At 72.6% G+C, this 55,268-nt stretch carries 52 protein-coding genes (1 of these 52 running past the window's edge); 20 read left to right on the forward strand and 32 right to left on the reverse strand.

Going from position 1 to position 55,268, the window contains the following annotated elements; all coding sequences use genetic code 11:
* Positions 1 to 645: 645 nt before the first annotated feature.
* The 4 genes from V3T34_RS28535 (at position 646) to V3T34_RS05945 (ending at position 5,356) form a co-directional block, all read left to right on the forward strand.
* The gene (locus tag V3T34_RS28535) at positions 646 to 2,565 is read left to right on the forward strand and encodes a Hint domain-containing protein (RefSeq protein WP_063920039.1); all 1,920 of its coding nucleotides are present in this window, start codon (positions 646 to 648) and stop codon (positions 2,563 to 2,565) included.
* A 25-nt stretch (positions 2,566 to 2,590) separates the two neighbouring features.
* On the forward strand, positions 2,591 to 3,484 hold the full coding sequence (locus V3T34_RS05935; RefSeq protein WP_305078699.1) for a methyltransferase domain-containing protein: 894 nt from the start codon (positions 2,591 to 2,593) through the stop codon (positions 3,482 to 3,484).
* 105 nt (positions 3,485 to 3,589) lie between these two features.
* Entirely contained in the window at positions 3,590 to 3,850 is a 261-nt protein-coding gene (locus tag V3T34_RS05940) for a hypothetical protein (RefSeq protein ID WP_060847685.1), read from the forward strand.
* A gap of 159 nt (positions 3,851 to 4,009) precedes the next feature.
* Positions 4,010 to 5,356, forward strand: coding sequence for a leucine-rich repeat-containing protein kinase family protein (locus V3T34_RS05945; RefSeq protein ID WP_305078700.1), 1,347 nt, complete (start codon positions 4,010 to 4,012; stop codon positions 5,354 to 5,356).
* Positions 5,357 to 5,375: 19 nt separating this feature from the next.
* On the opposite strand, the gene V3T34_RS05950 is transcribed toward V3T34_RS05945, so the two are convergent.
* Positions 5,376 to 6,287, reverse strand: a complete 912-nt coding sequence (locus V3T34_RS05950; protein ID WP_305078701.1) for a manganese catalase family protein — start codon at positions 6,285 to 6,287, stop codon at positions 5,376 to 5,378.
* Positions 6,288 to 6,584: 297 nt separating this feature from the next.
* On the opposite strand from V3T34_RS05950, the gene V3T34_RS05955 reads away from it, so the two are divergent.
* Complete coding sequence (locus V3T34_RS05955; protein WP_091882606.1) at positions 6,585 to 7,172, forward strand: hypothetical protein; 588 nt, start codon at positions 6,585 to 6,587, stop codon at positions 7,170 to 7,172.
* A 278-nt stretch (positions 7,173 to 7,450) separates the two neighbouring features.
* Here the strand turns inward: V3T34_RS05955 and V3T34_RS05960 are convergent, their stop codons facing one another.
* From V3T34_RS05960 to V3T34_RS05970, 3 genes are all read right to left on the reverse strand, one after another.
* Positions 7,451 to 8,842, reverse strand: coding sequence for an MFS transporter (locus tag V3T34_RS05960; protein ID WP_091882736.1), 1,392 nt, complete (start codon positions 8,840 to 8,842; stop codon positions 7,451 to 7,453).
* Positions 8,843 to 9,014: 172 nt separating this feature from the next.
* Entirely contained in the window at positions 9,015 to 9,770 is a 756-nt protein-coding gene (locus V3T34_RS05965) for a cell wall hydrolase (RefSeq protein ID WP_305078702.1), read from the reverse strand.
* A gap of 297 nt (positions 9,771 to 10,067) precedes the next feature.
* On the reverse strand, positions 10,068 to 10,331 hold the full coding sequence (locus V3T34_RS05970) for a YjiS-like domain-containing protein (protein ID WP_305078703.1): 264 nt from the start codon (positions 10,329 to 10,331) through the stop codon (positions 10,068 to 10,070).
* Between the two features lie 135 nt (positions 10,332 to 10,466).
* Between V3T34_RS05970 and V3T34_RS05975 the strand changes: the two genes are divergently transcribed.
* On the forward strand, positions 10,467 to 11,186 hold the full coding sequence (locus V3T34_RS05975) for an ArsR/SmtB family transcription factor (protein WP_060847691.1): 720 nt from the start codon (positions 10,467 to 10,469) through the stop codon (positions 11,184 to 11,186).
* Positions 11,187 to 11,310: 124 nt separating this feature from the next.
* On the forward strand, positions 11,311 to 11,787 hold the full coding sequence (locus V3T34_RS05980; protein ID WP_305078704.1) for a hypothetical protein: 477 nt from the start codon (positions 11,311 to 11,313) through the stop codon (positions 11,785 to 11,787).
* Between the two features lie 38 nt (positions 11,788 to 11,825).
* Here V3T34_RS05980 and V3T34_RS05985 read toward each other — a convergent pair whose 3' ends face one another.
* Entirely contained in the window at positions 11,826 to 12,554 is a 729-nt protein-coding gene (locus V3T34_RS05985; protein WP_305078705.1) for a substrate-binding domain-containing protein, read from the reverse strand.
* 461 nt (positions 12,555 to 13,015) lie between these two features.
* On the opposite strand from V3T34_RS05985, the gene V3T34_RS05990 reads away from it, so the two are divergent.
* The 3 genes from V3T34_RS05990 (at position 13,016) to V3T34_RS06000 (ending at position 16,614) form a co-directional block, all read left to right on the forward strand.
* Positions 13,016 to 14,275 (forward strand): OmpP1/FadL family transporter, encoded by a 1,260-nt coding sequence (locus V3T34_RS05990; RefSeq protein ID WP_060847694.1) that lies wholly within the window; start codon positions 13,016 to 13,018, stop codon positions 14,273 to 14,275.
* 93 nt (positions 14,276 to 14,368) lie between these two features.
* Positions 14,369 to 15,667, forward strand: coding sequence for a solute carrier family 23 protein (locus V3T34_RS05995; protein ID WP_305078706.1), 1,299 nt, complete (start codon positions 14,369 to 14,371; stop codon positions 15,665 to 15,667).
* Positions 15,668 to 15,912: 245 nt separating this feature from the next.
* The gene (locus V3T34_RS06000) at positions 15,913 to 16,614 is read left to right on the forward strand and encodes a hypothetical protein (RefSeq protein ID WP_305078707.1); all 702 of its coding nucleotides are present in this window, start codon (positions 15,913 to 15,915) and stop codon (positions 16,612 to 16,614) included.
* A 22-nt stretch (positions 16,615 to 16,636) separates the two neighbouring features.
* Here V3T34_RS06000 and V3T34_RS06005 read toward each other — a convergent pair whose 3' ends face one another.
* Complete coding sequence (locus tag V3T34_RS06005) at positions 16,637 to 16,924, reverse strand: hypothetical protein (protein ID WP_305078708.1); 288 nt, start codon at positions 16,922 to 16,924, stop codon at positions 16,637 to 16,639.
* Positions 16,925 to 17,627: 703 nt separating this feature from the next.
* On the opposite strand from V3T34_RS06005, the gene V3T34_RS06010 reads away from it, so the two are divergent.
* On the forward strand, positions 17,628 to 17,903 hold the full coding sequence (locus tag V3T34_RS06010; RefSeq protein ID WP_060847698.1) for a hypothetical protein: 276 nt from the start codon (positions 17,628 to 17,630) through the stop codon (positions 17,901 to 17,903).
* 68 nt (positions 17,904 to 17,971) lie between these two features.
* Here V3T34_RS06010 and dapA read toward each other — a convergent pair whose 3' ends face one another.
* The 4 genes from dapA to V3T34_RS06030 all read right to left on the reverse strand — a co-directional run bounded on the left by dapA (position 17,972) and on the right by V3T34_RS06030 (position 21,455).
* Entirely contained in the window at positions 17,972 to 18,913 is a 942-nt protein-coding gene (gene dapA / locus V3T34_RS06015; protein WP_331369127.1) for a 4-hydroxy-tetrahydrodipicolinate synthase, read from the reverse strand.
* Positions 18,910 to 19,140 (reverse strand): hypothetical protein, encoded by a 231-nt coding sequence (locus V3T34_RS06020; protein WP_048429614.1) that lies wholly within the window; start codon positions 19,138 to 19,140, stop codon positions 18,910 to 18,912. The genes dapA and V3T34_RS06020 overlap by 4 nt, the downstream gene beginning before the upstream one ends.
* 144 nt (positions 19,141 to 19,284) lie before the next feature.
* Positions 19,285 to 19,785 carry a winged helix-turn-helix domain-containing protein gene (locus V3T34_RS06025; protein WP_305078710.1) on the reverse strand — a complete coding sequence of 167 codons (501 nt, stop codon included), beginning with the start codon at positions 19,783 to 19,785 and terminating at the stop codon, positions 19,285 to 19,287.
* 572 nt (positions 19,786 to 20,357) lie between these two features.
* Positions 20,358 to 21,455 carry a replication protein RepA gene (locus V3T34_RS06030; RefSeq protein WP_060847701.1) on the reverse strand — a complete coding sequence of 366 codons (1,098 nt, stop codon included), beginning with the start codon at positions 21,453 to 21,455 and terminating at the stop codon, positions 20,358 to 20,360.
* A gap of 922 nt (positions 21,456 to 22,377) precedes the next feature.
* On the opposite strand from V3T34_RS06030, the gene mazG reads away from it, so the two are divergent.
* The 5 genes from mazG (at position 22,378) to V3T34_RS06055 (ending at position 27,489) form a co-directional block, all read left to right on the forward strand.
* On the forward strand, positions 22,378 to 23,196 hold the full coding sequence (gene mazG, locus V3T34_RS06035; protein ID WP_305078711.1) for a nucleoside triphosphate pyrophosphohydrolase: 819 nt from the start codon (positions 22,378 to 22,380) through the stop codon (positions 23,194 to 23,196).
* 84 nt (positions 23,197 to 23,280) lie between these two features.
* Entirely contained in the window at positions 23,281 to 23,871 is a 591-nt protein-coding gene (locus V3T34_RS06040) for a helix-turn-helix domain-containing protein (RefSeq protein WP_305078712.1), read from the forward strand.
* 14 nt (positions 23,872 to 23,885) lie between these two features.
* Positions 23,886 to 24,428 (forward strand): GNAT family N-acetyltransferase, encoded by a 543-nt coding sequence (locus tag V3T34_RS06045; RefSeq protein WP_305078713.1) that lies wholly within the window; start codon positions 23,886 to 23,888, stop codon positions 24,426 to 24,428.
* Between the two features lie 92 nt (positions 24,429 to 24,520).
* Positions 24,521 to 25,510 carry a catalase family peroxidase gene (locus V3T34_RS06050; protein WP_305078714.1) on the forward strand — a complete coding sequence of 330 codons (990 nt, stop codon included), beginning with the start codon at positions 24,521 to 24,523 and terminating at the stop codon, positions 25,508 to 25,510.
* Between the two features lie 761 nt (positions 25,511 to 26,271).
* Positions 26,272 to 27,489, forward strand: a complete 1,218-nt coding sequence (locus V3T34_RS06055) for an MFS transporter (RefSeq protein WP_305078715.1) — start codon at positions 26,272 to 26,274, stop codon at positions 27,487 to 27,489.
* A gap of 1 nt (position 27,490) precedes the next feature.
* Here the strand turns inward: V3T34_RS06055 and V3T34_RS06060 are convergent, their stop codons facing one another.
* The 9 genes from V3T34_RS06060 to dusB form a co-directional block, all read right to left on the reverse strand.
* On the reverse strand, positions 27,491 to 28,651 hold the full coding sequence (locus tag V3T34_RS06060) for an AAA family ATPase (protein ID WP_305078716.1): 1,161 nt from the start codon (positions 28,649 to 28,651) through the stop codon (positions 27,491 to 27,493).
* Positions 28,652 to 28,677: 26 nt separating this feature from the next.
* Positions 28,678 to 30,057 carry a GTPase HflX gene (gene hflX / locus V3T34_RS06065; protein ID WP_060847706.1) on the reverse strand — a complete coding sequence of 460 codons (1,380 nt, stop codon included), beginning with the start codon at positions 30,055 to 30,057 and terminating at the stop codon, positions 28,678 to 28,680.
* 220 nt (positions 30,058 to 30,277) lie between these two features.
* On the reverse strand, positions 30,278 to 30,532 hold the full coding sequence (gene hfq, locus V3T34_RS06070) for an RNA chaperone Hfq (RefSeq protein WP_048429571.1): 255 nt from the start codon (positions 30,530 to 30,532) through the stop codon (positions 30,278 to 30,280).
* Between the two features lie 284 nt (positions 30,533 to 30,816).
* Complete coding sequence (gene ntrX, locus V3T34_RS06075; protein WP_091744266.1) at positions 30,817 to 32,187, reverse strand: nitrogen assimilation response regulator NtrX; 1,371 nt, start codon at positions 32,185 to 32,187, stop codon at positions 30,817 to 30,819.
* Positions 32,188 to 32,307: 120 nt separating this feature from the next.
* A complete protein-coding gene (locus tag V3T34_RS06080; RefSeq protein ID WP_060847708.1) occupies positions 32,308 to 34,620 on the reverse strand; it encodes a sensor histidine kinase NtrY-like in 2,313 nt (770 codons plus the stop codon).
* Between the two features lie 173 nt (positions 34,621 to 34,793).
* Positions 34,794 to 35,231, reverse strand: a complete 438-nt coding sequence (locus V3T34_RS06085; protein ID WP_060847709.1) for a Ros/MucR family transcriptional regulator — start codon at positions 35,229 to 35,231, stop codon at positions 34,794 to 34,796.
* Between the two features lie 851 nt (positions 35,232 to 36,082).
* On the reverse strand, positions 36,083 to 37,540 hold the full coding sequence (gene ntrC / locus V3T34_RS06090; RefSeq protein WP_048429567.1) for a nitrogen regulation protein NR(I): 1,458 nt from the start codon (positions 37,538 to 37,540) through the stop codon (positions 36,083 to 36,085).
* A 5-nt stretch (positions 37,541 to 37,545) separates the two neighbouring features.
* Positions 37,546 to 38,649: a two-component system sensor histidine kinase NtrB gene (locus V3T34_RS06095; RefSeq protein WP_091745038.1), complete on the reverse strand. Its 1,104-nt coding sequence runs from the start codon at positions 38,647 to 38,649 to the stop codon at positions 37,546 to 37,548.
* A 46-nt stretch (positions 38,650 to 38,695) separates the two neighbouring features.
* On the reverse strand, positions 38,696 to 39,772 hold the full coding sequence (gene dusB, locus V3T34_RS06100) for a tRNA dihydrouridine synthase DusB (protein WP_407942678.1): 1,077 nt from the start codon (positions 39,770 to 39,772) through the stop codon (positions 38,696 to 38,698).
* Between the two features lie 444 nt (positions 39,773 to 40,216).
* Here dusB and V3T34_RS06105 point away from each other — a divergent pair, with 444 nt between their 5' ends.
* A complete protein-coding gene (locus V3T34_RS06105; protein WP_210344501.1) occupies positions 40,217 to 41,440 on the forward strand; it encodes a bifunctional 2-C-methyl-D-erythritol 4-phosphate cytidylyltransferase/2-C-methyl-D-erythritol 2,4-cyclodiphosphate synthase in 1,224 nt (407 codons plus the stop codon).
* The gene (locus V3T34_RS06110; protein WP_060849443.1) at positions 41,437 to 41,937 is read left to right on the forward strand and encodes a CinA family protein; all 501 of its coding nucleotides are present in this window, start codon (positions 41,437 to 41,439) and stop codon (positions 41,935 to 41,937) included. The genes V3T34_RS06105 and V3T34_RS06110 overlap by 4 nt, the downstream gene beginning before the upstream one ends.
* 115 nt (positions 41,938 to 42,052) lie before the next feature.
* Here V3T34_RS06110 and V3T34_RS06115 read toward each other — a convergent pair whose 3' ends face one another.
* From V3T34_RS06115 to V3T34_RS06140, 6 genes are all read right to left on the reverse strand, one after another.
* Entirely contained in the window at positions 42,053 to 42,994 is a 942-nt protein-coding gene (locus tag V3T34_RS06115) for a bifunctional helix-turn-helix transcriptional regulator/GNAT family N-acetyltransferase (RefSeq protein WP_305078719.1), read from the reverse strand.
* Between the two features lie 55 nt (positions 42,995 to 43,049).
* Positions 43,050 to 43,415, reverse strand: coding sequence for a response regulator (locus V3T34_RS06120; RefSeq protein ID WP_060847712.1), 366 nt, complete (start codon positions 43,413 to 43,415; stop codon positions 43,050 to 43,052).
* 4 nt (positions 43,416 to 43,419) lie between these two features.
* Positions 43,420 to 45,006 carry an RAD55 family ATPase gene (locus tag V3T34_RS06125; RefSeq protein WP_331369128.1) on the reverse strand — a complete coding sequence of 529 codons (1,587 nt, stop codon included), beginning with the start codon at positions 45,004 to 45,006 and terminating at the stop codon, positions 43,420 to 43,422.
* Between the two features lie 67 nt (positions 45,007 to 45,073).
* A complete protein-coding gene (locus V3T34_RS06130; protein WP_091882548.1) occupies positions 45,074 to 45,850 on the reverse strand; it encodes a sensor histidine kinase in 777 nt (258 codons plus the stop codon).
* Positions 45,851 to 46,039: 189 nt separating this feature from the next.
* Positions 46,040 to 46,552, reverse strand: coding sequence for a hypothetical protein (locus V3T34_RS06135; RefSeq protein WP_305078721.1), 513 nt, complete (start codon positions 46,550 to 46,552; stop codon positions 46,040 to 46,042).
* Positions 46,553 to 46,712: 160 nt separating this feature from the next.
* Complete coding sequence (locus tag V3T34_RS06140; protein ID WP_305078722.1) at positions 46,713 to 47,117, reverse strand: DUF4279 domain-containing protein; 405 nt, start codon at positions 47,115 to 47,117, stop codon at positions 46,713 to 46,715.
* 378 nt (positions 47,118 to 47,495) lie between these two features.
* On the opposite strand from V3T34_RS06140, the gene V3T34_RS06145 reads away from it, so the two are divergent.
* Positions 47,496 to 49,148 carry an MFS transporter gene (locus V3T34_RS06145; RefSeq protein WP_288587965.1) on the forward strand — a complete coding sequence of 551 codons (1,653 nt, stop codon included), beginning with the start codon at positions 47,496 to 47,498 and terminating at the stop codon, positions 49,146 to 49,148.
* A 268-nt stretch (positions 49,149 to 49,416) separates the two neighbouring features.
* Here V3T34_RS06145 and V3T34_RS06150 read toward each other — a convergent pair whose 3' ends face one another.
* From V3T34_RS06150 to V3T34_RS06180, 7 genes are all read right to left on the reverse strand, one after another.
* On the reverse strand, positions 49,417 to 49,677 hold the full coding sequence (locus V3T34_RS06150) for a hypothetical protein (RefSeq protein WP_060847716.1): 261 nt from the start codon (positions 49,675 to 49,677) through the stop codon (positions 49,417 to 49,419).
* Between the two features lie 401 nt (positions 49,678 to 50,078).
* Positions 50,079 to 51,293 (reverse strand): MFS transporter, encoded by a 1,215-nt coding sequence (locus V3T34_RS06155; RefSeq protein WP_305078726.1) that lies wholly within the window; start codon positions 51,291 to 51,293, stop codon positions 50,079 to 50,081.
* 233 nt (positions 51,294 to 51,526) lie between these two features.
* A complete protein-coding gene (locus V3T34_RS06160; RefSeq protein WP_060847717.1) occupies positions 51,527 to 51,868 on the reverse strand; it encodes a DUF6883 domain-containing protein in 342 nt (113 codons plus the stop codon).
* Position 51,869: 1 nt separating this feature from the next.
* Positions 51,870 to 52,121: a hypothetical protein gene (locus V3T34_RS06165; protein ID WP_060849447.1), complete on the reverse strand. Its 252-nt coding sequence runs from the start codon at positions 52,119 to 52,121 to the stop codon at positions 51,870 to 51,872.
* Between the two features lie 87 nt (positions 52,122 to 52,208).
* The gene (locus tag V3T34_RS06170; RefSeq protein ID WP_305078723.1) at positions 52,209 to 52,988 is read right to left on the reverse strand and encodes an ATP-binding cassette domain-containing protein; all 780 of its coding nucleotides are present in this window, start codon (positions 52,986 to 52,988) and stop codon (positions 52,209 to 52,211) included.
* Positions 52,969 to 53,706 carry an ABC transporter permease gene (locus V3T34_RS06175; protein ID WP_305078724.1) on the reverse strand — a complete coding sequence of 246 codons (738 nt, stop codon included), beginning with the start codon at positions 53,704 to 53,706 and terminating at the stop codon, positions 52,969 to 52,971. The genes V3T34_RS06170 and V3T34_RS06175 overlap by 20 nt, the downstream gene beginning before the upstream one ends.
* Positions 53,707 to 53,940: 234 nt before the next feature.
* The gene (locus tag V3T34_RS06180; RefSeq protein ID WP_091882532.1) at positions 53,941 to 54,939 is read right to left on the reverse strand and encodes an ABC transporter substrate-binding protein; all 999 of its coding nucleotides are present in this window, start codon (positions 54,937 to 54,939) and stop codon (positions 53,941 to 53,943) included.
* A gap of 230 nt (positions 54,940 to 55,169) precedes the next feature.
* Here V3T34_RS06180 and V3T34_RS06185 point away from each other — a divergent pair, with 230 nt between their 5' ends.
* Positions 55,170 to 55,268, forward strand: the 5' portion of a protein-coding gene (locus tag V3T34_RS06185; RefSeq protein ID WP_060847721.1) for a 4a-hydroxytetrahydrobiopterin dehydratase. It continues 276 nt past the right edge of the window; 99 of the gene's 375 nt are visible here — the first part of the coding sequence; the start codon lies at positions 55,170 to 55,172; the stop codon falls past the right edge of the window.

A 55,268-nucleotide genomic window follows, 5' to 3' on the forward strand; every position in this document is an offset into this window, starting at 1 on the left:
ACCACGGCCTACCTGGCGGCCAACGGCGACGTGGCGCGGGCGAAGGTCGACCCGATGCTGCACTACCTGCAATACGGCGCGCTCGAGGGCCGCGCGGCCCCGGGCGACACCACCTTCGGCTACGGCACCGTCGGGTAGTTCTTCGGACGCCACCGCATGAGAAAGGCCCGCGCGGCACCCGCCGCGCGGGCCTTTTTGCGTCCTCGGGGACGGTTGCCGACCGGGCCCGTCCCGAGATGTCCCGCCGAGAGCCCGCCCGACGTCCCCTGCCGCCCGTCCTCCTGCGCCTCCGGACGAGGGTAGGCGGGACCTCGGCGCTGCTTCGCATCCTGCCTCCTCGCCCGATCCGGCACGCGATCTCCGATCGGGCGGCCCGCATCGCCCGCTTTCCCCGGTCCGGCGCAGGGCCCGGAGCCGCAGGAGCCGTGCCGCCGGTGTGGCAGGCCCACAACAGCCGGCAACCGATCACCGATTCCCCCGGTCTCGAGACGACGGGACCTGCGTTTGCAGCGCAAGGGAGCGTTGCATTTTGCGACCGTGCAGTAGCACACTTGACGTAAGGATCGCACGGGCCGCGGCAGCACCTACGGCCCGTTGGCGATCCGTCGACTTTTCGCGCCAAGCATAATTCGGGGGTAGCACACCATGGCGAGCGTCGTAGGGACGACACGCGAACAGGAGGTCACGTACCTGTCGGGCGTGAACGCCGATGGGACCCTGGCAAGCCCGGCCTTTGCTACGTACAACGCCGACAATCCCGACACCTACGATACGGCATCGACTCAGTTCCACTGGGGTCCGGTCAACGCGGCCGGGACGGGCGGCGGGACCCTGAAGTACATCTTCGACCCGGCCTCGCAATGGACCGCCGGCGAGCAGGCCGCCCTCGCCGGCAGCCTGAGCATGTGGTCGGCGGTCGCGAACGTCTCGTTCCAGCAGACGACCTCGGTGGCCGACGCGAATATCGGGTTCACCCGGAACACCGACAGCAGGGCCTACACGCAGACGTACTCGACGCCCCACGCCGTCGGTTCGAGCGTGATCACGCCGCCCACCGACGGGGCGGCGCTGATCTCCCTCGACATGACGGAGACCCCGCGGGGGAACGATCCGTTCGGCTCGTTCAACGACTTCCAGGGCGGTGGAACCGGCTACGGTGCCGGCACCGTGATTCACGAGGTGGGCCACTCCCTCGGGCTCGGCCATGGCGGTCCCTACAACAACACCAATACGGTCAGCCAGCAATACGGGCCCTACGACAACGAAACCTCGACATTGATGTCGTACTTCAACCCGCACGAGCCGGTGAACTATCCGAGCCCGATCACCGGGACCAACTGGACCACCGGGGACGGCGTCAACCACTACGCCACCACCTGGATGCCGGTGGACATCGACGCGATCCAGCGCCTCTACGGCGCCCAGACGAACGGCCCGCTCAATACCGCGCAGACCTTCGGCTACAACACCACGATCGGCGGCAGCCTGAAGCCGTATTTCGACTTCGCGATCAACACCGCGCCGGTCGTCACGCTCTACGGCACGGCGGCGAGCGGCAACGCCCTCGACCTGTCCCAGAGCGGCCAGGCCGCGACGCTGAACCTGAACGCGGGCACCTACAGCAGCGCCTTCGGGATGACCAACAACATCGCGATCTACGACAAGACCTACATCCAGAACGTCGCCTGCGGCTCGGGCAACGACGTCTGCACCGTCAACCTCGGCAAGGACAACACGATCGACGGCGGCGCCGGCACCAACACCGCGGTCTTCTCCGGCAACCGGGCCGACTACGCGATCACGCAGGCGAACGGCGCGACAGTGGTGACGCGCACAGCCAGCTCGGACCTCACCGCCAAACCCACCGGGGTCAAGGACACGCTCACCAACTTCCAGACCCTGCGCTTCGACGACCAGACCGTCGCGGTGTGCTTCACCACCGGCACCCGCCTCCGCACGGCGCGCGGCGAGGTCGCGGTCGAGGACCTGCGGGTCGGCGACGCGGCGGTCACCGCCTCCGGCGCCCTGCGGCCGGTCGTCTGGATCGGTCACCGCGACCTCGACGCGGGCACCCGCCGCCTGCCGGCGCCCCAGCAGCCGGTTCGCGTCCGCGCCGGCGCCTTCGGCGGCGGGCTGCCCACCCGCGACCTGCGTCTCTCGCCCGGCCACCCGGTCCTGGTCGGTGCCGACGCGAACGGCGCGGGCGGCCACCTCGTGCCGGTGATGTGCCTGATCAACGGCACCACCATCGCGCGCGAGCCGGTCTCGTCGGTGACCTACTGGCACGTCGAGCTCGACGCCCACGACATCCTGCTGGCCGAAGGCCTGGCGGCCGAGAGCTACCTCGACTGGGGCGACCGGCCGTTCTTCACGGAGGGCTCCGACCACGCGCTGCACAACCCCGACTTCGTCGTGCCGGGGCTCTCCGCCCGCTGCCGGCCGGTGGCGGTCGAGGGGCCGGTGGTCGAGGCCGAGCGGGCGCGGCTCTCGGCGGTGTTCGCCCACAGCCTCGGCGAGGCCTGCGCCTGGGACGAGGCCGGGCGGTTCGAATGGCTCGCGGCGTGAGGCCGGGCGTGCGACAAGCCGGGTCATGAGACCCGGCTCCCTCTCCCTCGACGCATTCCTCACCCGCCGCGCCGCCGACCGGCGCCTGGCGCGGCTGACCCACGACATGCCCCTGCCCGAAGCGCGGGCCCTCGAGTTCGGGCCAGGGGACAACCCGGTACCCCTGCCCGCCGGCGTGAGCGTGACCTACGTCGATCACGCCCTCGATGCGAATGCCGGCCTGCCCGGGGCGGCGCCGATCGACCGGGCCTGGGCCGGCTCGGGGCCGCTCGCCGCCCTGCTCGGGCCGGAGCCCTGCGACGTCGCCATCGCCGCCCAAGTGGCGCAGTACGTGCTGAACCTCCTCGGCTGGCTGCGCGGCATCCATGGCGTGCTGCGCGCCGGCGGCGTGCTCAACCTGTCGCTGCCCGACAAGCGCTTCATGTTCGACGCCGCGCGCCCCGTCAGCACCCTGGCGGAGCTCGTCGAGGCGGACCTGCTCGCCCTCGACCGGCCGAGCCCGCGCCAGCTCTTCGCCCATGCGAGCGAGGCCCGGGCCATCGCCCCGGCGCAGGTCTGGGAGGGGGCCGACCCCGTGGCAGCGGGGCGCCTGTCCGGCGAGGACGCCCTGGGGCACGCCTACCGGGAGGCCGCCGCGGCCCTGGCGGAGGAGCGCTACGTACCCTGCCATTGCTGGGTGTTCACGCCCGAGAGCTTCCTCGACCTCGTCGCGGGGGCGACCCGGCTCGGGCTGTTCCCGTTCGTGCTGAACCGGATCGGCGCCACCGAGGTCGGCGGGTTCGAGTTCTACGTCTCGATGCGACGCGACGCGGAGGAGGAGTCGGGCGCCCTGCGCCGGATGCAGGAGGGGGGAATCGACCACCTCGCCCGGGTCCTGGCGCAGCAGCACCGCACCGCCGCGCTGCTCGCCGGGCGCTGATCGCCCGCTGGCGCCGAAAGGCCGCGCCGGCGACCCGGAACGCCGATGGCGCGCGGGCCGTTATGGTTCCATCAGCGTGCCCTCGCCATCGCCAGGAGGTCTTCCATGCGCGCCCTCACGATCCGGGCCACGGTCGCGGCCGCCCTCGTCCTCGGGACGGCGGGCGCGGCCCTCGCCCGCAACAGCGATTCCGGCAGCGGCCTGTCGCCCTACGCCGCCCTGAACGGCAACGACCGCTCGGCCGGAATCAACAACGGCAACTACCGGCAGCCGCGCTACGACCCCTACCTGCGCACCTACGGCCGTCCGCCGGTGGAGTACTATCGCGCGCCCCCGCCGGCCTACTATTACGGCTACCCGTACTGAAGCCGGCCGATCCCGTCTCGCCCGCCCCCTTGATCCGGCGGCGTTTCCCGGCGACCACCGTCGCCGGGCGGCGCAACGGCGCGCCGCCGGGAGATCGAGGATGACGAGACCCGATCGGGCGACCCCCACCCCCGTGCGTGCGTGCCGGCCCGGGCGCGCATGAGCGCCGGGACGACCGCCGCGCGCCTCGACGCCCTGCGCCGGGGCGAGCTTGCCGGGATCCGGGAGTTGCGGCTCCCCGGCGGGCCGGACGGACGGCTGACCGAGATGCCGCCGGAGATCCTGGGCCTCGCCGACAGCCTCGAGCTCCTCGACCTCGGTGGGCACGCCCTGACCGACCTGCCCGCGGGGTTCGGACGGATGCGCCGCCTGCGGGTCCTGTTCTGCTCGGGCAACCGCTTCACCCGCCTGCCGCCGGTGCTGGGCGACTGCCCGGCCCTGAGCCAGGTCGGCTTTCGCGCCACCGGCCTCGTCGAGGTGCCGGCCGAATCGCTGCCGCCGGCCCTGCGCTGGCTCACCCTCACCGACAACCGCATCGCGGCGCTGCCCCGCGCGCTCGGCGAGCGGCCGCGCCTGCAGAAGCTGATGCTGGCAGGCAACCGCCTCGACGCCTTGCCGGAGTCCTTGAGCGGCGCGGAGAACCTCGAGCTCCTGCGCATCGCCGCCAACGGCTTTGCGGCGCTGCCCGGCTGCGTCGCCGCCCTGCCCCGCCTCGCCTGGCTGTCCTGGGCCGGCAACCCGTTCGAGGACCGCGCCGCGCCGGCGCCGGCCGCGGCGGAGACGATCGCTTGGGACGACCTGTCCGTCGGCCCGCTGCTGGGCGAGGGCGCCTCGGGCCGGGTGATGCGGGCGGCGTGGCGGCCGGGGGCTGCGGGCACGGCGCGCCCGGTCGCCCTCAAGCTGTTCAAGGACGCGATGACCAGCGACGGCCTGCCCGAGCGCGAGATGGCGGCCTGCCTGGCGGCGGGGGCCCACCCGCATCTGACCGGCAGCCTCGGGCGCCTCGCCGACCATCCGGACGGCCGCCAGGGTCTCTTGATGCCGCTCCTGCCGCAGGGCTGGCGGGTGCTCGCCGGACCGCCGAGGCTCGAGAGCTGCAGCCGCGACGTCTACGACCCGGATCTGCGCCTGACCCGGGGAAGCGCCCTGCGCCTCGCCCGCGGGGTGGCGGCGGGCGCCGCCCACCTGCATGCGCGCGGCTTCGGCCACGGCGACCTCTACGCCCACAACGTGCTGTGGGACGGGCGCGACGGCGCCGCGGTGCTGAGCGACCTCGGCGCGGCCTCCGCCCTGCCGTCGGGCCGGGAGGGTGCCATCCTGCAGCGGCTCGACGTGCGGGCCTTCGGGCTGCTGCTCGACGAGCTCGGCCGCCACGCGCCCCTCGCCGGTCCCGCCCTCGCCGGGCTGGTGGCGGCCTGCACCGGGCCCGATCCGGCGGCGCGCCCGGCCATGGCGGAGGTGCGGGACGCCCTCGATGCGATCATCGCGGGCCCGGGGCCGGGCTGACCGGCCCCGTCCCGGTTCGTCAGCGGCCCTTCTTGTAGAGCTTGCTGGCGATCTCGAAGATCTCCTCCGGCTTGTAGTTCGGCGCGAAGGCGCCGTAATTGCCGTCGAGCTCCGGGATCTTGCCGCCCTCGGGCGCGCCGTCGACCACCTCGAGGCTCCCCGGCGGATCGCCCGGCAGGGCCACCTCGTCGTTCGACCACACCCCGGCCGCCTCGGGATAATCCTGCGAGAAGGTGTAGAGCCGGCGGTGGCTGCCCTCCTGCAGGTATTTCTGGCATTCCGGGATGCGGTCGAGGTTGATGTTGGGGGTCGGCAGCATCTGCTCGATCGCCACCCCCGTCAGCTTCTTCAGCGCCAGCGCGTAGGCGTGGGCGTGGACCGAGCCGCGCACCAGCAGGTAGCCGCAGACCTCGCGCCCGGTCTGGTCCGTCAGGGTCTCGTAGACCCGCAGCTTGTGCAGCCGCGCGCCGCATTCCAGGTGGAAGTTGTGCAGCAGGTCGACGATGATGTTCCCGGTCGTGGTGACCATGTCCATGTTCCACGACGTGGCGTTCGAGTTCATCGGCATCGCGCCGCCGCCGTTGCTCAGGAAGCTGCCGGCGAGCCGGATGTCCTGCATGTCGTGGAAGGGCGCCTTCGACACGTCGACGTCCGGCGTCGGGTCGCCGGGGCCGTTGTTGAGCATCGCCACCCCGGTCGAGACCAGCTCGACGTGGCCGAGCTCCTCGGCGAAGATGCTCGAGACCAGGCTGTAGAAGGGACGCAGCTTCGACTTGTCGCGGAAATTGAAGCTCTGGAACATGTAGTTGCCGAGCGTCGACATCTCGCCGTACTTGCCGCCGAGCAGCTCCTGCAGGGCGGCCGCGGCGTTCGGGTCGGGCCTCTTGGGCTGCGGCAGCTCGGCCTGCAGGCGGTCGATCCTCATGAACATGGGCACGGCACCTCGTCTCGCCGGGGTCTCCCCCGGAGCCTGGTGGGCATACTCCCCGCATCCATCGCGGATAGTCCCCGGGAGCATCGATCGACGGGTGGTTGGGTTCCCCTGCCCGATACTCCCCTGGCGCATCGGTCGCAGGGGGAGACGGGGGGCCGGACGGAGCGGGGTGACGCACCCGCGCCGCAGGGCGCGGACGAATGCGGAGGCGGGCGGTCAAGCGGTGCAATAATCCTTGACCGCGATGCGCCGGCAGGCCCCCCTTGGAGAATCGCCGACCGACTCCCGGATACCATGGCCACCCCGATCGACACCGGCACCATCCTGGCCCTGCTACGGCGCGCGACCGAGCAGGTGCGCGCCTCGACCGCCCGCGCCACCGCCGCCGAGGCCCGGGCCGACCGGCTCGGCCGCGAGGTCGGCGCCCTGCTCGTGCGGGTCGAGGACGCGCTTCAGGCCGCAGCGACCGAGGCCGCCGAGGCCCGTGATGACGCCGCCGGGGCCCGGGACGCCGCCGCTGCGGCCAAGGATGTCGCCGCCGACGCGCAACAGGCCGTCCTGATCGCGCAGGCGGCTGCGACCGAGGCCGACAGGATCGCCGCCGAGGCCGACGCGGCGGTTGCCGAGGCACGAAACGACGCCGCCGAGTGGCGGAACGCGGCCGCCGAGGCGGAGGCCCGGGTCGGGGCGGCGGAGGCCCGGCTGTCGGCCGAGCGGGCCGCGATGCGCCGCCTGGAGGCACGGCTGGCCGAGGCCCAGCGCGCCACCGCCGCCGCCGAGGCCGCCCGCGAGGCGGCGGAGCTGCGCCTCGCCCGCATCCGCGCCGCCCTGCTCGACACGGTGGCGCCGCCGGCCGAGGCGGAGCGGCCGGCCCTGCATTGAGAGCCGGCCCGACCAAGACAGGAAATTTTTACCCCGCTCATCGCCTCGGAGCCTGTGCGAGCGGGTCCGACGAGCGAATGCCGGCGGTGAGATCGAGATATCCCGCCCTTCCACCTCATCCCGAGCTGTCGGTCGATCGAAGATCGGCTGACGCCTCAAGATGACATGAGAGCGGAACAACAGTCTTCGATTTTCGTCAAACGGGCCCCGCACCCGGCACCCGCCCCGACCCCGCGCGGCGGGGACGCGGAAGGCGGACCGCCGCGCCCCGCATCCCCTCACCCCGCCTTCGACAGCGGATCGGCGATGCTCTCCAGGGACTTGCCCTCCGCGTCGACTCCGAGCCGCCACTCCGTCACGGCGGCGATCACCAGGAGCGCGGCCGCCCCGACATAGCCGCCGGCGAGCGCCCAGTGCTGGCCCGATTCGATCAGGCGGGTGAACAGCCAGGGGGCCATCACGCCGCCCGCACCCGTGCCGAGGGCGTAGAACACCGCGATGGCGAGCGCCCGGGTCTCGAGCGGAAAGATCTCGCTCGCCGTGAGATAGGCGGAACTCGCTGCCGCGGAGGCGACGAAGAAGATCGCGATCCAGGCGAAGGTCTGGGTCCAGGCGGTGAACAGGTCGAGGCCGAACGCGAAAGCCGTGGCGAGCAGCAGGAGCCCGCTCACCGCGAAGGTGCCGGCGATCATCCGGCGCCGGCCGATCGTGTCGAAGAAGTGGCCGAGCAGCAGCGGCCCCAGGAAGTTGCCGATGGCGAGCGGCACCAGGAAGATGCCGGCCTTGTTCTCCGGCACGCCGTAGAACTTCGCGAGCACCAGCCCGTAGGTGAAGAACACCGCGTTGAACAGGAAGGCCTGGGCCACCATCAGCACCAGGGCGAGGATGCTGCGGCCGCGGTGCTTGTGCACCATCGAGGCGAAGATCTCGCCGAAGCCGAAGCTCTTCTTGGGGTGCACCTCCAGGATGCCCTCGGCCTTCGGGAGCTTTTGCCCGGTCTCGGCCTCGATGCGGCGCTCGATCTCGGCCACCGTGCGCTCGGCCTCCTCCTCGCGGCCGTGGGTGACGAGCCAGCGCGGGCTCTCGGGGACGTGGCGGCGCAGGAACAGGATGCCGAGGCCGAGCACGCCGCCGATGCCGAAGCCGAGGCGCCAGCCGAAATCCGGGTCGAGGAGGTTGGGGTCGAGGAGGAGGAGCGCGGCGCCCGCGCCCGCGGCGGCACCGAGCCAGAAGCTGCCGTTGACGATGAGGTCGACCCGGCCGCGGTACTTGGCCGGGATCAGCTCGTCGATGGCGGAGTTGATCGCCGCGTACTCGCCGCCGATGCCGAGCCCGGTGACGAGGCGGAAGAGCGCGAAGCTCCAGAAATCCCAGGCGAGCGCGCTGGCGATGACGCCCCCGACATAGATCAGTAGGGTGGCGTAGAAGACGAGGCGGCGGCCGAACCGGTCGGTGAGCCAGCCGAACACCAGGGCGCCGACCACCGCGCCGACGACGTAGAACGAGGCCGAGGCGCCGATCTCCTGGAGGGTGAAGCCCAGCGCCCGCTTGTCCTGCAGCACGGGGCCGATCGCCCCGACGATGGTGACCTCGAGCCCGTCGAGCACCCAGGTGACGCCGAGCGCGATCACCAGGATCAGGTGGAAGCGGCTCCAGGGCAGCCGGTCCATCCGCGCCGGCACGTCGGTGCGCACCACGCCCGATCCGGCGACCCGCGCCGTTCCTGCTCCTGACGCCACAATCGTCCTCCCCGGTCGTCCGTGGGAGACGTAACGGCAGCGCGGCCGTTGCGTTCCGCGCCGGTCCGGCGGGGGGCGACGGGGGTCTTCGCGTCAGGCCGCTTCAGCCCGGGCTGCGGCCGGTCTCGGCGGCGGCGACGCGGCAGACGTTGCGGGCGGGGCCGAGCTCGGCGAGCGGGGTCTGCTGGGCGGCGCGGACGGCGCTGCGGGTCGCCTGCGCGGTCCAGCGGGCGCCGCCGGCCGACGAGAGCCGGTCCTGCGAGACTTGTCCTTGGGAGACTTGTCCCTGCGAGGCCTGGGCGAGCTGGACGCGGGCGAGGGACTGGCGCGGCGTCGCGCCCTCGCGGTCGTACCACGGGCGCTTCTCGTAGAAGGCGTTGCCGCCGGCCAGCGCCACGTAGTGCATGTTGCGGTAGGAGAAGGTGTAGCCGGCGGTGTGGAAGAACATCGCGCCGCCGACCTTCTCGTGGCGCTCGCCGGCCAGGATCGCGTCGGCGACCTGCTGGGCCTTCTCGCGCTCGCGGTCGCGCATCGGCTTGTGCAGCACGCCGGTGGCGAACTGGCGCTTCTGGCCGACGACGCCGCAGATCGAGTTCGGGTAGGCCGGGGCCTCGAGCCGGTTCATCACCACGGTGCCGACCGCGAGCAGGCCCTCCTCGCTCGAGCGGTTGGACTCGAAGTACATCGCCCGGGCGAGGCAGTCCCGGTCGGCGGGCGTGACGGCGGCGAGCTGCTTGCGGTCCGGAAGGCTTCCCGTCGTCTCGACCCCGTGGGGGACCAGGCTGCAGCCGCCGAGATGCGGCGCCGCGGCGAGCGCCGCGAGGGCGGCGGTGATGGGGAAAGTCCGGTTCCGGGTCATGCAGGCCCCTCTCGTGCATCGGCCGAGCGGACCGGAACGGCCGCGCTCAAGGCCTAGCTTTAGGCGGAATGTGGCGAGGTCGGGGCACGGATACGCTTCGTAAACCAATTGCCACGCTCGGCAGCAAGATCGTGGCGACGTGATGCAACGGGGAAACACCGCCGGGGGGCGCACGAAGCTTCCGCGAGCTGCGTCCGGGACCACGGCAGGATCACGGCTCGATCATGGCCAGTCGAAGGCGGCGTTGCGGTGCAGCGAAACCGCAACGCATCCGCGTCATGCCGGCTCCGGCCGTTCTCACGACGATGCGCCGCGCCGCGGGGAGGCCCGCGGATCGGCCGAGGACAGGGGAACGAAGTCGATGCCGGCGCGCGTGCCCTCCCGGCGCAGGCCGACGTCGCGCAGCAACCTGTCGTCGAGCCCGTCCAACCTGGCGCGGTCGCGGCGCTGCCGCAGGTGTCGCGCGAGCGCGCCCTCCCCGGGCGGGCCTCCGCCGGGGCGTCCGGGCCCGAGCGCCGCGAGGAGGCGGCGAATCGGCTGCGGCAGGATCGGGAGCGGCATCGGCGGGGTCCGGCGGTTGCGTCGGCCCGGTGTCGCCGGTCCGCCGGCCGTGCTGCTTCGGCGCCGGCCGAAGCGTCGGGCGCTCGCCCGCGCTACAAGGGAGGCCCGCCGCGGCGCCGACCCGAGGAGACCCCCATGGTGACCGTCGCCGCCCTCGCCCGCACCGCCGCCCTCGTCGGCGACCCGACCCGCGCCGGGATGCTGGCGGTGCTGATGGACGGGCGCGCGCTGACCGCGGCCGAGCTCGCCCGCGCGGCGAACGTCACGCCCCAGACCGCGAGCGGCCACCTCGCGCAGCTGGTCGAGGCCGGGCTGCTGGCGGTCGAGCGCCAGGGCCGCCACCGCTACCACCGCCTCGCCGCCCCGGCGGTGGCCCGGATGCTCGAGGGCGTGATGGCGGTGGCGGCGGTCCCGGCCGCCGCCCCGCCGCGGCCGACCGGCCCCCGGGACGCGGCGTTGCGCGAGGCCCGCACTTGCTACGACCACCTCGCCGGGCGGCTCGCCGTCGCGATGACCGACGCCCTCGTCGCCCGCGGCGCGGTCGAGCTCGGGGCCGACGGCGGCGCGCTCACGCCGCAGGGCGAGGTGTTTCTGCGCGGGCTCGGGGTCGATCTCGACGGGGCGGCCCGGGGCCACCGCCGGCGGGTCTTCTGCCGCCCCTGCCTCGACTGGAGCGAGCGCCGGCCCCACCTCGCCGGCACCCTCGGGGCGGCCCTGCTGGCGACCGGCCTCGACCGGGGCTGGCTGCGCCGGAGCGCCGGCAGCCGGGCCGTCGCCGTCACCCCGGGCGGGCGCCTCGCCCTGGCGCAGGCCTTCGGGGCGGAGATCTTCGCCTGCGCCTGCCGGGAGGCCTGACCGCGGCCGGTCTCCCTCGCGGCGGAGCCGATGGCCGATCGATCCCGCGGACGACCTTGCGGACGATCCCGCCCGCCCCCACCTCCCGGTCGCGCCTGCGGTTGGGCGCTCTTCGGAGAAGATCATGCCGTACCACGACACCACCGCCCTTTCGGGCACGATCCAGCACGTCTTCGCGCACCGCTTCACCCTGGAGGCGGACGGCGCGGTCCACCTCGCCGATCTCGGGCCCAAGGGCGCGGAGGCCTTCCCCCTCGCGGCCGGCCTGGCGGTGACCCTGGAGGGCGAGCGCCGCCCCTCCGAGATCAAGGTCGCGCGGATCGCCACGCCGGGCCGCGCCCCGGTCGAGATCCACCACAAGAAGCCGAACCACCCCGGCAAGTCCCGGTCGGACGCCCCGGTCGATCCCGCCGCCGCCCTCGCCGCCGTGACGGCGGCCGGGTGGACGCCGACGGGCGAGCCCAGGCTCAAGCCCAAGCACGTCGAGGTGCTGGCCCGCCGGGACGACGGCGCCTGGACCGAGCTGCACGTCGACGCGTCCGGGGCGATCTACAAGGAGAAGGCGCCGGACGCCGCCAAATGGGGCGCGGCCCTCGCCTGACGAGGGTCGGAGGGCCGCGCCCCGGCGCGGCCCTCCCTTCAGCGCCCGGCAACCGGCTCCATCCCGGTCCGCCGGATCGCCGCCGCGGCCCGGTCCGAGGCGAGGTAGGCGATCAGCCTCCGGGCCGATCCGACGGCGCCCGAGCCCGCGACGATCGCCGCGGTGAAGGTCTGGACGAGCTGGACCGCGTCGGGCAGCGGCCCGATCACCGTGATGCCCGGCACGTCGACGAGTTCGCTGACCGGCCCCAGGGCGAGGTCGGCCTCGCCCGCCGCCAGGGCGGCCGCCGACTCGGTGCCGCGCGCCAACATCGTCACCCGCACCGTGTCGGTGAGGCCGAGGCGCGGGAACACCGTGTCGCGGATGAACAGACCGCTCGTGCTGCCCGGCATCACGACGCGGCGGGCCTGCGCCAGGGTACGGGTCAGCGTCGCGACCGTGTCGATCGCGGGCTCGGGCGCGCCCGTGCGCACCGCGGCGGCGAGCGGCGCGGTGGCGAGCTCGACCGCCGACCCGGCGAGGATCCGGCCCTCCTGCCTCAGCTCGTGCAGCCCCTCGTTCGAGAGGATCACCACGTTGACGGGCGCGCCATGGGCGAGCTGGTGGCGGATGGTCCGCGGCCCCTGCCCCTGCGAGGCGCCGGACAGCGTCCTGACCGCGAGCCCGGTCTCCCGGGTGAAATCCGGCAGCGCCGCCTCGTAGGCCAGCGCGAAGCCGCCCGAGATCATGACGGTGAGGTCGGTCGGGGTGTCGTCCGGAGGGGTCATACCGTCATCCACCTGCTGCCCGTGCACCGGCTGCCCGCGACAATCCAGGGTGCGGAGGGAGGCTCGTTCCGCCCAAGACGGCCGGAGATCGAGACTGCAACAGATACCGCACCGGGTCACGCCCGCCACGGGACAGGGAGCAAGGGGGCCGGGGGACGAGGGAGCGCGGATCCACAGGCCTGCGGGCCGCCCTGCCCGGCGCGGGACCGTGCCCATGACGCGGCGGAATCAAACTCGGCCGCAAGACATCGACGCCCCTTCGACCCGTTCATTCTGCCGAATCGCAACGCAACAGGACATCTGCGCCGAAATTCGCTGAAATAAAGCAAAGCATTTTATCATGAAGCGTTGCCGTAACGAACGGCCAATAATAGTCTTTCTCCACCAACCACATCATCGACGATCCGGTCAGGCCGCGGGAGGCCGGCCGTGCGCGATCCTGTCGGGGCGTTGACGAAGCCATGACGAAACCGTCGCTGCATCTGGCCGTGCTGGCCTCCCTGTTGCCCTCCCTGTCGCTCGCCACCATCGCCCACGCGACGGACGGCTACTTCCAGAACGGGCTCGGCGCCAAGGCCAAGGGCCAGGCCGGCGCCGCGATCGCCGATCCGCAGGATTCCCTGTCGATCGGCGCCAACCCGGCCGCCGCCGCGGCTTTGGGCTACCGCTTCGACATCGGCGCCGACGTCTTCGTGCCGGACCGCTCCGCGGCGATCTCCGGCAACGGCGCGGGGCTGGACGGGCGCTCCAGCGGCAACGGCCTCAACCCCTTCGTCATGCCGGAATTCGGCATCGTGCGCCCGCTCCCGGGCGGGCTCGCTCTCGGGCTCGCCGTCTACGGCAACGGCGGCATGAACACGGTCTACAAGCAAAACCCCTTCGCGGCCTTCGGCGCGACGGGCCATGCCGGGGTCGACCTCAAGCAGGTCTTCGTCGCGCCGACGCTGGCCGTGGAGGTCGCCCCCGGCCAGAGCCTCGGCGTCTCGCCGCTCGGGCTCCTCCAGAGCTTCAAGGCGGCGGGGCTGCAGCCCTTCGCGGTCGCCTCCGCCGATCCCGCCCGGTTCACCAACCGGGGCACCGACTGGTCGACGGGCGCGGGCGTGCGGGTCGGCTATCTCGGGCGGTTCGGCCGCGTCAGCCTGGGGGCGTTCTACCAGTCGGAGGTCCTGGCGACCGGCTTCCACCGCTACGAGGGATTGTTCGCCGAGCGCGGCGGCTTCGACGTGCCGGCCTCCTGGGGCGCCGGCCTGGCGGTGCGGGCGAGCGAGGCGCTGACCGTCGCGGTCGACGTCAAGCGCATCGCCTATTCCAGCGTCCGCTCGATCGGGACGCCGCTGGCACCCCTGCTCGCCGGCCGGCCCTTCGGCGCCGCGGACGGCCCCGGCTTCGGCTGGCGCGACATCTCCGTGGTGAAGCTCGGGCTGCGCTACGCCGTGAACCCGAGCCTGACCCTGCGGGCGGGCTACGGCTATGCGCAGAACCCGGTCCGCCCCTCGCAGACCCTCCTCAACATCCTGGCCCCCGGCGTGGTGACCCACCACGTCACCGCCGGCGCGACCTGGACCACGGCCTCCGGAACCGAGATCACCGGGTTCGTGATGCACGCGCCCCGCAACACCGCGAAGGGCCGGGGCTCGATCCCGGTCTCCTACGGCGGCGGCGAGGCCGACATCGCGCTCGCCGAGACCGCCCTCGGCGTCTCGGTCGGCTGGAAGCTGTAGCGCCGTCGGCGCACAGCCGGCGACGAACCCGCATCCCCTCGCGCGTAAAATGCTCTAAGGCCCTCCCTGGACACGAAGATCGGGGGGGAGACCATGGAAGCGGAGAAGCGGGAGGACGCGCGGGGCTTTCCGCGCTGGCGGCTCGCCCGGGGGCCGGTGGTGCTGCCGGACGAGCGCCCGCCGGGGGTCCAGGCGGTGGTGCTGGCGCTCCAGCACGTCGTGGCGATGTTCGGCTCCACCGCGCTCGCCCCGCTGCTGATGGGGTTCGACCCTAACCTGGCGATCCTGTTTTCCGGCATCGCGACGCTGCTGTTCTTCGTCGTGGTCGGCGGCCGGGTGCCGAGCTACCTCGGCTCCAGCTTCGCCTTCATCGCCGTGGTGGTGGCCGCCACCGGCTATTCCGGCAGCGGCGCGAACCCCAACCTGCCGGTGGCGCTGGGGGGCATCGTGGCGGCGGGCGCGGTCTACGCGGTGATCGGGATCGCGGTGATGCGGGCGGGCGACGCCTGGATCGGCCGGCTGATGCCGCCGGCGGTGACCGGGGCGATCGTCGCGGCGATCGGGCTCAACCTCGCGCCGATCGGGGTGAAGGGCATCTCGGGCTCCGGCCTCGACACCGGGATCGGGCTGTTCACGATCCTGGCGGTGGGCCTGTCGGCCGCCTACCTGCCGGGCGCGGCAAGGCGCCTGCCGCTCCTCATCGGGGCGGTGGCCGCCACCCTGCTCTACGGGGTGCTCGCCAACGGCTTGGGGCTGGCGAAACCCCTCGATCTCGGGCGGATCGCCGACGCGCCGTGGTTCGGCTGGCCGCACTTCACGACCCCGGTCTTCGAGCCCTCGGCGATCTGGCTCGTCGCCCCCGTCGCCCTGGTGCTGGTCGCGGAGAACCTCGGCCACGTGAAGGCGATCGGCGCGATGACCGGGCGCAACCTCGACCCGTATCTCGGCCGGGCCTTCCTCGGCGACGGCCTCGCCACGATGCTGTCGGGGTTCTTCGGCGGCACCGGCGTGACCACCTACGCCGAGAACATGGGCGTGATGGCGGTGACCCGGATCTACTCGACCCTGGTCTTCGCGCTGGCCGGCGTGGTGGCGATCCTGTTCGGGCTGTCGCCGAAATTCGGCGCGGCGATCCTGGTGATCCCCGGCCCGGTGATCGGCGGCCTGTCGGTAGTGGTGTTCGGGCTGATCACCGCGGCGGCCGGGCGGATCTTCGTCGAGAACCGGGTCGACTTCTCGCGCACCCGGATCCTGCTCACCGTCGGCACCGCCCTGGTGCTCGGCGCCGGCGACTTCACGGTGCGCCTCGGCAGCTTCACCCTCGGCGGCATCGGCACCGCCACCGCGGCGGCGATCCTGCTCTACCACCTGCTGCGCGACGAGCCGGCCTGACGGCGGGCCTTCCCGGAGACCGCCCGCGGCGCGGGCGGACCCCGCGTCGCCGGACCGTCCGAGACTCTTCCGAGTAACGTCAGCACCTGATCGATGCGACCGCCAGGATGACGCCGCCATCCCGGCGCCATCGACATTCGCTGCCGACCAGTTATCGGCACACTTTTCATCCGGACACTTAATTCTGTCGTAACGTCATTCCGGCATGGTCGCCGCGTGGCATCCGGCGGGAGTTCGGGACCGCGGTGACGACAGCAGCGACCCCGTGGACGGCGCAGGCGGCGTCCGTCGCGCCCTCGAAGAACTCGGTCTCCGGCGGCGCCGTCCCCGCGCCGCAGGCGGCGGGGGCGGCGAAGCCGGGCGCGGAGGCGGGCAGGACGCCGTCGACCGGGCTCGGGGCCGCCGCAATCGTCGTGCTCAGCGCCGCCGCGCAGGCGCGGCTCGCCGAATCCGGCGGCCCGGGCGTGTCCCGCGCGACCTCGCTCGACGACCTCGTGCGGGAGCGCACCAAGGCCCTGGCGGACAGGATCGGCGGGGCGATGGCCCGGGCGAACATCGCGACCGACGGCCCGATGACGTTCAAGCTCGACGGCAGCGGCGCCATCACGACCGACGGCCCCGCGCGGAAAGCCGTCGAGACGCTGTTCAAGGACGACCCCGACCTCGCCAAGGAATTCAAGGACGTGGCCGCGCTCCACGGGATACAGGCGATGCAGAAGGTCCTGGAGGCCCTCGAGAGGGAGACGAAGGCCGCCAAGGACGACGAGGGAAGGAACGCCGCCCATGGCCGCCACACCGTGCGGCTGGTGAAGCTGCAGTCCGTGTCGGGGATGATGACGCTCGACGCGGGCAACCTGCGATCGTGGAGCGTCGCCCTCGCCGACGCGATGGTGGGCGAGGACGCGCCGGGCGCCACGGCCCGGGAGGCCGCCGCGCGGACGGCCTGAGGCGCGACCGGGGTCGGGCGCGTCACCGCCCCGCCGACGGGTCCCGCGGCGCCGGGGCGCGCAGCCGCACCGCCTGGGCCAGGCGGATCAGCTCGCGTGCGGTCAGGCCGCGGCGGTCCTGCTGCGACCAGATCTCGGCCGCCTCCCGTTTCGGCCCCTGCCGCGTCCCGCCGGGGGCCGGGGCCCCCTGGCCGGACCGCGGCTCGTCGCGCGCGCCGCCGCGGCGCCCCTCGCAGGACCGGTCCGTCCGGCGAGAGGCCGGGGCCAGGATCCGGTAGGCTCCCGCCGCCGTTCTCACGCGCGCTCCCATGCGGTCTCCCATGCGACGGCTCCCGTGCGAAATCCGGCGCATGGTTAGCGAAGCGTGGCGGTTTGCGGAATTCTTGAACTTGCGCGGCGGCGCGCTACCCCGCCGGCGGCCCGGCCATGCGGCGGCCCGGCCCGCCGGAACGCCCGCCGCTCGGGGGCGAATGTGTGGGCCATCAGCCGGCGACGCGGTTCCTGTTCCCCGCTGCGCCGACCCTCCCGCGACCACCCGGCCCACTGAGCCTCACAGGCTGGCGGGGAGAACTGGTCCACCGCCAACTCGTCGTCGCGAGCCCCCTCACGGTCCAGCCTGTCGGCGGAGCCGGAGCGCCACAGGGTACGTCCACGAGGGAGACGAGTCGTCTAGCAGGTCGCCGCCGGGGGGCAAGGACGTTCGGGGGCGCGGGGCGGTTTGCCGCCCCCCCCGGGACCCCGGACCGGCCCACCCCTTATTCCCTTACGTCATGCGCCGCGAGCATGGCCGTTGTGCAATGCGATCGATTGTGTTGTGCGCCGCACCATGAGAGAAGGGCGCCGTACCGCCGCGATGGCGTCGCGGCGGTGCAGCCCTCTTTGGGCGTTTCCTCCCTAGACTTCGGGCCGCCTCGCAAGGGCGGCCTTTTTTTGTTGCGGTACCGGCAGGCCGGCGACACTGTCCGCCGCCGGGCCGCGGTGGCGCGGGATGCCTGGGGTCGAGGAACCGAGCGATGGATCGTCCGCGCAGCGTCGGCATCGCCTGGTACGAGCCGGGCGACTATCCCCGCATCCTGGAGGCGATGGCGGATTCCGGCCTGCCCGGGAGCTACGCGACCTGGCTGATGTCGGCGACGCAGGTCGAGCGCGAGGTGGCGCGCAGCGGCGTCGAGGTCCGGCGGGTGCGGATCGAGCCGGAGGCCTTCCTGGAATGGTGCCGCGCGCAGGACCGCGCGCCCGACGCGAAGGCGCGGGCCGCCTTCGTGCAGGACGCGCAAGCCCGGGCCTGACGAGGCCAAGTCCGGCACCGAGTCCGGCACAACGAAGCCGGGCACGCCCGAGCCGCATCGGCCCGGCCTCAGGCGGCCGCCCCGGCCGGGGCGGGGTCGAGGGCGGCGGCCGCCGTCAGGGCCGCGGCGAGCGCCGCCTCGGTCTCGCGCCGCGGCCGCACCAGGGGCAGGCGCAGGTCCGGCGCCACGTCCGGGCGCAGGAGCGCGAGGGCGAGCTTGACCGGGCCCGGATCGCTCTCGGCGGACAGGGCCGCGACCAGCGGCATCAGCCCGGCCTGGATCAGCCGGGCGCGGGCGTGGTCGCCGTCCCGGGCGGCGCGCTGCAGGGCCGCGCACGCCCCCGGCACCAGGTTGGCCAGGACCGAGACGCAGCCCTGCCCGCCCAGCATGGTGAAGGCGGCGGCGGTGGCGTCGTCGCCCGACAGGAGCAGGAGGTCCGGGGCGGTCCGCTCGATCGTCGCGAGCCGGGCGAGGTCGCCGGTGGAATCCAGGATCCCCCGCACCCGCGGCAGGGCGGCGAGCCGCGCCAGGGTCGCGGGCGCGAGGTCGATCCCGGTCCGGGCCGGCACGGTCTGGACCAGGAGCGGCAGGTCGACCGCCGTGACGATCGCCGCGTAGTGCCAGTAGAGCCCGTCCTGGGTCGGGCGGTTGTAGTAGGGCGTGACCGCCAGGGTCGCGGCGGCGCCGGCCGCGGCGGCGTCCCGGGTGCGGGCGACGCTCGTGCGGGTGCAGTTGCTGCCGGTGGCGGCGATCACCGGCACCCGCCCCGCCGCGGCCTCGAGGGCGATCCGCAGCACCCGGGCGCGCTCCGGCTCGGTCAGGGTCGGCCCCTCGCCGGTGAGGCCGGCGACCACCAGGCCCTCGCTGCCCTGCGCCACCTGCCAGGCGACCAGATCGCCCAGCGCCCGCTCGTCGAGCCGGGTCCCGCCGGCCGCGAACGGCGTGACGAGGGCGGTGAGCGCGCCGCCGAGGCGACAGGGCAGGCTCGAAGGCGGGCGCGGACGCCTCACGGGACGAGGGCCAGGGGGGCGCTGGCGAGGCGCACCGCGTCGGGCCGGCGGCCGGTCTCGGCGGCGGCGTAGGTCAGCGCGTCCCGGCGGGTGCGGAAGATGCCGCCGCACAGGCCGTGGGTCTCGACGGCGAGCCAGTGGCCCTCGGCGCTCTGGCCGACGAGGAAATCGAGCGGAAGACGGGCCGGGACCGGGGCCGGCGCGGAAACGTCCAGGGATCGGGGCATCGACGGGATCGGGTTCGCGCGGCCGTCCTGGGGCCGCGGCCTCAAGGTGTCCCTCGCCCCATAGGGATTCGAGGCGGACGGCGCGGGCGCCGCATAAGGATCCCGTATGGATCCGACCGAAGCGGAACCGGTTCGGGCGGGGCCTCAGGGAGCCAGGCCGTAGACCCCGTCGCCGAGCCGGCGGAAGACCGCGCCGCCCTGCGCGCGCTTCCACAGCCGGGTGTTGAGCGCCGCCACCGGATCGTGACCCGGCAGGGTCAGGCCGCGGGCGGCGAGCCGCTCCCAGATCTCGGCGGCATGCATCGGCCGGCCGGCGGCGGACAGGATCTCCTCCGCCGCCTCGATCAGCCGGCGCCCCTCGCGGCGGGCCGCGCTGCCGGCGGCGGGGGATTCCGCGGTCGGCTGCGAGGTAGGCTTCATGGGCGCGACCGGCGCGGACGCGGCCGGTGCGGGCCCCGGGCGCGGCTGCGCGAACGGAACGGGGCCTTGGGTCTGGGCCGGGACGGGATCGGCGATGCCCGGCCGGGCGAGCCGGCGGCCGAGATCGAGGTAGAGCTCGTGCTCGGCGATCGCCCGGTCGAGGGCGGCGCGCTGGCGCCGCAGGTCGTCCAACCGGGCCTCCGCCTCCGCCTCCGACAGGAACATGGGTACCTCTTGGAATATTCCATGGGAGACGATGGTTCTCTCCAGGAATAGCGAGAATAGGAATATTCCATAAAAGCGCAAGCCGCCGTTCGGCCGCTTCCACGGGAATGCCGCCGCGGCGGCACCCCCTCTCCGGTCCTGTCTCGCCGCCCGGGGCGCCGTTGGCGGCGGGAATGGGAGCGACGGGCAGTTTGGAATGAATGCGAAACATTCCACGTAGCGACGGAAGACGGGGTTCGCGCGCGGATCTCGTCGCACCGGTGCGGGCAGGGTCGTCCGGAGACCGCAACCCGGAGAGAATGGAAGCGCCCTCCCCCATCCCGCCCCCCGGTGGAACGGTTCGGCGCGACGATGGCGGGCGGACGTCCCGCTTGGGATGAACGGGGTTCCCCCGCCGCGTCGCTCGGGGACATGTCCGCTGCGGCCGGCCGCCTCGACCGCCACCCGCGTCCTCCCGCAGGGCCGATCGCCGTCGCGGCCCGGGCGGCCTTCCCCTCGTGAAGGAAGCGGACCACCGCCGTTGCCGAGGATCGTCGCCCGGGGCGCGCTGGACGGCGGCGAGTTGCGGCCCCTCAGGCGGCCCCTGCCCCGGCGGACGCGGCCTTGCGGCGGGCGGCCTTGGGGGGCACCAGGAGCAGGCCCGGATCGGTCGGCATCAGCTGCAGGCCGGCCTCGTCGAGGCTGAGCGGGAGCTTCGGAAAGACCTCCTTGACGTGGGCCACGTCGGCCTTGAACGCCTGGCGGAAGCTGCGCAGGGAGGCGTTGTCGGCGCCGAACTGCTTGTGCACCGTGTCCCAGGTCAGGCGAAGCGGCCGCTGCAGGCTGCGCAGGCGGTAGCCGACCCAGAACAGCAGGTCGAGCTTGCGCGCCGAGCCCGAGAAGGCCCGGGCGGCCCGGATGTCGACCGGCAGGGCGTGCTGGACCAGGTTGTCGTAGAAGTCCTGGTGGAACTGCACCGTCTTCGACCAGGCGATCCCGTCCTGCCCGTCGGCGCGCCAGAGGTCGAGCTGGCGGAAGGGCGGCATGGTGAGGGTCGAGGAGCGCGACTGCCCGTCCCACAGGCCGATCTGCATCGTGCAGGCGGCGAGCCGGTGCAGCTGCTCCTTGAACTGCCGGATCGTGCCGCGCTCGCCGCCGGTGACGGCGAATCCCATCTCGCGCATGAAGCCCGACAGGCTGTCGGCGACCTCGACCGTCGGGCTGCGCTGGCGCACCGCCTCGGTGCAGAGATGCAGCAGCACCAGCCGGGCCTTGGGGCCGTAGGGCAGCCCCTGCAATTCCATCTGGCCGGTCGTCGGGTTCTTCAGCCGGCCGGCCAGGAGGCTCAGCGTGTTGCGGCCGTATTCGCGAAAGAATTCCCGCTCGTCGCCGGGGTCGCGGTAGGGAAGGCCGCAGAGCGCCAGTACGGAATGGATGTGCTGGATCGTGTCCGGCGTCACCGGCTCGGCCTCGATCACCAGGCGGACCGCGTCGCGGCGGCGCTGGTCGCGCCCCATCGCGGCGCGGGTCTCCTGCCGGCGGCCGGCCTCCGCCCGCTCGGCGTCGCGCAGGGCCTGGCGGTGGGCGATGTGCTCGACGATGACCGCGTACAGGAAACCGCCCCGGGCCGCTTCCAGCTCGGCCAGCAGGTCCTCGTCGTGGATCGCCGCGATCTTGGCCTCGATGCTCATGCCTGCCGGTCTTGCCTGACGCCCGCTTCGGGTTCCGCGGCCGTCCTCGCCGGCCCGTGGTCCAAACCGTCATGCACGATTCGGCTCCCGGGATTCCGTTGCCCGGGACGGGTTATCCCAAGATTCCCGCGAATCGTCCCCGTTATCCCGCGCCGAATCCGGCACCGGCCCGCCGAAGCGGCCGCCGAAGGCCCGTGGAGAGGCCGTGGAGGCTCGAGCGGAGGGCTCCGGCGTCCTCGCCCTCCCCGCCGCCGAGGCCCTGTGGCCCGGCTGTGCAAGGCCCTGTGCACCGCCCTGTGCACCGTCCTGGGGATCGGCGGTGGCCGGGCCGGAGGGCAAGCCTGTGGGCGGGGTGGGCGGATCCCGGTGGAGCACCGGTGGAGGAGCGGCGCAGAGTTCGATACGGGGTCGGATCCCGGATCTCCCGGCTGCGCAGAGTTCGATACGCGGGGGCGAATCGAAACCGGCCGGATTCCGGGGACTTGGCCGGGGCCCGACGCCGAATCCGATGCGCGGGCACGCAGAATCCGATGCGCGAACCCCCGGAATCCCCGCAGAATCCGATGCGGCTCCACGCAGAGTCCGATGCCGATCCACGCAGACCCGTATGCGCAACCACCCCGCAAACTCTTGTCGCGGCGAGGAAATTCGCTCCTCCATATAATCCACATAACTGACTCTCTGAGAATCCATGACTGATAAGTCACCTATAGGCCCGAGACAGGGTTCGTTTTGAAGAACGATCGGAGGCGCCTTCGGCGCCGATCGGATACAATCGCCGAGGTAGTAGGAATTTATGGAATAAGCGAGGTTTTGCAGGGCCCTGCCCTCCCCCCACCGGGCGCTTCCCCGGAGGCCTGCCGGCGCCTATGAGCGGGGCGAGGCGCCGCCCGGAGCGGCGCGGACGGATGGCTGAGCGAGCATGAGCACCCCCCCGATCGCGCGGCTTCTCGGGATCATGGCCGCCTTGCGCGACCCGGAGGGCGGCTGCCCGTGGGACCTGGCGCAGACACATGCCAGCATCGTCCCCTACACGATCGAGGAGGCCTACGAGGTCGCCGAGGCGGTGGAGACCGGCGATCCGGAGGAGCTGCGCGACGAGCTCGGCGACCTCCTGTTCCAGGTCGTCTTCCAGGCCCGGATCGCCGAGGAGGTCGGCGCCTTCGGCTTCGACGACGTCGCCACCGCCATCGCCGACAAGATGGTGCGCCGCCACCCCCACATCTTCGGCGACTCGAAGGACCTCGACCCGGCGGCGGTGAACGCGCAATGGGCGGCGATCAAGGCCGAGGAGCGGCGCGCCAAGGCGGCCCGCGCCGCCGCCGCCGGGCGCCCGCCCGCCCCGGAGGGCACCCTCGACGGCGTGCCCCTGGCGCTCCCCGCCCTCGCCCGGGCGGAAAAGATCTCGGCCAAGGCGGCCGCCGTCGGCTTCGACTGGCCGGACGCCGCCGAGGTCGTCGCCAAGGTGCGGGAGGAGACCGACGAGGTCGTGCAGGCGCTGGCCGGCGAGGGCCCGGAGGCGGTGGCCGAGGAGATCGGCGACCTCTTGTTCTCGGTCGCCAACCTCGCCCGCCATGCCGGCGTCGATCCGGAGGAGGCGCTGCGACGCGCCAACCTGAAATTCCAGCGCCGCTTCGCCGCCATGGAGGCGGAGGTGACGAAGGACGGCCGCCCCCTGGCGCAAGCCGGCCTCGCGACGATGGAGGAGGCCTGGGTCGCGGTGAAGAAGCGGGAGCGCTGACACCTCTCTTATAGAGAGCGCTGGGCGATCGGCTTGACGTTCGATCGAATATGGGAAAATCTCTCATTCATGAGAGATGGACCCATGCCAGAGCCCGTGCCCGCCGCGTCCGGCGAGGCCGCGGAAATCGACCGGCGGCTGGCCGCCCGGCTCGCCGCCCTGCGCCAGGAGCACGGCCTGTCCCTCGACGCCCTCGCGACCGCGAGCGGGATCAGCCGCCCCACCCTGTCGCGGCTGGAGCGGGCCGAGACCAGCCCGACCGCCTCGCTGCTCGGCCGGCTCTGCACCGTCTACGGCCGGCCGATGTCGCGGCTGCTCGCCGAGATCGAGGCCGACCCGGCGGAGGTCGTGCGCCACGCCGCGCAGGCGGTCTGGGTCGATCCCGAGACGGGGTTTCGCCGCCGCGGCGTCTCGCCCCCGGCCCGGGACTTCGCCGTCGAGCTCGTCCACGGCACCCTGCCGGCCGGCGCCAGCATCGCCTACGCGGCCCCGCCCGTCGGCGGGCTCGAGCATCACCTCTGGATGCTGGCGGGCCGGCTCGACCTCGCCCTCGACGGGGTCGTGCATGCCCTCCTGCCCGGCGATTGCCTGCGCTACCGCCTCGCCGGCGCCTCCCGCTTCACCAGCCCGGGCCCGGACGAGGCCCGCTACCTGATCGCGATCGGCCGGCCGTGAGAGGATTCGAGACCATGCCCCCCATCGAGACCCTGTCGGCCGACGCGGCCGAGGCCGCCCTGCCCGACCTCGCCGCCCTCCTCCATGCCTGCGTCCTCGACGGGGCCAGCATCGGCTTCGTGCTCCCCTTCACCCTGTCCGAGGCGGAAGGATTCTGGCGCGACGGGCTGCCGGCTTTGCGCAGCGGCGCCCGCCGGCTGCTGGTCGCGCGGGACGGCACGCGCGTCGTCGCCAGCGCCCAGGTCGGCCTCGCCGGCCCGCCGAACGGCCGGCACCGGGCCGAGATCACCAAGGTGCTGGTCCACCCCCGGGCGCGCCGCAGCGGCCTCGGCCGGGCGCTGATGAACGAGGCCGAGGCGGTGGCCCGGGCGGAAGGGCGCTCGCTCCTGGTCCTCGACACCCGCTCGCACGATGCCGGCGAGGCGCTCTACCGCTCGCTCGGCTACGCCGTGACCGGCGTGGTGCCGGACTACGCCTGCTCGCCCGACGGCGTGCCGGAGCCCTGCACCTTCATGCACAAGCGGCTTCCGGGCAGCGCACCCCGGTCTGGAACCTGACGAATTTTTGATACGCCGATCGCTTGCGCGCAATCGAATACTCGGGTCATGTCGCGCCGGGCCGAATCGGCCCCGCGAAGGGATGACCGATCATGACCCGTTCCCCGATCCGGCGTGCGCTCCTCGGTGCCGCCCTGCTGCTCGCCGCCGTCCCGGCCGCCTCGGCGCAGGACGCCTCCACGGCCGAGCAGACCATCGCGGCCATGACCAAGATCTTCGGCGAGCATCCGGGCAAGCGCTCGAACCACGCCAAGGGCGTGGTGGTGGAGGGCAGCTTCACCCCGTCGGCGGATGCCAAGACCCTGAGCAAGGCCGGCGTCTTCTCCGGCGCCGCCGTGCCGGTGACCGTGCGCTTCTCCGACGCGACCGGCCTGCCGCAGATCCCCGACGGCGCCCCCGAGGCCAACCCGCACGGCCTGTCGATCAAGTTCAAGCCCGCCGACGGCTCCGAGATGGACGTCGTCACCAACTCGCTGAAGACCTTCCCGGTCGCCACCGGCGAGGAGTTCCGCGACCTCCTGGTGGCGATCACCAAGAGCGGCCCCGGCACCGCCAAGCCGACCCCGGTCGAGCAGTTCATGGCCGCCCACCCGAATGCCCCGAAGGCGCTCGCCACCGCCAAGACCCCGTCGAGCTTCGGCCGCCAGGTCTATAACGGCGTCAACGCCTTCATCCTGGTCGACGCCGCCGGCAAGCGCACCCCCTTCCGCTACCGCATCGTGCCGGTGGCCGGCGAGGAGATCCTGAGCGCCGACGACGCCAAGGCCAAGGGCCCGAACTACCTCGTCGAGGAGATGCCGGCCCGCCTCGCCAAGGCCCCGGTCGCCTTCCGGGTCGAGGCGCAGATCGCCCAACCCGGGGACTCGACCAAGGACGCGACCGTGGCCTGGCCGGAGGACCGCCGCTTCGTCGATCTCGGCACGCTCACCCTGACCAAGGCGGTGCCCGACAGCGAGACCGCCGAGAAGGCGCTGCTGTTCATGCCCAACAACCTGCCGGACGGCGTGGAGGTCTCGGACGACCCGCTGATCGACGCCCGGGTCCAGGCCTACGCGATCTCGTTCGGCCGCCGCTCGCAGTGAGGTTTTTGGCGCGCGGCGCGGCCCCTTGGGCCGGAGCCGCGCGCCTCTGTGCCGCGTCGCGGTACCCTGAACTCCTGACGTAAAACCTCTCCAGGATGGAGTAGTGGGAGCAGGTCTTCGGTTTCCAGTTCGATCGCCATGGGGTGCTCGTCGGATTTTAAGTCTATGCGAGATCCTGTTTGATTTTTTAAGCGACGGATCATCTGTATCGGCATCTTCCAACTCATGATCTCATCCCGATAACCTGGTTGGGCGGTTTTGAATTTAAAAAATTAAAATAATTATCATTTATCCTACCCTCTGCCTCATCCTGAGGTGTTAGTCGATCAACGATCGACTGACCTCGAAGGAGGGCTCCAGGGATCTCGGCGATTTCTGGAGCCCTCCTTCGAGGCTCCCTTCGGTCGCACCTCAGGATGAGGTGAGAGGGTAGGGTAATCATGAATCTCTCAAGTCTTGATCTAAAATATCATACTCAAACAGTCTCTGAGGTGTCAGTCGATCAACGATCGACTGACCTCGAAGGAGGGCTCCAGAAGCCTGAGTGATGGCTGGAGCCCTCCTTCAAGGCTCAGCGATCTCCGAACGCCAGCACCTCAGGATGAGGTCATGGATGGGGGATTCGGTGGACTCCGTCCGATGGGCCTCGGAGCAGCGAGAATGAAGGGTGCCGATTCTGTAGGCCACCAGGACCGCACGATCTTTCCGCCTTGAGGAGATCGTCGTTGCGGTCGGTCCATCCCACCGCTACCCCCACCTCCATGCCCCCCTTCCTCAAGGCCAATCGGCGCTGGCTCGCGGCCGGGTTCCTGCTCCTGTTCTGCGGCTGCTTCGGCCAGACCTTCGTGGTCGCCCTGTCGGGCGGTGCGATCCGGCAGGATTTCGGGCTGTCGGACGGGGCGTTCGGTGCGCTCTATGCCGGCGTCACCCTGGCCTCGGCCGTGGCGCTGGCGGGGCTCGGCGGGCTCATCGACCGCTGGCCGGCGCCCCGGGTGGTGAGCCTCGCCGCCGGGCTGCTCGCCATGGGGGCCGCCGGCCTCGGCCTGTCGCCGAACCTGCCCGTGCTGGCCTTGAGCCTGTTCCTGCTCCGCCTCGCCGGCCAGGGGCTGATGCTGCAGACCGCCTACACGCTGCTGGGGCGTTGGTTCTCGGCGGAGCGCGGCCGGGCGGTGTCGCTCGCCGCCCTCGGCCTCAATGCCGGCCAGGCCTGCCTGCCCCTCGGTTTCGTCGCCGTCGCCGCCCTCCTCGGCTGGCGCGGCGCCTGGCTCGGCATCGCATTGCTCCTGGTCTTCGTCGCCTTGCCGCTTGCCCGCCACCTCGTGGTACGCGAGCGGGTGCCGGTGGAGGCCGTGCGGTCCGGCCCGGCCGAGGGAGCAACGCGGGCGCAGGCCCTCGCCGACCCGTTCCTTTACCTGTTGCTGCTGGCGATGCTGCCGCCCTCCTTCATCAGCAACACGATCTTCTTCCATCAGGTGCATCTGGCCGAGAGCCGCGGCTGGCCGCCGGAGGTGCTGGCCGCCGCCTTCCCGCCCTACGCCGTCGCGACCTTCCTGTGCCTGCTGCTGGCCGGTCGCCTCATCGACCGGTTCTCCGCCCTCGCGCTGCTGCCGGTCTATCTGGTGCCGTTCGGGCTCGCCTGCCTGATTCTCGGCGGGGTCTCCGCGCCGTGGGCCGCCTTCGCCTTCATGCTGCTTTACGGCATCACCGACGGGATCTCGCTGACGCTGTTCGGAGCCCTCTGGCCGGAGGTCTACGGCACCCGCCATCTCGGGGCGATCCGCGGCGCCATCGTGGCGATCATGGTGCTGGGCACGGCGCTCGGCCCCTTCCTGTCGGGGCTGCTCATCGATGCCGGCGTGCCGTTCTCCGGGATCGTCGTCGGGTTGGGCCTCTACTGCCTCGCCGTCTCCGGTGCCCTGCTCCTGGTCCGGCGCCGCTTGATCGGGCACCTGCGCGGGCGCCGCTTCGCGGCGGCATGAGCTATCGCTTCGGCCAGGTCCAGGACGGCGGGTCGTGGTCGGGCGCGAGCGTCTCGCCGAGGCGCTTCTCCAGGATGATGCGGGCCCCGCCCTCCCGCTCCAGGGCCGCCACCAGGGCGGCGGCGTGCGACACCACCAGGACCTGCGTGGCATGCGAGGCCCGCGCGATCAGCGCGGCGAGCGGCGCCAGGAGGTCGGCATGCAGGCTTGTCTCGGGCTCGTTGAGCACCATCAGCTCGGGCGGGCGCGGCGACAGGAGCGCCGCGGCGAGCAGGATGTAGCGCAGCGTCCCGTCGGAGAGCTCCGCGCCGCGCAACGGGCGCAGCAATCCGTGCTGGCGGAATTCGAGGGTGAAGTGGTCCTCGCCGCTCGCCACCGACAGCTCCGCCCCCGGAAAGGCTTCGGCGATGGTCGCGTCGAGGGCGTCCCGGTCGCCGATCTCGATGATTGTCCGGATCGCCGCCGCGACATCGGCGCCGTCGCCGGCCAGCACCGGCGTGCGGGTGCCGATCTGCGGCCGGCGGGCCGGCGCGTCGCGGTCGGTGCGGAAATGATCGTAGAAGCGCCAGGCCCGCATCCGCTCGCGCAAGCGCAGCACGTCGAGGGCGTCGCGGGGATCGGCGCCGTGGGTCATCAGGCTGTCGTAGGCGGGCAGGTCGCCCAGCGCCTCGGTCCAGGTGCCGGTGCCGTCGCGCAGGCGCACCAGGGGTCCGCGGCGCTCGGCGAAGACGTTGGCCCGCCCGACGATCGGCCCGTTCCAGACGCTCTCGGCCTTGATCTCGGGATCGTGGGAGAAGAACGTGCCGGCAAAGGACGGCGGCGGCAGGCCGAGCGCGATGGCGTAGCCGACATCGTCGTCGGAGAAGCCGAGCTTCAGCTCGACGGGGCGGCGCCGCACCGTGCCCTCGACCCGCTGCGAGCCGTCGAGGACCCGGCGCCCGAAGGTCTCCGGCCCGGCCCAGAGCGCCGAGGCAAAACCGCCTTCCCGGGCGAGCGACGGGATCGCCCGCCCCTGCGCCACCTCGGCGAGGAGCCGCAACGCGCGGTAGAGACTCGACTTGCCGCTGCCGTTGGCGCCCGTCACCACGGTCAGCCGGTCGAGGCCGAGCACGATGTCGCGCAAGGAGCGGTAGCCGGAGATGGCGAGGCGGTGGATCGGCATGACGGTGAGGGCCTCGCGGGTTTCTCCTACCCGCCCCCCCGCAACCGCCGCGCCCCGCCGAACCGGTTGAGGAAGCGCGGCTCCTTCTCGGGGGCGATCCGGACCACGAGGTGGGTCGCCCCCTCGCCGTCCTCGCGGCGGTCGAGGACCTCGGCGTTCTCGTAGAGCCAGTGCAGCTCGGCGCCCTGCGCCGGCTCCAGGATCACCGCGAAGCTGGTGCGCGCCTCGGCGATGCGGGCCTCGATCCGGCTCATCAGGCGGTCGATGCCCTCGCCGGTGAGCGCCGAGAGCAGCACCGGTCCCGCGCTCTGCCCCCCGTTCGGCCGGCTCAGGTTGAGCAGGCGCTCGCGCTCCGCCTCGTCGAGGAGGTCGGCCTTGTTCCAGACCTCGATCACCCGGTCGGTGTTCGGCTCGATGCCGAGCTCGGTCAGCACCTGGGCGACGTCGGCGCCCTGAGCCTCCGCGTCCTCGTGGGCGATGTCGCGCACGTGGAGCAGGATGTCGGCCTCGATCACGTCCTCCAGCGTCGCCCGGAAGGCGGCGATCAGCATGGTCGGCAGGTCGGAGATGAAGCCGACGGTGTCGGACAGGATCGCGGTCTCGCCGTGCGGCAGCTTGATGGCGCGCGCCGTCGGGTCGAGGGTGGCGAACAGCATGTCCTCGGCCAGCACCTCGGCCCGGGTCAGGCGGTTGAACAGGGTCGACTTGCCGGCATTGGTGTAGCCGACGAGCGCGACGATCGGGTACGGCACCCGGCGCCGGGAGCGGCGGTGCAGGCCGCGGGTGCGGGTGACGGTCTCGAGCTCGCGCTCGATCCGGGTCATCCGCTCCTGGATCATCCGCCGGTCGGCCTCGATCTGGGTCTCGCCCGGGCCGCCGAGGAAGCCGAAGCCGCCGCGCTGGCGCTCGAGGTGGGTCCAGGACCGCACCAGCCGGCTGCGCTGGTAGGCGAGGTGCGCGTGCTCGACCTGGAGCGTGCCCTCGCGGGTCGAGGCGCGCCGCCCGAAGATCTCCAGGATCAGGCCGGTCCGGTCGATGACCTTGACGCCCCAGGCCTTCTCCAGGTTGCGCTGCTGCACCGGCGAGAGCGCGCAATCCATCACCACGAGGCGGATGCCGTCGGCCTCGATCCGCCCGGCGATCTCCTCGACGCGGCCCTTGCCCAGGAAGGTCGAGGGCCGGATCTGCTGCACGGTGACGAGGAGCCGGTCGGCGACGTCGAGCTCGATCGCGGCGGCCAAGCCCACCGCCTCGTCGAGGCGGGCGAGCGGCGCCCGGGGCTCGGCTCCGGCGTCGCGCCGGGTCTGGTAGGGGCCGATCACCAGCGTGCGGGTCTCGGCCGCGATCGCGGCTTCCGGCTCGGCCTGGCGTTGCAGGCGGATCTCGCCCGGTGTCCGCGGTTCCATCGTGTCTCCGGCTGCTCCCGAAAAAGGCCGGGAGTCCATCGGACAGAGGTTGGATGGAGCGGGGCCGGAATCAAGCGCCGGCGGGGGTGCGCCCGACGAAAAACAGGCCGCACGCGGCGGCCTGGATGAAGTCGGCGTGCCGCTCGGGCGGCACGGAGGCGCGGCGGCGGGCCGGCGAGGCCCGGCCGCGCGGGGTGCTGGCCGCGAGCCGGCGGCGGGATCAGGCCTTCTCGGCCCCCTCCTCGCCCTGCTCGAACAGCTGCACCGGATGGCCCGGCATGATGGTCGAGATCGCGTGCTTGTAGACGAGCTGCGAGTGCCCGTCGCGCCGCAGCAGCACGCAGAAGTTGTCGAACCAGGTCACGACACCCTGCAACTTCACGCCGTTGACCAGAAAGATCGTCAGCGGAATCTTGTTCTTGCGAACGTGGTTGAGGAAGGTGTCCTGCAGATTCTGAGCGCGTTCGCCCGCCATTCTTCTTGTCCTTTGAACCCGCTGCCAGTCCCTGTTGACGGGTCGGTCCGTGTTGTTGTGCTGCGGGAGGCGCGGCGCGCCGCCCCGGGAACCGGCCGCCCCATTATCACGGTGAAGCTCGCCCGGGCGCAAGTGCAGACTGGCCGCAGGGAAAGCTCCCCGGGCCGCCGAACCGCCGCAACCGTCCTTTGTCCGCGCCCCGTCGCGTCCCGGCCACAGGCCCGCCTAGCAGAACGCCCGGGGCTTGGCACCGTCAAAAGCGGGCCGGCGCGACCGCGACGCGCTCAGGCGCCGATGCCGAGGGACTTGAGCTTCCGGTGCAGGGCCGAGCGCTCCATGCCGATGAACTCGGCGGTGCGGGAGATGTTGCCGGAGAAGCGGGCGATCTGCGCCACCAGGTACTCGCGCTCGAAGATCTCGCGCGCCTCGCGCAGCGCCAGGCTCATCAGCTTCTCGCCGCCCGCCCCGCTCGGGGTGGTGGGCACCAGCGCGCCGACCTCGCTCGGCAGCATCTCGGTCGTCACCTCGGTCTCGGGATCCCCTTGCGTCAGGATCATCAGCCGCTCGACGTTGTTGCGCAGCTGGCGGACGTTGCCGGGCCAGTCGTGCGACTGCAGCACCGCCATGGCGTCGGCGGCGATGCGCCGCTGCGGCAGGCCGGTGGCGCCCGAGATCTGCTCCATGAAGAACGTGATCAGCTCGGGCACGTCCTCGCGCCGCTCGGCGAGCGAGGGCACCCGGATCGGCACGACGCTGAGGCGGTGAAAGAGGTCCTCGCGGAAGCGCCCGCCGGCGATCTCTTCCGCCAGGTCGCGCGAGGAGGACGAGATGATCCGCACGTCGACATGGACCCGGGTGGTGCCACCGACGCGCTGGAAGTTCTGGTCGACGAGGACCCGCAGGATGCGGTTCTGGGTCTCGCGCGGCATGTCCGCGACCTCGTCGATGTAGAGGCTGCCGCCATGGGCCTCCTCGAGCGCGCCCACCCGCCGCGGCTTGCCGTCGGCCGCCTCGACGCCGAACAGCTCGGCCTCCATCGTCTCGGGGGTGATCGTGGCGGCGTTGATCACCACGAAGGGGCCGTTGGCCCGCGACGAGGCGGCGTGGATGGTGCGGGCCGAGAGCTCCTTGCCGGAGCCCGGCGCGCCCGCGATCATCACCCGGGCGTTGGTGGGCGCCACGCGCTCGACGGTCTGGCGCAGCTGGTTGGCCGCCACCGAGGCGCCGACGATGCGGCTCGCCTGGCCGGAGCGCGCCTTGAGGTCGCGCACCTCGCGCTTGAGGCGCGAGGCCTCGAGCGCCCGCTCGGCGACCAGGATCAGCCGGTCGGCCTTGAACGGCTTCTCGATGAAGTCGTAGGCGCCCGCCTTGATCGCCGAGACCGCGGTCTCGATGTTGCCGTGGCCCGAGATCATCACCACCGGCAGGTCCGGGGCCTGGGCCTTGATCACGTCGAGCACCTGGAGCCCGTCGAGGCGCGAGCCCTGGAGCCAGATGTCGAGGAAGACGAGGTGCGGGCGGCGCGCCTCGATCGCCGCCAGCGCCTCGTCGGAGGAGCCGGCGGTACGGGTGCGGTGGCCCTCGTCGTCGAGGATGCCGGCGACGAGCTCGCGGATGTCGGCCTCGTCATCGACGATCAGAATGTCGGCGCTCATGGCTTCAAGGCCTCCCCGCGACGCGGGCGGCGGGCCTGAGGGCCCCGCTCCCGGTGCTGTATCGAATTGGGCTGTCGAATCGGTGGGTGTGGTCCGGCGCTCCCGGCGCGGGCCGGGGCGTCACGCGGCGGGCTCCGGTGAGGTGGCGGGGGTCTCCGGGACCTGGGCCGGCCGGGCGGTGCCGGCCTCCGTCGGCGCGTCGCGGCGCATCTCCCGCAGGACGCGCATCCGCACCTGGCCGCCGCGCCCGCGCGGGTTGTCGTTCAGCTCGATGCCGCCGCCGTGCTCTTCCAAGACCTTGCTCACGATCGCCAATCCGAGGCCCGTGCCCCCCTCGCGGGTGGTCATATAGGGTTCGAGCAGCCGCTGGCGCCCTTCCTGCGGGAATCCCTTGCCGGTATCGGTGATCTCGATCACCGCGGCCTCGCCCTCCTCGTAGAGGCGCACCGCGACCAGGCTCTCGCCCCGCACGTCCTCGGGCACCGCCTGCACCGCCTCGACGGCGTTCTTGAGGATGTTGGTGATCGCCTGCGACAGGAGCCGGGTGTCGAAGGCGGCGCTGACCCGGGCCTCGCCCTCCTGCAGCGTGAAGGCCACGTCGGGATGGGCCACCCGCATCATGAACAGGTTCTGCTTGACGATCTCGGTCAGGTCGTTGCGGGCGATGGCGGGCTTGGGCATCCGCGCGAAGGACGAGAACTCGTCCACCATCCGCTTGATGTCGTCGACCTGGCGCACGATCGTGGCGACGCACTGCTCGAAGATCTCCTTGTCGGCGGTGATCACCTTCCCGTACTTGCGCCGGATGCGCTCGGCCGAGAGCTGGATCGGGGTCAGCGGGTTCTTGATCTCGTGGGCGATGCGGCGGGCGACGTCGGCCCAGGCCGAGGTGCGCTGCGCGGTGACGAGGTCGGTGATGTCGTCCAGGGTGACGACGTAGCCGCGGTCGCCGTCCTGCGACTGCTCGCTCGTGGTGCGCACGTCGATGGTGCGCTCGCGGCCGTTGCGGGCGATCTGGATCTGCTGCTGGGTCGGGCGGGCGCGGGAATCCCCCGGCAGGCCGCCGAGCTCGGGGATCACCGCCTCGAGGGGCTCGCCGACGAGGTCGGCGACGGAGCGCCCGAGCATCCGCTCGACGGACGGGTTGGCGATGGTGATGACGCCCCGCCCGTCGACGCCGATCACGCCGGCCGGCACCCCGGCGAGCACCGCCTCGGTGAAGCGGCGGCGGCTGTCGATCTGCTCGCTCTGCTCGATCAGCGTGGCGCGCTGGCGGCTGAGCTCCTGGGTCATCTTGTTGAAGCTCTCGCCGAGGTGCTGGAGGTCGCCCTCGGTCTTCCGGAACGGCACCTGGGCGTAGTAGTTGCCCGACGCGACCTGGTCGGCGGCGTTGATCAGCCGGCGGATCGGCGTCACGAAGCGGTTGGCGAAGTTGAGCCCGAACCACACCGCCGACAGGAGCGCGATGAGCGCGATCAGCGCGAACATCGTCGCGAAGGCGATCTGCACGCTGCGCCGCCCGGCATCGATGGTCAGGAACTCGGTCGCGGCGGCCCGCGACACGCCCGGGAACTCGACGGCGAGCCGCGTCACCTCGCGCTCGACCAGCAGGAAGGCGTCGTCGTAGGCCGGCAGCTTCATCAGCGTGCCGAAGACCCGCCCCTCCCGCGGCAGCAGGCAGGTGGCGTCGGGGGATTTCGCCGCCTCCTCGAAGTCGCTGGCCGAGGGCAGCGGCGGGTCCTTCAGGATGTCGATGTTGGCCCGCGCCACGGTCTCGGTGGGCGAGCGCATGATCCGGGCGATCGGCAGGCCGAGCGAGGCGGCGCGGGCCGTCATGAAGCTCTCGAACCAGGCCCGCTCGACGTCGAAGGCGGGCCGCGCCCGGGTGAGATCGTCGGAGAGGATCCGCGCCTCGCGGGCGAGGCTCTGGCACTGGTTGGTCAGGTAGGCGTCGGCCACGTCGACCGACATCAGCACGACGTTGCGCATCCGGTCGGAGAACCAGGGCGACAGGCCGCGCTCCAGCGTGATCGACGCCACCACGGCGAGCAGCACCGTCGGCAGGGTCGCGATCAGGCTGAACAAGCCGACGATGCGGGTGTGGAGCCGGGCAGCCGCCGCGTTGGTGCGCCGGGCCCGCAGGAAGACCCGCGCCTCCCAGGCGATGACCACGACGAGCAGCAGCACCAGGGCGACGTTGCTGAGCAGCAGCGCCACCACCACGGTGTGGGTCGGCGCGATCGCCGTGGCGCCGACCAGGATCAGGAAGGTGACGAGCGCCAGCGCGAGGGCGACGCTGACCGCCAGCGCCCCGAACCAGCCCGGACCCCGCGGCGCGGCGTCCGGAACCGATCCGGGCGGGAGCGGTCCGGCGAGGTGGCCGGCCGGACCGGAAGGGGGCGCCGGAGCCCGGGGGCGTCGTGTGAACAGCATCCGTGGTGCAAGGCCACTACAGTGTGGCGAAATTAATACGGATGCCGCCGCGGCGGTCATAAGGGCCGCCGGCGGCGTCGGGTCCGCGCGGGGTCGAGCCACCGGATCGGCCCGTATGGGATCGGTCCTCGGGGATCAGGCCCGCTGCGGGACCGGGACCGGGCTGCGCGTTGTCAGGCGGCCTGGGTCGAGCGCGGACGACGGACGACCGGCTTCTGGCCCAGCCCAATGCTCTTGGCGAGCTCGGAGCGCTGGGCGGCGTAATTGGCGGCGACCATCGGGTAGTCCGGCGGCAGGCCCCACTTCTGGCGGTACTGCTCGGGGGTGAGCCCGCGGCCGGCCAGGTGGCGCTTCAGCGTCCGGTACCGGCGCCCGTCCTCGAGGCTGATCAGGTAGTCGGGCGAGACGGTCTTCTTGATCGGCACCGGCGGGGTCAGCCGCTCGGGCTCCGCCGGGGCGGCCGTGCCGAGGCGGGCGACCGCCTCGTGGACGCTGCGGATCAGGCTCGCCAGCTCGCTCACCGGCACGCTGTTGTTCGACACGTAAGCCGACACAATATCGGACACCAATCCGATCATCTGGGGCTCTTCGCCGTGGTCATGTGTACTCATGTGGTCCTCTAGAAATGCCGCCCCCTGTCCGAGGTGATGGATGTTACGCCGGTCTGCGTCAACTGCAAGCTGTCTCGGTCAACATAAAGGATCGTTCTGCTTTGACCGTCTTTTTCCGTAGCGGCGGGTGCCGGGCGTTCCGCCGCCGCGGGACTCCGCTGCCGGCCGCCGCGGAGGCTTGCGCGAGCCGCCACGGCGAAGAAGGAAAGCTCTTTGGGGACAAGGGCTTGGTATGCCGCCCGCGGCCGGTCGCCCGGCCCGGTCCGGACCTCCCGGAGGGGGGCGGGCACCGCCGGACCGGCACGGGGGCGTCACTTAACAATTGGTAAAAACTACAAAACAATAGTTCGTCTTCTGGCCAAACCCCGCGCAGAGACCCAATCCAGGCGTCGCCGGGTCGGCCACGGCGACCGCGGCTGATCGCTCGAAATCGTGTCATCCCGCTGCGATTTCGCCTGCGGCCGCCTCCGATCACGGTCCGGTGCGGCATTCGCTAGATCTAACGAGACGTCAGCCGCGCGCAGCCTGCCGGATCGACTGATCAATATGTCCGGTATGGACGATCTTCCATTGTCCAGAACCCACCCTGACGCATCGGAAACTCAGGGCGCAGGCGCGGCGGCAAGATTTCGTCCGAGCCATGCGGGGGGAAGCGCCTGTACTCGGAGGGGCCGATACGGGGGACAGTACCCTCGAACCGGCGCCGCAACGATCCGGCCTTGCCGGATTATCCCGCATCTTGGCCTTTGGTACCCCCCTCATCGTCGGGGGACAAGAAGTTGCGTCGGAATGCCGCGCTGGACCGGGCGGGTTGTCCCCCCGGTTCCGCCTCCGGCCTCGCCCGGCCGCCGTCAGCGCGGGGTGCGGAACACCTGCAGGTCGAGGTCGCGGACCTTCTTGCGCAGGGTGTTGCGGTTCACCCCCAGCAGCTCGGCGGCGCGGATCTGGTTGCCGCGGGTCGCCGCGAGCGCCGCGCCGATGAGCGGACCCTCGATCTCGCGCAGGACCCGGTGGTAGAGGCCGGGCGGCGGCAGCGTGTCCCGGTAGTTGGAGAAATACTCCGACAGGTGCCGCTCCACCGCCGCCGAGAGGCCTTCCGCCTCCCCGTTCCCCTTGCGCCCCGTCCCGCCCTGGGCGGGCGCGGCGAGCGGCAGGGTGTCGAGCTCGGCCTCGATCACCGGGCCGGTGATCGTCTCCTGCGGGTAGAGCGCCGCGAGGCGCCGCACCAGGTTCTCGAGCTCGCGCACGTTGCCGGGCCAGCGGTAGCGCTTGAGCTTCTCCATCGCGTCGCCGTCGAGCTGCTTGCGCGTCAGGCCCTCGCGCTCGACCAGCACGAAGAAGTGGCGCACGAGGTCCGGCACGTCCTCGGAGCGCTCGCGCAGGGCCGGCAGGCGCAAGGGCACCACGTTGAGGCGGAAGAACAGGTCCTCGCGGAAGATCCCCTGCTGGATCGAGACCCTGAGGTCCTTGTTGGTCGCCGCGATGATGCGGACGTTGGTCTTGATCGGCACCCGGCCGCCGACGGTGGTGTACTCGCCCTGCTGCAGCACCCGCAGGAGCCGGGTCTGGGCCTCCATCGGCATGTCGCCGATCTCGTCGAGGAACAGGGTCCCGCCCTCGGCCTGCTCGAAGCGGCCGGCGGATCTGGCGGTGGCGCCCGTGAAGGCGCCCTTCTCGTGGCCGAACAGCTCGGATTCGATCAGGTCGCGGGGGATCGCCGCCATGTTGACCGGCACGAACGGGCCCGAGCGGCGCCGGCCGTAATCGTGGAGGGCGCGCGCCACCAGCTCCTTGCCGGTGCCGGATTCGCCGGTGATCATCACCGTGAGGTCGGTCGGCATCAGGCGGGCGAGCGACCGGTAGATCTCCTGCATCGCCGGCGAGCGGCCGACGAGCGGGATGTCCTCGTTCTCGGGCGGAGCCCCCGGCGCCGCGGCGCCGCGCGGGCGCGACAGGGCGCGGCCGACGATCGCGGTCAGCTCCTTCAGGTCGAAGGGCTTTGGCAGGTACTCGTAGGCGCCGCGCTCGGAGGCCCGGATCGCCGTCATGAAGGTGTTCTGCGCGCTCATCACGATGATCGGCAGGTCCGGCCGCACCCGCTTGATGCGGGGCAGGAGGTCGAAGGCGTTCTCGTCGGGCATCACCACGTCGGTGATGACGAGGTCGCCCTCGCCCTGCGCCACCCAGCGCCACAGGGTGGCGGCGTTGCCGGTCGAGCGGACCTCGTAGCCGGCGCGCGACAGGGCCTGGTTGAGCACGGTGCGGATGGCGGCGTCGTCGTCCGCCACGATGATGTGTCCGTTCGGCATGGCGCTCACTCGGTCTCGGCGGAGGATTCGCGCCCGTCGCGGGCATGCGACATCGGCAGGAGGACGCGGAAGGCGGTGCGGCGGGGGGCGGGATCGCACTCGACGATGCCGCCGTGGTCGCCGACGATCTTGGCGACCAGCGCGAGGCCGAGGCCCGACCCTTGCGCCTTGGTGGTCACGAAGGGGTCGAACAGGTCCGGCAGCAGCTCGGCCGTGACGCCCGGGCCGTTGTCGCGCACCGCCACCTCGATCGGCAGGCTCACCCGCTCGCGCGAGCCCGGCACCTGGAGGCGAAGCCCGGTGCGGAAGGCGGTGGAGAGGACGATCTCGCCGTCGACCGCGTCGGCGCCGATCGCCTCGGCGGCGTTCTTGACGAGGTTGAGGATGACCTGGACCAGCTGGTCGCGGTTGCCGAGCACCGGCGGCAGCGAGGGATCGTAGGTCTCGACGAAGCGGATGTGGCGGGCAAAGCCCGACTGGGCCGAGCGCTTCACCTGGTCGAGGACGCCGTGGACGTTGACCGGCCCGCGCTCGACCGGGCGCTCGTCGCCAAAGAGCTCCATGCGCTCGACGATGCGCACGATCCGGTCGGATTCGTCGCAGATCAGCCGGGTCAGGAGGCGGTCGTCCTCGGCGGCCGACTGCTCGAGGAGCTGGGCGGCGCCGCGGATGCCGGCGAGCGGGTTCTTGATCTCGTGGGCCAGCATCGCGCCGAGTGCCACCATCGAGCGGGCCGCGCCCCGGTGGGTGAGCTGGCGGTTCATCTTGTCGGCGATGGTGCGCTCCTGGAGCATCAGCACCACGAGGTCGTCGTCGAGATGGGTCGCGAACACGTCGACGCTGCGCTCGACACCGGTGCGCGGCGAGGCCAGCTCGACCCGGTACTCGCTGACGCTGGCGCGGCGCCGGCGCACCTCGTCGACGAGCGCGATGATCGGCGAGGAGAACGGGATGATGTCGCGCAGGCGCTGGCGCTGCATCATCCGGCGCGAATAGTCGAAGAAGTGCTCCGCCGCCATGTTGACCTGGAGGATCCGCTCGTCCGGACCGATGGTCAGGACGGGCAGCGGCAGGGCGTTGATGATCATCTCGCTCGTCGGGTCGCTCATGAGCGAGGCCTTCCGGGTGCGGGCGGCAGGGGGTGCATCGCTCATCCTATGCGGCCCGAGGCTCGGGCCGTGCGGCGGGCTGCGCGGACCGGCCCTCGAAGGCGCGCCGCAGGAGCCGCGCGGCCTCCGCCGGGTCGGTGGTGGTGAGAAGCCGGATGCGCTCGTCGGGCCCGAGCCCGCCGGCATGGTCGGCATAGGCCGCGAGGTGCTTGCGGGCGTGGCGCACGCCCATCCGGGCGCCGTAGAGGGCGATGAGCCCGTCGTAATGCTCGGCGGCGAGCTCGGCCCGCGCGGCCGCGTCCGGCTCCGCCGGCGTCTCGCCGGCGAGCCCCGCCGCGATGGCGGCGACGAGCCAGGGCCGCCCGACCGCCGCCCGGCCGACCATCACGGCGTCGGCGCCCGACGCCGCCAGGCAGGCCTGCGCGTCCGCGAGGCTCGCCACGTCGCCGTTGGCGACCAGCGGGATCGCCACCGCCTCGCGCACTGCGCGGATCGCCGCCCAGTCGGCCCGGCCGGTATAGAATTGCTGCCGGGTGCGGCCGTGCACCGTGACGGCGGCGTAGCCGAGCCGCTCGGCCCGGCGGGCGAGGTCGGGGGCGTTGCGGGTGGCATCGTCCCAGCCGAGCCGCATCTTGACGGTGACCGGCACCGACACCGCGCCGCGCACCGCGGCGAGCAGGCGCTCGGCATGGTCGAGGTCGCGCATCAGGGCCGAGCCGGCCTGGCCGCCGGTCACGGCCTTGGCCGGGCAGCCCATGTTGACGTCGATCACGTCGGCGCCGTTCGCCTCGGCCAGCCGCGCGCCCTCGGCCATCCAGCGCGGGTCGCAGCCGGCGAGCTGGACGACGTGCGGCAGCACGCCCTCCCCTTCGGCGCGCAGGCGCGCCTCCTCGGTGCCGCGGGCGAAATCCTCCGCCGCCACCATCTCGGACACCGTCGCGGTGGCCCCGAGCCGGCGGGCGATGCGGCGCATGTGCAGGTCGGTGACGCCGGAGAGCGGCGCCAGCAGCGCGCCCTGCGCGTGCGGCGCAGCATCGTGCGCCGCCATCCGTGGCAGCGCTGCCGGCCGCACCCCCGTGGCCGCCCCCGGCCCCTCGGCGCTCAAATAATGGTCAGTCGTCATTGTGCTCAGCAAATAGCCAAAACCCGGTCGGACGCAAGCGCGTTCCCTCCCCGACCGGCGATTCGAGTCCGATTTGCGTCGGGGCCGTCCCTTCCGCGGTTCCGCGGGGCCGGCGGGCGTCGTGCGAAACCTTCCCTAACGTCGGATCGGATCGCCCGGCCCAGGATAGCGGGGCATGGCGCGGAATTGGAAGCGCCGTAACCCCGGACTTTGCTGCAGTGCAGGGCAGCATCCCGGGGCCGAGCCGTCGGCCGGGCGCCGCGCCGTCTCCGGTTCTGCATGCGCCCCACGCAACCCCGCAGCGCGGGGCCGGCGGGCCTGCAGCCCGATCCGGCCTGATGACGGTTAGATGTCCCATTCCCGCGCGGCACCCCCCTTCCCCCAGTGCATTTGCGTCGACGGGTGCGCGTCGCTAAGGAGCGGGCAATCCCGGGAGCGACCTCTTTGACACTTCCCCAGATCGCCGCAGTGGTCGTCGCCGCGGGGCGCGGCATCCGCGTCGGCGGCGACACGCCCAAGCAGTACCGCCGCGTCGGCGGCCAGGCGGTCCTGACCCGGACCCTGGCGGCGCTCGCCGCCCATCCGGGCGTCGGCCGGATCCAGGTGGTGATCGCGGCCGACGCCGCCGCCTTCTACGACGAGTGCCTGGGCGACCTGCCGCCGGCGGCGCAGGCCAAGCTCGCCCGGCCGACGCAAGGCGGCGCCACCCGGCAGGCCTCGGTCCGGGCCGGGCTCGCGGCGCTGGCGCGCGAGGCCGCGCCGGAACTGGTGCTGGTGCACGACGCCGCCCGCCCCTTCGTCGACGACGCGCTGATCGACCGGGCGATCGCGGCGGCGCAAGACCACGGCGCCGCCGTGCCGGGCGTGCCGGTGAGCGACACCATCAAGGTGGTCGAGCCGGACGGCCGGGTGCGCGCGACCCCCGAGCGCGAGTCCCTGCGGGCGGTGCAGACCCCGCAGGCGTTCCGCTTCGCGCTCCTCGCCGAGGCGCACGCGCGCGCCGCGGCGGAGGGGCACGACGGCTTCACCGACGACGGGGCGCTCGCCGAATGGGCCGGCCTGCCGGTGGCGGTCTTCCCCGGCGACCTGCGCAACCGCAAGATCACCCAGGCCGCCGACCTCGTCGAGGCCGACCGCGCCTTTTCGCCCCCCTCCGAGAGCGACTCCGCCATGACCCTCCTGACCCGCCTCGGCACCGGCTTCGACGTGCACGCCTTCACGGAAGGCGACCACGTCTGGCTCGGCGGCGTGCGCATCCCGGCCGATCGCGGCGTGCTCGCCCATTCGGACGGCGACGTGGTGCTGCACGCGCTCACCGACGCGATCCTGGGCGCGCTCGCCGACGGCGACATCGGCGTGCACTTCCCGCCGAGCGACCCGCGCTGGCGCGGCGCCTCCTCCGACCAGTTCCTCGCCGACGCGGTGCGGCGGGTGAGCGAGCGCGGCGGCGTCATCGACCACCTCGACATCACGGTGCTGGCCGAGGCGCCCCGGATCGGCGCCCACCGCGACGCGATCCGCAGCCGGATCGCCGAGATCGCCGGCGTGCCGCTCTCGGCGGTGTCGATCAAGGCGACGACGACGGAGAAGCTCGGCTTCGTCGGCCGGGCCGAGGGCCTCGCCGCCCAGGCGGCGGCCACCATCCGCCTGCCGGAGGCGCGCGCCTGATGTTCGATGCCGCCCTCATCACCCGGGCGAGCGTGCTGATCGCCGCCTATCGCGAGCGCCAGGCCCGCCTCGTCACCGCGGAATCCTGCACCGGCGGCCTGGTGGCCGCCCTGCTCACCGAGGTGGCGGGCTCCTCGCAGGTGGTGGAGCGCGGCTTCGTCACCTATTCCAACGAGGCCAAGGCCGAGATCCTCGGCGTCGACTTCAACCTGATCTCGGCCCACGGCGCGGTGAGCGAGCCGGTGGCGCGGGCGATGGCCGAGGGGGCGCTGGCCCATTCCCGCGCCGACGTGGCGCTCGCCATCACGGGCATCGCGGGTCCCACCGGCGCGACGGCGGCCAAGCCCATCGGCCTCGTCCATTTCGGCCTCGTCGCCGCCGGCCGGGCGACCCGACACATCGAGCGCCGCTACGGCGACCTCGGCCGCTCCGAGGTCCGCCGCTGCGCCGTCGAGGACGCGCTCGGCTTCCTGGAGATGGCGCTGGAGAAGGTGTGACAGGGGATCCGGAAGATTGCTTCCGGATCCCATATCACCAGCCCGCGCGGCGCTTGAGCGAAGCTGAAATCCGCATCGCGAAGCAATCAACCGGATTTCGTATGAGGGTACGCCCTCACAGGTCCAGCATCCAGGTCTCCCCCACCAGGTCCTGCCCGAAGGAGCGGTGCGGCGCCGCCTCGACCAGGCGGAAGCCCGCCTGCGCGTAGATCCGCCGGGCGCTCGTCAGCACGTCGTTGGTCCAGAGCGTGAGCTGCCGGTAGCCGCGCTCCCGGGCCCCCGCGATGCAGGAATCGGTCAGGCGCCGGCCGAGGCCCTGGCCGCGGGCCGAGGGCTCGACGTAGAGCAGGCGCAGCTTGCCCACCCCCTCAGCGCCGCCCGCGGGCACCAGGAAGACGCTGCCGGCCACCGCGCCGTCCCGCTCGGCGATCCAGGCCGCGGCCCGGGCCGGGTCGAGGTCGCGCACGAAGCCGGCCAGGATCTCGGCCACCAGCGCCTCGAAGCCCGTGTCGAAGCCGTACTCGGCGGCGTAGAGCAGGCCCTGGCGGTGGGCGATCCAGCCGAGATCGCCGGGCTGCAGGTCGCGCAGGATCGTCGGCGCGTCCGACGCCGGGTCGCCGAGCAGGCCGCGCACCCGCGCCATCGCGCCGACGAGGAGCGCCCGGTCGGCGGCGGGCAGCCGGGCGAGCAGGGCCCGCACCTCGGCGCGCGAGGCCGCGTCGAGCGGCGCGTAGGCCGCCCGGCCGTCCGCGGTCAGGGCCAGGACCTGGCGCCGCCCGTCCTCCGGCGCGGCCCGGCGGGTCACCAGGCCCTGGTCCTCGAAGCGCTTGAGCAGGCGGCTGAGATAGCCCGCATCGAGGCCGAGATCCTGGCCGAGGACCGAGGCGGTCAGGTGATCGCGGTGGGCGAGCTCGTAGAGCACCCGCGCCTCGGTGAGCGAGAAGGCGCTGCGGTGGAGCCCCTCCTCCAGGAGGCCGATCTGGCGGGTGTAGAACCGGCCGAAGGCCCGCACCGCCCCGACCATCGCTTCGTCGACGTCCCCACCCTCGTCCCGCATCGCCGCCCGCCTCCGCTCAGGCCGGCAGGATCGTCCGATCGATTGACTGAGTCAACTATTCGTCGCGCGGTGCCAGCGCCGCGACGAGGTCGCGCACCTGCTTGAGCCGGAAGGGTTTTCGCAGGAAGGCGGCGTGGCCGCCGGCGCGCTCGCGCACGGTCTCCTCGGGCATCGAGCTCATCAGCACGACCGGGATGCCCCGCGTGCCCGGGTCTCCCGCGAGGGCGGCCAGCATCGCGGGCCCGTCCATCACCGGCATCATGAAGTCGAGGAAGATCAGGTCGGGCGGGTCGGCGGCCACGCGGGCGAGGCCCTGGCGCCCGTTGGCGGCGGTCGCCACGGCGTGGCCGTCGTCGGACAGGACCGCGTCCAGCAGCTCGGCGATGCCGAACTCGTCGTCGACGATGAGCACCCTCGCCACGGGCCTACTCCCCGCCGCGGCTCGGGGCGTCCCGGTCGGCCAGGATCGCCTCGGCGCGATCGGGGCCGTCGTCGATCGCCAGGCCGCCGGGGCGGATGTCGAAGACGCGCAGGCGGGGGTCGATCCGGGCGTCCCGGACCTTGGCGACGGCGATCAGGCGGTGGCGGCCGGAGCGCAGGGCGCAGGAGCGCATCAGCACCACGTTCTCGGCGACGCTGGAGGTCTGCCGCAGGGAGCCGCTGCCGGAGGGCGCATCGACGAAGGTGCCGCGCAGATCGGTTTCTCGGGTGTACATCGCCGTCACGCCCAGCGCCCTCAGCTCCGCCGTGAGAGCGGCGAAGATGCGGACGATCCGGTCCTGATCCCCTGCGATCCGGCTCATCGCGTCCAGACCGTCGATGAACACGCGCCGGACCCCCCGGTTCCGGATATCGCGCAGGAGATCGTCGCAGACCTCGTCGATCAGCCCCTCGGTGGCCGGCTGCCACATCACCCCGACCCGGCCCCGCTCGATCAGGCCGGCGACCGGCAGCGCGAGCGCCCGCGCCTTGGCGAGGAGCGCCGCCTCGCTCTCGTAGAAGCCGCAGAGCAGGCCCGGCGCCTCCGGGTCGGCGCCGAGGAACTGCAGGCCGAGCGTGGTCTTGCCGATGCCGGCGGGACCGCCGACCAGGGTGGTGGAGGCGTGCGGCAGGCCGCCGCCCAGCATCGCGTCGAGGGGGGGCAGGCCGGTGGTCAGCGCCGGCCCCTCGACAGGGTCGCGCCGGCTCGGCACCCGCAGGCGCGCCTCGATGCGGGGAAACACCCGGACCCCGTCGTCGGTGATGCGGAAGGCGTGGCGCCCGCGCAGGAAGCCGCCGCCGCGGAACTTGCGCACCTCGATCTCGCGCTCGGCCCGCCACCCGGCGAGGCGGCTCGACAGGACGATGAGCCCGTCCACCATCGTGTGCTCGGCCGCCACCAGATCGGCCCCGGCCGAGGCGCTGGTGAGCAGGAGCGCGGTGGCGCCGGTGGCGGCGGCCTGGGTCTGCAATTCGTGGATGAAGGTCTTGAACTCGAGGGTCGAGGCGGCGGTCTCCTCCGCCGCCACCAGCCCGTCGAGGACGACGAGGCTCGCCTCGCGGTGGGCGGTCTCCCGCCGCAGCAGGGTCAGGAGGCCGGCCAGCCCCTCGTCCTGCAGGGTGCGGAAGGCGCTGAGATACGTGATCCGGTCGGGGATCAGGTCGGGGCGGAAGAAGCCGAGCGGCGCGATGTGGCCGAGCATCCGCGCGTGGCTCTCGGCCAGCAGCGTGACGTAGAGCGCCCGGTGCTCGGGCGCGGCGCCCGGATCGCATGTGGCGGGCGAGGCGCCCCTATCCTCGTAGGCGGGCGAGGCGCCCATATCCTCGTAGGCGGGCGAGGCGCCCGCATGGGTGTAGCAGGCCTGGTTGCCGAAGATGGTTTTGCCCGAGCCCGGCGTGCCCTGGACGATGTAGACGCCGCCGCGAAACAGCCCGCCGCCGAGGATCTCGTCGAGGCCGGCGATTCCCGTCGGAACCCGCTCCAGCCCGCCATAGGCCCCGGCCTGCCCCATGCTCGGTCCCGCCCCCGTCATCCGCGCTCTCGGCCTCGTGTGGAATTCATCGACCCCGCGCGGGATCGTCGATCCCCGCCGTGATCGCCTACCCGTGCAGGGGAAGCGTTACCGTGAAGGTCGCGCCTTCGCCAGGGCGGCTCTCGAGGGCGACGCTCCCACCCATCGCCTCGGCGAGGCGGCGCACCAGCCACAGCCCGACCCCGAAGCCGGTCGGCGCCGTGCCGGGATCGGCCACCGCGCGCTCGAACCGCTCGAAGATCCGGCCCTGGTCGGCCGCCGGGATGCCGACGCCGCGGTCGCTCACCCGGATCCGCGCCACCGCGCCGTCCCGCGCCGCCGCCACCGCGATGGCGCCGCCGTCGCCGTACTTGATCGCGTTGGTGATCAGGTTGTCGAGGATCTGGTCGAGGGCGAGGCGCTCGCAGGACAGCACGAGGTCGTCCGGCACCGCGACCGCGATCGCGCTGCCGGCATGCGCCGCCATCGGCCGCAGGCTCTCCACCACCTCGTCCACCACCTCGGCCAGCGGCACGGGCGTGGCCAGCAGCGCGAGCTGCCCGGCCTGCGCCCGCGACACGTCGAGGAGGGTGGTGGCCCGGCGGATGTAGCGCTCGACGAGCCAGTGCAGCTGCGCCAGCCCCTGCGCCACCCGGCCCTCCGGCGCGTCGCGCTCGGCGGCGGCGCGCAGGCGCTCGACCTGGCCGAGGATCGGGGTCATCGGGTTGCGCAGCTCGTGCGCCACGCCGGCCAGGAACGCGTCGCGCTCGGACAGGGCGCGCCGCAGGGCGCCGACCTCCCGGCGCAACGCGGCGGCCTCGTCGGCCTCCGCCGTCTCGGCCAGGATTCGCTCCGCCCCGCTCATGCGCGCGGCCGTCCGCTCCCGACGGGAGGCGTCCGGCCGGGAAACCGGCAGGCTGTCCGGTTCGACGGCGTGGGGGGCGAGGTCGGCATCACCCGCACGGCATAACAAATCGCGGCCGGGCAGGCGAGCGCCCGCCCGCATGCCCGAAGGGTCCTTCCCGCTCCGGTTCCTGCGAGAGAAGGTCGCGGGTCAGCGCCGCGGCGCGTCGACCGGGATCACCCGCGCGCCCCCGACCCGCCGCTCGCCGCCGTTGATGACGTAGAGCACCGGATCGGCCTTCGGCTGGGGCGGGATGCCGGCGACGGTCGGGATGCCGTAGGTCCCCTCGCCCCAGGCCGACGGGACGAGCTCGCTCGGGCGCGGCAGCTTGAAGTAGGGCTCGGCGACGAGACCGGGCTCCAGCACGCCGTTGGCGCCGTAGAGTCCGAGAGGACCGGCGAAGGTGGTGCCGCCGTAGGCGGCGAACCGCCGGCCCGCGAAGCCCCGGCCGGCATAGCCCCTGCCCGCGAAGCCCCGCTCGCGCAGCGCCCCGATACGCCCGTGCCGCCCGCGCACGTCGTAGACCGCGGCGCGGCCGCCCTGCGGCCCGACATGCGGCTGCCCGGCGCCCGCCCGGCCGGCGCCGCCGAGCGGCTGCGCCGCAGCGCCCGTCCCCGCGAGGGCCGCGGCGGCGAGGGTGAGGACGATCAGGTCGCGACGCATGGTGTGTCTTCCCGGCTCCCGGCACTCGCAGGTTCAATGCCGGGGTGCCATCCTCGTTCCCGCGGGGGAGCCGCGCCAGCCGTGGCAGAGTACGGACGCGGCATGATCGTTTCCGGCCGGAAGGCTCTGGGAAAGTCCGCGTACGATGGCCGCCGCGAGCTCAATCCGGGCAGCAGTAAATATCCAATCCCAGCCGCAATCCCCGATCGCCCAGCATCGACAGCACCTGTGGCTGCAACTCCGCGCCCTCGTTGCTGTCCTGCATGAACAGACCACAGAACATGTCGCACCGGTAGCTTTCGTTCAGGTCGCGCCAGACGGCCGGATCGTCCGGGAGCCTACTCAGGAGAGCGACGATTCCCGCATCGAGGCCGTCGGTCGTATCGGCCGAGAGCACCCATGATCCGACCTGGGCGATCACCTCGCGACCGGACGCGATGCGGCGGACGTCGCCCTTGCAGGTGCATCGTGTGGGTTCGATCCCCAGGCGACGGGTGATCTCCTCCGGGTCGAGCGCGTCCCCGGTGATGCGCAGGCTGACGGTCGTGCGGGCGATGTCGGGCATGCTGCCGATCCTGGCGTGACTGCCGATATCCGCCAAATGTTTCGCAGCGTCATGCGCCCCAAACGCCGTCCAGAACGGCCCCCCGACGGAAGTCTCACGACCTAAGTCTCACGACGAATTGTCGAATGGGCTCCGGGATAAGGCTGGCTTAACGATTCGTGCGAGCGGCGCGGATCACGTGCGAGCGGGCGGTTCCCATCCCCGCCCGGCGTCGACGGCGCCGCCCGAGACCCGGTTCACCATGAAAACGCGACGATCCCGACGCGGCGAAGATTCGCGCGGGCGCGGCGTGCCGTCACCCAGGAAACGCCCTCACAGGAGGAACACCCCATGGCAAGCTCAGCCGCCCTCGGGCAAAGCGGCGATGCCGCGCGCCCGATGACGCGGGAGGAGAAGAAGGTCATCCTGGCCTCCTCCCTCGGCACCGTGTTCGAGTGGTACGACTTCTACCTCTACGGCTCGCTCGCCGGCATCATCGGCGCGCAGTTCTTCTCGTCCTACCCGCCGGCGACCCGGGACATCTTCGCGCTGCTCGCCTTCGCGGCGGGCTTCCTGGTGCGGCCGTTCGGCGCCCTGGTGTTCGGGCGCGTCGGCGACATCGTCGGGCGCAAGTACACCTTCCTCGTCACCATCCTGATCATGGGCCTGTCGACCTTCATCGTCGGCATCCTGCCCAACGCCGCGCAGATCGGCATCGCGGCGCCGATCATCCTGATCGTGCTGCGCCTCGCCCAAGGCCTCGCGCTCGGCGGCGAGTATGGCGGGGCGGCGACCTACGTCGCCGAGCACGCGCCGCACGGCCGGCGCGGCTTCTACACCAGCTGGATCCAGACCACGGCGACGCTCGGCCTGTTCCTGTCGCTGGTGGTGATCCTGGCGGTGCGGAGCATCACGGGCGAGGCCGCCTTCGCCGAATGGGGCTGGCGCATCCCGTTCCTGGTCTCGGTGCTGCTGCTCGGCATCTCGCTCTGGATCCGGCTGCAGCTCAGCGAGTCGCCGGCCTTCCAGCGCATGAAGGACGAGGGCAAGACCTCGAAGGCCCCGCTGACCGAGGCCTTCGGCCAGTGGCGCAACGCCAAGATCGCGCTCATCGCGCTGCTCGGCCTCGTCGCCGGCCAGGGCGTGGTCTGGTACACCGGCCAGTTCTACGCCCTGTTCTTCCTGCAATCGATCCTGAAGGTCGACGGCTACACGGCCAACCTCCTGATCGCCTGGGCGCTCTTGCTCGGCACCGGCTTCTTCGTGGTCTTCGGCTGGCTCTCGGACAAGATCGGCCGCAAGCCGATCATCCTGGCCGGCTGCCTGATCGCGGCACTGAGCTTCTTCCCGGTGTTCAAGCAGATCACCACGCTCGCCAACCCCGCCCTCGAGAAGGCGATCGAGAACGTCAAGGTGACCGTGGTGGCCGATCCGGCCCAGTGCGGCAGCCTGTTCAACCCGGTCGGCACCCGGGTGTTCTCGGCGCCCTGCGACCTCGCCCGCGACTACCTCGCCAAGTCCTCGGTGCGCTACACCACCGAGGCCGCGCCCGCCGGCCAGCCGACGGTCGTGCGGATCAACGGCACCGAGGTCCCGTTCGCGGCGGGCGCTCCGGCGGCGGAGTTCAACAAGGCGGCGGCGGGCGCGCTCCAGGCGGCGGGCTACCCGAAGGCGGGCGACGCCCAGGTCGTCAAGATGGCGAACCCGTTCGACATCTTCCGGCCGCAGGTGGCCGGCGTGATCGGGCTGCTCTTCGTCCTCGTGCTCTTCGTCACGATGGTCTACGGCCCGATCGCCGCGGCCCTGGTCGAGCTCTTCCCGACCCGGATCCGCTACACCTCGATGTCCCTGCCCTACCATATCGGCAACGGCTGGTTCGGCGGCCTGCTGCCGGCCACCGCCTTCGCGATGGTGGCCCAGACCGGCGACATCTATTACGGCCTCTGGTACCCGATCGTCATCGCGCTGATGACCTTTGTGCTCGGCCTGCTGCTGGTGCCCGAGACCAAGGACCGGGACATCTTCGACGAGCGGGATACCGCCGCGCACTGACGTCGGGGATGATGCGACGGGAGGGGCGTCCGCGGCGAAGGCTGCGGGCGCCCCTCCCGCTTTCGGGACATCAGCGCAAGGGGAACCGACGCCGCTCCCGTCCTCGGACATCGTCCCGGGTTCCCGACTGCGCGGCCCCGGGACGCCTCGGAGGGGTTCGAGACCGTCGCGCGAAAGCCGGGACCGGCGATGGCAAGGGAACGGACCCTCCACAAAAAAAGGCCCGCCTCCCCGAGACGGGCCTCCAGCACCGTTCAGGCGCGTGCGGTCACCGGCAGGTCGTGATCCGCCGCACGATCCAGCCCTCGCCGTCGACGAAGAGCTTCCGGCGCGCGGTGAAGCACTGGGCGTCGTCCGCCTCCGGGGCGGTGACGCTCGCGGTGGCGGCGACGTCGCGGGTGGTACCCGTGGCGGCCTTCGGCGCCTTGTCGACCGCCGGCGCGGCGACGGCGCCGAGCGGGGCGACGCCCGCGGCCAGGGTGGCCAGCACGGCGAGCAGGGGCAGTCGGGCGCAGGGGCGCGCGCGCATGGTCGGTGATCCCATCGGTTGAATGCCGAGCGGCAATGTCGGGCGGAGTGGCCCTGGACCGCTCGCTCTCTGACCGCTCTCTCTTGCCATGGATAAGTCGCGAGCGCCCGAAGAGTTGCGCCGCCAAGGCGCGTCGATCCACAAAACGGTAAACACGGCGGTGCGACGCCGCGGTGACATTCCGCACCCGGTCGCGCAACTTACGCATCGGCAAGGCCGGACCGGCCCTCGACTGTCGCCCCGGTCGCGATCGACTGGGCTGGACCTCGAACCGCGCAAGTCCCCGAGAGTTCCGTCCCGGTTCCGTGCCGGTATCCCGCGGCCGGCGCACCAGACGAACCGGCCCTCGACTGTTCCCGGACCTGGCGCGGGATCCGGGCGGACCGGATCCCGCCGCCGCGTCAGGCCGGGACCGGCCGGGCCTGGCCCGCCTGGCGCTGCACCAGCCAGAGCGAGATGGCGACGTTGAGCAGGTTCCAGCCGATGCCGTTGGCGAAGGCCGCCGCGTAGGTGCCGCTGAGGTCGAAGATCACGCCGGACAGCCAGCCCCCGAGCGCCATGCCGAACAGGGTCGCCATGATGACCACCCCGACCCGGCCGCCGGCCTCGCTCGCCGGAAACAGCTCGCGCACGATGATCGCGTAGGCCGGCACGAGGCCGCCCTGGAAGAGGCCGAACAGGGCCGAGATCACGTAGAGCGAGGTCAGCCCGTCGAAGGCGAGGTAGAGGAGCAGCGCCACCCCCTGCAGCACCGAGCCGACGAGGAGCGTGCGCAGGCCGCCGATCCGGTCGGCGAGGAAGCCGGAGGCGATCCGGCTGACTATGCCGAAGCCGAGCATCAGGGACAGCATCTCGGCGCCCCGGGCGACGCCGTAGCCGAGGTCGCCGCAATAGGCGACGATGTGGACCTGCGGCATCGACATGGCGACGCAGCAGGCCAGCCCCGCCACCACCAGCAGGCCCTGGAGGAGGTTCGGCGGCAGCCCGAGCGTCCCGCCCGACCCCGCCTCCCCGGCGCGCACGACTGCCGCGACCGGCGGGCGCCGGCGCATCAGGAGCGCCAGCGGCAGCATGGTGGCGAGGCAGAACACCCCGATGCCGGCTTGCGTGGCGCGCCAGCCATAGGCCGAGACCGCGTGCTGGACGAGCGGCGGCCACAGGGTGCCGGCGAGGTAGTTGCCCGCGGCGCAGACCGAGACCGCGATGCCGCGCCGGCGCGCGAACCACAGCGAGATGTCGGCCATCAGGGGCCCGAAGGCGGCCGACGAGCCGAGGAGCCCGATCAGGATTCCGTGCGCGAGGGCGAACTGCCACAGGCTCGTCGAGAGCGCGGTGGCGCCGTAGCCGAGGCAGAGGCAGATCGCGCCGAGCGCCAGGGGGCCCAGGATGCCGAACCGGTCGGCGAGCTTGCCCATCAGCACGCCGCCGAAGGCGAAGCCGATCATGGTCAGCGTGTAGGGCAAGGCGGCGGCACCCCGGGCGGCGCCGAACTCCGCCTGCACGGCGGGCAGCACCACCACCACCGACCACATCCCGACGCCCCCGATGGTGGTGAGCAGGACGGAGACGACGAGGCGGCGCCAGGCGGCGGCGGAATCGAGCCCGTCGGCGGGCATCGGGCGGGTCACGGGCGTTTCCTCGATGGTGTTCGGCTTGGCCGAGTTATTTCGGCCGAGTTATTTCGGCCGAGCCGTCTCGACCGAATCGTTTTGGCTTGTCGGTGCTGTAGCAGGTGGCTCGGCCTTCGAGGAGCGAACCGGGTGCAACCCCCGGCTCCGCTGCGCGCGACCGGGGGCGCAGCCTCGTCCTTCCTCAGGCCGGGTCGCGGCCTCGTCGTCAGGCGGCCCGCTCAGGACGGATACGCGGTCACGAAGCGGGCCACGTGCCGCGGATCGTCGTGCGGCGCGTGCCACACCGACAGGATGATCGGGGCCGTGCCGTGCGGCGTGAGGATCGGGCCCTCGAAGACGAGGTTCCGGCCGAAGGGCACGATTCGAACAGACTGGTAATTCTCGGGACTGGCCTGGCGCCACAGGGCCTGCGCCAGGACGATCGGGACTCGACGATCGAAGCCGTGCCCGATGAAGAACTTCGCCTTCGAGGGGGCGGCACCCTGATCGTGCAGAAGATAGTGGGTGAGCTTCGGGAACGGGATGACGAGGTCCGGCCGTCCGTCGAAGCCGGGACGCACGTCAGCCGGCTCGCCGGCACGAACCGATCTGGCCCGGCATGACCGTCGCGAGGGCGTGAAAGGGCGCCTCGAACTCGACCCCGAACGCCGCGGCGTCGCCGTAGACCGCCACGATCGTTCCCGTCGCGCCGGCCGGCACCGTCGCCCCCTCGTCGCTCAGCGCGGGGGTCCTCAACGTCACCACGTCGAGTTCCGACGGGCTGAAGACCGCCCGGTCTTCGGCGGCGAAAGGATTGCGTACGGGTGCGGGCATGTCGGCGTCGTCGGCCTCCGACACTGAAAATAATCGCTCCCGGCGACGGCGCAAGGGAATGTCCAGCAGCGCGCCGGCCTTCCGGGTTCACCCCTCCGCCACCGTCCCGGGATACCGCGCCGCGAGGTCGCGCCGCGTCGCCTCCAGCCAGCCGCGGCCGCGCTCCGCCCGCGGGGTCGGCAGCGCCACCTCTCCCGCGAGGCGCGCCGGCCGGCCGGAGAGCAGCAGCAGCCGGTCGGCCACCGCGAGCGCCTCCGGCACGTTGTGGGTCACCATCAGGACCGCCGCGCCGCGCGACGCCGCGCTGCCGAACACGGCGGCCCGCAGGGACGCGGCCGACGCGTCGTCGAGGGAGACGAAGGGCTCGTCGAGGACGAGGAGGCCGGGCGCCAGGGCGAGCGCGCGGGCGAGCGCGACCCGGCGGGCCATGCCGAGGGAGAGCGCCCGCGGGTAGCGGTCGCGCCACTCGGAAAGCCCGAGCTCGTCGAACAGCGCGTCGAGGGAGCGGCCGCGCTCGGCCCGCGGCAGGGAGAGGCGCACGTTCTCCTCGACGCTGCGCCAGGGCAGGAGCCGCGGCTCCTGGAACACCATGCCGATGCGCAGGTCCGGCGCGGTCGCGAGGTCGCCCTCGAAGTCGCGGTCGAGGCCGAGCAGGATGCGCAAGGTGGTGGTCTTGCCCGCCCCCGAGGGGCCGATCAGGCACAGGGTCTCGGCCCGCCGCACCGACACCGCGAGGTCGCGCACCGCCTCGACCGGCGCGGCACCGGCCGGGCGGTAGACCTTGCGGCGCACCGTCAGGGTGAGGATCGGGGCCGCCGCCTCGCGGCGCAGCCCGGCGGCGGGAACCTTATCGCCAGCGGCGGGCATGGGCGTCGAGGGGCTGGAGCAGGAGGGCGTCGACCGCCAGCATCACGGCGCTGAACACGAGGCTGTAGCCGATCAGCGCTGCGACGTCGAAGAGCTGGAAGTAGTACGAGATGGCGTAGCCGACGCCGTCCGGCCGGCCGAGCAGCTCGACCACCAGCACGATCTTCCAGGCGAGCGAGACGCCCGAGCGCGTCGCCGCCACCGCGAAGGGCTCGAGCTGGGGCAGGAGGACGTGGCGGATCCAGGTGCGGCGGTCGTACCGGAAGGCCTGCGCCATCTCCTCGAGGCCGGGATCGAGCCCGCGGGCGCCCTCGCGCAGGATCACCGCGACGTTCGGCATCTTGTTCAGCGCCACCGCCAGGATCGCCGCGGTCTCGGTCAGGCCGAGCCAGATATAGGCCAGCACCGTGACGATCAGCGCCGGGGTGTTGAGGAGCACGAGCAGCGGCGTGTCGAGGAGCCGGTCGGCGGTCCGCGAGCGCCCGAGCGCGATGCCGAGCACCGCGCCGGTCGCCATGGCGAGGACGAACGAGGCCACGACCCGCCACAGCGTGATGCCGACGTTGCGCAACAGGTCGCCGGAGGCCGCCTCCCGCCCCACGAACGCCGCCACCGCCTCGGGCGACGGCAGGGTGCGGGGATCGACGAACCGGCTCGCCAGCCACCAGCAGGCCAGCAGCAGGAGGGCCGAGGCGAGGCGGGCGAGGAGCGCCGTCAAGCGAGCCGCCCCACGATCGGCCAGCCGACCGGTGCCGTCCCCGACCCTCCCCTCCGCGACCTCATCCTGAGGTGCTGCAAAGCAGCCTCGAAGGAGGGCTCCAGGGATCGCCGCAGCCTCCGGAGCCCTCCTCCGAGCCTGCGCGATCCGCGATCGCTCCGCACCTCGGGACGAGGTCGCGGGTGGGACGGGACGAGCCTGGCCTCGTGCGCCGGAGAGGGGCTGCCGCGTCGCTCAGCCATTCGGCCCGCCGTCCCAGTACAGCCCGGCCGGCAGGGTCGTGGCGGCGCCGACCAGGCGCTCGCCGCCGAGCCGCGCCAGCACCGCGTAGAGGCGCTCGGCGTCCGCGCGCTCCGCGGCGGCCGGCCGGCGCGGGATACCCTCCAGGAAGGCGCGCTTGAGGGTGGCGTAGGTCGCCTCGTCCTCGGCCGCCATCAGCGGGCGCACGGGCGCCCAGGCGGCGTCCCCGGCCTCCAGGGCGCGCTTGGCCCGCGACGAGGCGCGGGCGAGGCCCGCGACCGCGGCCGGCGCGCGCTGCAGCAGCGCCTCGTCGAAGACGTAGCCGAGGAGCGCGATCGGCCCCGTGACCCCGAACGCCGCCGCGATGCCGTCGGCGCCGATCAGGCGGCGAAAGCCCCTGGCCTCGAGCCGCGCGCAGAAGGTCCAGTATAGGAGCGCCGCGTCGAGCTCGCCGGTCTCGAGCTTGCGCATCAGGAGCGGCGGGGCGCCGAACACGGGGCGCGCCTCGCGCTCGAGGTCGAACCCGTCCTTCTCGCGGGCCCGTGCGCGCAGGAGCAGCCAGTTCTTGTCGAGCGGGCCCCCCGCCACCCCGAGGCGCTTGCCCGCGAGGCCGGCGACGGTGGTCAGGGAGCTGTCGCCCGGCACCATCAGGGCGCCCTCGGTCGAGGAATAGGGCAGGAACTTCACCGCCCGGCCCTCCGCCCGCAGGCGGGCGGCCCAGAGCAGGTCGGACACGATGGTGTCGACCTGGCCGCCCTGGAAGGCGATGCGGGCGGCGTCGCTCCCGGCGAGCCGCACGCCCTCGAGGTCGAGGCCCTCCGCCGCGTCGATCCCCTCCGCCTTGATGACCGCCGCCTCCCAGGAGACGGTGCCGAACGGCAGGAGCCCGACCTTCAGGCTGGCGGGCGCCCCCTGCGCCCGCGCGGCCGAGGGCAGCAGCGGCGCCAGCGGCCACAGCCCGGCCGCCGCCATCAATCCACGCCGTGAGAGCATGGGCGCCCCTCCCTCCTGCCCGGCCCGTCGCCGGTCTTGCCTGCCGCCGGTCTTTACCCCGCCAGAGGTAGGCGGCGCGGGCGGCGGCGTCCACCGCTTGCCTGCGGGGGCGCGAGGCCGCACCCTCGGCGGATCGGCCGCCGCCGTCTGTTGGACTCTCGTCCTCTCTTGGACCCTTGTCCTCTCTTGGACCCTCGTCGGGCGGCGGGCCGGGACGGAGACCGTGCCTCATGCCGAACGACAAAGACGACGTCCTCGCCCCCGAGGCGATCGCCGCGCACCTCGCCGCCCTGCCGGGCTGGACGGAGGCCGATGGCTGGATCACCCGC

It is taken from the genome of Methylobacterium ajmalii (assembly GCF_036448855.1).
Taxonomy (GTDB): domain Bacteria; phylum Pseudomonadota; class Alphaproteobacteria; order Rhizobiales; family Beijerinckiaceae; genus Methylobacterium; species Methylobacterium ajmalii.

Excerpts from the sequence above, each read along its gene's own strand:
- V3T34_RS28535 (WP_063920039.1), top strand. The coding sequence starts at position 646 with ATGGCGAGCGTCGTAGGGACGACACGCGAACAGGAGGTCACGTACCTG.
- V3T34_RS05935 (WP_305078699.1), top strand. The coding sequence starts at position 2,591 with ATGAGACCCGGCTCCCTCTCCCTCGACGCATTCCTCACCCGCCGCGCC.
- V3T34_RS05940 (WP_060847685.1), top strand. The coding sequence starts at position 3,590 with ATGCGCGCCCTCACGATCCGGGCCACGGTCGCGGCCGCCCTCGTCCTC.
- V3T34_RS05945 (WP_305078700.1), top strand. The coding sequence starts at position 4,010 with ATGAGCGCCGGGACGACCGCCGCGCGCCTCGACGCCCTGCGCCGGGGC.
- V3T34_RS05950 (WP_305078701.1), bottom strand. The coding sequence starts at position 6,287 with ATGTTCATGAGGATCGACCGCCTGCAGGCCGAGCTGCCGCAGCCCAAG.
- V3T34_RS05955 (WP_091882606.1), top strand. The coding sequence starts at position 6,585 with ATGGCCACCCCGATCGACACCGGCACCATCCTGGCCCTGCTACGGCGC.
- V3T34_RS05960 (WP_091882736.1), bottom strand. The coding sequence starts at position 8,842 with ATGGACCGGCTGCCCTGGAGCCGCTTCCACCTGATCCTGGTGATCGCG.
- V3T34_RS05965 (WP_305078702.1), bottom strand. The coding sequence starts at position 9,770 with ATGACCCGGAACCGGACTTTCCCCATCACCGCCGCCCTCGCGGCGCTC.
- V3T34_RS05970 (WP_305078703.1), bottom strand. The coding sequence starts at position 10,331 with ATGCCGCTCCCGATCCTGCCGCAGCCGATTCGCCGCCTCCTCGCGGCG.
- V3T34_RS05975 (WP_060847691.1), top strand. The coding sequence starts at position 10,467 with ATGGTGACCGTCGCCGCCCTCGCCCGCACCGCCGCCCTCGTCGGCGAC.
- V3T34_RS05980 (WP_305078704.1), top strand. The coding sequence starts at position 11,311 with ATGCCGTACCACGACACCACCGCCCTTTCGGGCACGATCCAGCACGTC.
- V3T34_RS05985 (WP_305078705.1), bottom strand. The coding sequence starts at position 12,554 with ATGACCCCTCCGGACGACACCCCGACCGACCTCACCGTCATGATCTCG.
- V3T34_RS05990 (WP_060847694.1), top strand. The coding sequence starts at position 13,016 with ATGACGAAACCGTCGCTGCATCTGGCCGTGCTGGCCTCCCTGTTGCCC.
- V3T34_RS05995 (WP_305078706.1), top strand. The coding sequence starts at position 14,369 with ATGGAAGCGGAGAAGCGGGAGGACGCGCGGGGCTTTCCGCGCTGGCGG.
- V3T34_RS06005 (WP_305078708.1), bottom strand. The coding sequence starts at position 16,924 with ATGGGAGCGCGCGTGAGAACGGCGGCGGGAGCCTACCGGATCCTGGCC.
- V3T34_RS06010 (WP_060847698.1), top strand. The coding sequence starts at position 17,628 with ATGGATCGTCCGCGCAGCGTCGGCATCGCCTGGTACGAGCCGGGCGAC.
- V3T34_RS06020 (WP_048429614.1), bottom strand. The coding sequence starts at position 19,140 with ATGCCCCGATCCCTGGACGTTTCCGCGCCGGCCCCGGTCCCGGCCCGT.
- V3T34_RS06025 (WP_305078710.1), bottom strand. The coding sequence starts at position 19,785 with ATGTTCCTGTCGGAGGCGGAGGCGGAGGCCCGGTTGGACGACCTGCGG.
- V3T34_RS06030 (WP_060847701.1), bottom strand. The coding sequence starts at position 21,455 with ATGAGCATCGAGGCCAAGATCGCGGCGATCCACGACGAGGACCTGCTG.
- mazG (WP_305078711.1), top strand. The coding sequence starts at position 22,378 with ATGAGCACCCCCCCGATCGCGCGGCTTCTCGGGATCATGGCCGCCTTG.
- V3T34_RS06040 (WP_305078712.1), top strand. The coding sequence starts at position 23,281 with ATGCCAGAGCCCGTGCCCGCCGCGTCCGGCGAGGCCGCGGAAATCGAC.
- V3T34_RS06045 (WP_305078713.1), top strand. The coding sequence starts at position 23,886 with ATGCCCCCCATCGAGACCCTGTCGGCCGACGCGGCCGAGGCCGCCCTG.
- V3T34_RS06050 (WP_305078714.1), top strand. The coding sequence starts at position 24,521 with ATGACCCGTTCCCCGATCCGGCGTGCGCTCCTCGGTGCCGCCCTGCTG.
- V3T34_RS06055 (WP_305078715.1), top strand. The coding sequence starts at position 26,272 with ATGCCCCCCTTCCTCAAGGCCAATCGGCGCTGGCTCGCGGCCGGGTTC.
- V3T34_RS06060 (WP_305078716.1), bottom strand. The coding sequence starts at position 28,651 with ATGCCGATCCACCGCCTCGCCATCTCCGGCTACCGCTCCTTGCGCGAC.
- hflX (WP_060847706.1), bottom strand. The coding sequence starts at position 30,057 with ATGGAACCGCGGACACCGGGCGAGATCCGCCTGCAACGCCAGGCCGAG.
- hfq (WP_048429571.1), bottom strand. The coding sequence starts at position 30,532 with ATGGCGGGCGAACGCGCTCAGAATCTGCAGGACACCTTCCTCAACCAC.
- ntrX (WP_091744266.1), bottom strand. The coding sequence starts at position 32,187 with ATGAGCGCCGACATTCTGATCGTCGATGACGAGGCCGACATCCGCGAG.
- V3T34_RS06080 (WP_060847708.1), bottom strand. The coding sequence starts at position 34,620 with ATGCTGTTCACACGACGCCCCCGGGCTCCGGCGCCCCCTTCCGGTCCG.
- V3T34_RS06085 (WP_060847709.1), bottom strand. The coding sequence starts at position 35,231 with ATGAGTACACATGACCACGGCGAAGAGCCCCAGATGATCGGATTGGTG.
- ntrC (WP_048429567.1), bottom strand. The coding sequence starts at position 37,540 with ATGCCGAACGGACACATCATCGTGGCGGACGACGACGCCGCCATCCGC.
- V3T34_RS06095 (WP_091745038.1), bottom strand. The coding sequence starts at position 38,649 with ATGAGCGACCCGACGAGCGAGATGATCATCAACGCCCTGCCGCTGCCC.
- dusB (WP_407942678.1), bottom strand. The coding sequence starts at position 39,772 with ATGACGACTGACCATTATTTGAGCGCCGAGGGGCCGGGGGCGGCCACG.
- V3T34_RS06115 (WP_305078719.1), bottom strand. The coding sequence starts at position 42,994 with ATGCGGGACGAGGGTGGGGACGTCGACGAAGCGATGGTCGGGGCGGTG.
- V3T34_RS06125 (WP_331369128.1), bottom strand. The coding sequence starts at position 45,006 with ATGACGGGGGCGGGACCGAGCATGGGGCAGGCCGGGGCCTATGGCGGG.
- V3T34_RS06130 (WP_091882548.1), bottom strand. The coding sequence starts at position 45,850 with ATGAGCGGGGCGGAGCGAATCCTGGCCGAGACGGCGGAGGCCGACGAG.
- V3T34_RS06135 (WP_305078721.1), bottom strand. The coding sequence starts at position 46,552 with ATGCGTCGCGACCTGATCGTCCTCACCCTCGCCGCCGCGGCCCTCGCG.
- V3T34_RS06140 (WP_305078722.1), bottom strand. The coding sequence starts at position 47,117 with ATGCCCGACATCGCCCGCACGACCGTCAGCCTGCGCATCACCGGGGAC.
- V3T34_RS06145 (WP_288587965.1), top strand. The coding sequence starts at position 47,496 with ATGACGCGGGAGGAGAAGAAGGTCATCCTGGCCTCCTCCCTCGGCACC.
- V3T34_RS06150 (WP_060847716.1), bottom strand. The coding sequence starts at position 49,677 with ATGCGCGCGCGCCCCTGCGCCCGACTGCCCCTGCTCGCCGTGCTGGCC.
- V3T34_RS06155 (WP_305078726.1), bottom strand. The coding sequence starts at position 51,293 with ATGCCCGCCGACGGGCTCGATTCCGCCGCCGCCTGGCGCCGCCTCGTC.
- V3T34_RS06165 (WP_060849447.1), bottom strand. The coding sequence starts at position 52,121 with ATGCCCGCACCCGTACGCAATCCTTTCGCCGCCGAAGACCGGGCGGTC.
- V3T34_RS06170 (WP_305078723.1), bottom strand. The coding sequence starts at position 52,988 with ATGCCCGCCGCTGGCGATAAGGTTCCCGCCGCCGGGCTGCGCCGCGAG.
- V3T34_RS06180 (WP_091882532.1), bottom strand. The coding sequence starts at position 54,939 with ATGCTCTCACGGCGTGGATTGATGGCGGCGGCCGGGCTGTGGCCGCTG.